This is a genomic window from Methyloglobulus morosus KoM1 (assembly GCF_000496735.2).
Lineage (GTDB): Bacteria > Pseudomonadota > Gammaproteobacteria > Methylococcales > Methylomonadaceae > Methyloglobulus > Methyloglobulus morosus.
Genome location: NZ_AYLO01000051.1, coordinates 1 through 57,671, shown reverse-complemented (window position 1 = coordinate 57,671; position 57,671 = coordinate 1). Strand labels below are relative to the sequence as shown.

The window sequence follows — 57,671 nt, the reverse complement described above, 5'->3', positions numbered from 1 at the left end:
TTGGTTGTTTGGTCGCAGCCGACACATAAAATCAGCACGCAAGCTATTAGGGAAATTCGTTTTGTCATAGTCATGTATATTCTCTTTACCCCTGAACTCTCCTACAGGAGAGGTCGGCAGCTACTTTTACAATCCCTTGTTTTATCACGATGAAAGCCCGTATTGCGGACTATGGCCTTGCGAAGGGATCATGAGATATTCGAACATAGGCTAGGCTTTAGGCAAAGTCACGCCCGTCTGCCCCTGATATTTCCCGCCCCGATCTTTATAAGACGTTTCGCAAACCTCATCACTGCCAAAAAACAACATTTGCGCCACGCCTTCATTGGCATAGATTTTTGCCGGTAGCGTAGTCGTATTGGAAAATTCCAGGGTCACATGGCCTTCCCATTCCGGCTCCAGCGGGGTCACGTTCACGATAATCCCGCAGCGGGCATAAGTCGATTTGCCCAAACATACGGTTAGCACATCACGCGGAATTCGGAAAAACTCCACTGTCCGCGCCAAGGCGAAAGAGTTAGGGGGGATGATGCAGACATCCGCTTTTACATCCACAAAGCTGTTCGGGTCAAAATTTTTGGGATCAACCACCGCAGAATTGATATTGGTAAAGATCTTGAATTCATCCGAGCAGCGTACGTCATAACCGTAACTCGACGTCCCGTAGGAAATCACCCGCCCTTGTTCGGAATCCCGGACTTGGCCCGATTCAAAAGGTTCAATCATGCCGTGTTGCTGCGCCATCCGGCGTATCCATTTGTCTGATTTGATGCTCATTGAGATATAAATGCGTAAAAAATTTAACCGGTTTAAAGAAATTTAGTCGACTATATTAATTGAAAATCGCCTTTTCTGCTTACTAACCGGGATATTAAGACCGCTAAAAAGTACGCGAAAAACCTTATTACCTACTATTTCTAAATAAAGTGTTTACTCATAAGCAGCTATTTCAGCTTGCAAAGCATTGTAGAATAATCGGTAATTATAATTCCGGCTAAAGGAATTTGTTTATGCGTTTAATTTAACCCTGGAGACAAAATGGCTTTTGAACTACCCCCATTACCTTACGGCAAAAATAGATTGGTTCCCCACATTTCCGAAGAAACCTTAGATTACCACTATGGCAAACATCACCAAACTTATGTCACTAACCTGAATAACCTGGTTCCTGGCACTGAATTCGAAGGACTGCCGCTGGAAGAAATCATCCTAAAATCCTCTGGCGGTATCTTTAACAATGCCGCACAAATTTGGAACCATACTTTCTACTGGAACAGCTTGTCGCCCGACGGCGGCGGCGAACCGAAAGGCGCATTGGCGGATGCCATCAATGCCGAATTCGGATCGTTTGCGGATTTCAAGGAAGCGTTCACCAAATGCGCAGCGACCACATTCGGTTCGGGTTGGGCTTGGCTGGTCAAAACCCCCGAAGGCAAATTGGCCTTGGTTAGCACCAGCAATGCCGGTTGCCCGCTGACAGAAGGCTATACGCCCTTGTTGACCTGCGACGTTTGGGAACACGCTTATTACGTCGATTACCGCAACGCCCGCCCAGCTTATCTGGAAGCGTTCTGGGCTTTAGTTAACTGGGACTTTGCTGCGGCTAATTTCTCAGCCTAACAAGCTTTGTGCTGGCAGCCTGGATGAAGCGTACGGAATCCAGCCTGCCACGCTGTAAGTTTTATTTATGGTTTCCATACCCTCTGCTTGGAAACCATAAAAATACAAACAAAACATTTATTCGGTAAGGGGCACATCCCCCCGCAGCTATGGGCGGGCATCTTTTGCGATTGATACGCTACATTTTGTTCAAAACCTTACATCGTCAACCTCTCGAAGGGGAGATCGATCAATCGAGGATACACGAACAATGTGCATCCCCTATTTTTTAGCGCAGCCTACCCTAACACTAATAGAGAGATCGTCTATAATTTAACAGATGTGATTTTTGGTGCCATTCGTATATCCCTAAGCGAGCGATATATGACACTTACGAAATTTGTCAACTCACCTTGAACGCTGCACTACGTTTTCGTATCCAGGCAGTCTCAAAATGTTGGGCTAATTTTATTAAGTGGCCATTTATGAGAATATTTAACTGAAATTTCTGTATATGAAGGGGCTAATGCTCAGACTTTATCCCTAAAAAGTAAGCATTAAGTGGAATAATATTTCGAAATCCCTATTTGCTGGGTTTTGACACTGCCCGAAGCCCAAGATTTCAATCCCCGACAATTGAAACTTAGCCTGGTTCGAGCAAGTGAGGGTGTGTTTTGTTACGGGTTTTGTATGGCATCCCAGTTGGGACAGACACAAACCCTCGATATTTATCTAATTTAAATCAAAAAATCATAGGACATGACTATTCAAAACTCATTTTATCTCTACTTGATACCTAAAGAAATGGAAAAATCCCGAAGGTTTGTGTCGAGAAACTTAACAAGACAAATATATGGGGTTTTTTGGAAAATATTGAAAGTCGAATTCCAAACACTTGTTTCGACGTCGAATAACCCAGATCTGCGGTATTTCACTGGCGAATCCCCTATCAGCAAGCTCGCCGCCATTTTCACATTTCAACGCCGTAGCGCTTTACTAAAAAGCGGCGGGTAGCGTTGTAGGCATGAACTTCCCAAGCTCAAACCGCCGCAAACATGCTCGCAAAGCAATGCGACGCAATGCCCATTTGCTGTTTCCTGACCGCCCGTCAATCCTGGTCCGCACAACCGATATCAGCAAAGGCGGTTTGGGGGCTATTGCCGACGTAAACCTATTGCCTGGTACGTCCTGTATGGTTCGGCTATCCCTTCCTTTGCACCCTCAAGATAAAACTGTCCTCAATATCCAAGTACAAGTCGCACATAGCGTTTTCAGCCATGCCGAGAAAGGCTTTAAGGTCGGTTTTCAGTTTATTGACCTCCCCCCTTTGGAAACGGAAGTCGTAGCCCAATTCCTAATGCTCTAGGCTATCAAGAGAGATCAAAATTTACGCCGTCCCGCACTCTCTGCGCTTGGGAATGTGGCCCCAGGACAGATGGGTTGTGCTGAGCGGAGTGAAGCGCATCGTTAGTTAGCGTGGAAATTGTTTCCTCGACAGATGCGCCTCGTGCCTCGGCACATCCTACATTTGGCGCATCTTACGAGTTCAGAACAGCACATAGCTCTTGCAAATTATTCATCTTTTTTCATAGGTGAAAATAGCCAGTAAAATATCCGGCGATCCCTGCCAGAATGACGGCTTTTTTAACGTGTGCAGATACCCTTTATTTTGGGTATTTTCAAATACAATTTCACAGTCAGATTTCGCCTAAAACCTTGAGCCTTGAACCTAAATAATCAAACTTCCCCTTTCTGGGGATGCCTACGCTCAGGACTCAGCAACTTGTTTACCGCATTGACATAAGCTTTTGCAGAAGCAATAACAATATCGGTATCCGCACCCAGGCCATTGACAATACGCCCCCCCTTTTCCAAGCGAACAGTGACTTCGCCCTGGGAATCGGTGCCATTGGTAATGTTATTGACCGAATATAACGCCAAGACCGCATCGGTCGCCACCAGTTTTTCTATCGCTTTCAGGCTGGCATCGACCGCACCACCGCCTTCCGCATTGCCCGTCACTTCTTTGTTGGCTATCCGCAAGGTGACCTTGGCATTGGGGATTTCCCCGGTTTCCGAGCAGACTTTCAAGGCGACAAGCTTGACGTGCTCGTCTTCCGCTTCAAAGCCGACTTCAGAAATCAACGCTTGCAAGTCTTCATCAAAAATTTCGTGCTTTTTGTCTGCGAGTTGCTTGAAACGCGAAAAGGCTTCGTTCAAGTCCTCTTCTGATTGAAATTCCACACCCAACTCGGTCATCCGACTTTTGAAAGCGTTCCTGCCGGAATGTTTGCCCAACACCATCCGGTTGGCGGACCAACCCACGTCTTCGGCCCGCATGATTTCGTAAGTCTCGCGGCTTTTCAAAACCCCATCCTGGTGGATGCCCGCCTCGTGGGCAAACGCGTTCGCGCCGACGATGGCCTTATTGGGTTGCACGGGAAAGCCGGTGATGGACGATACCAACTTTGAACAGGTCAAAATTTCGCGGCTGTCGACACGTGTTTGGCAAGCAAACACGTCGTGTCGGGTACGTACGGACATGACAACTTCTTCCAGCGAGGCATTGCCTGCACGCTCGCCCAAGCCATTGATAGTGCATTCAACTTGCCTTGCACCGTTCATTACGGCAGCCAAAGAATTCGCCACTGCCAACCCCAAATCATTATGACAATGTACCGAAAAAATGGCCTTATCGGAATTGGGTATACGCTGGATCAAGTTAGCTATCGTCGCACCGAATTGCTGCGGCACACTGTAACCGACGGTATCGGGAATATTCAACGTCGTCGCACCTGCATCAATGACAGCCTCAAGAATCCGACACAAAAAGTCTTCTTCCGAGCGGCCAGCGTCTTCCGGCGAAAATTCAACGTCATCGGTAAATTGTCGGGCGCGTTTGACTGCTTTAACCGCATATTCGATAACCTGCTCCGGTTGCATGTGCAATTTCATTTGCATGTGGATGGGCGAAGTGGCGATAAAGGTGTGAATTCTCGATCTCGCCGCGCCTTTTAATGCCGCACCTGCTTGGTCGATGTCTTTATCCAACGCGCGCGCCAAACCGCATACCGTACTGTCTTTTATGATATTGGCGACGGCTAGGACGGCCTCAAAATCGCCGACACTGGCGGCAGGAAATCCAGCTTCTATCACGTCCACTTTCAATCGCTCCAACGCCTTGGCAATGCGGATTTTTTCATCGCGCGTCATGGATGCGCCGGGACTTTGCTCACCATCCCGCAAGGTGGTGTCAAAAATAATCAAATGGTCTTTCATATTGTCTCCATCAATGGATGGCAATCAGCTACCAAACTAATAGCCGAAGAGAAAAAGGGTTGTATTTTGTGAAAAAGGAATCCGATGCCCGCTAGGGCAGGATTTCCAGAAGCAGGTACAAACAGGCGCACAGTTTTGCAACCGCGAAGCTGACTTTTAGATAGTGGCTTTTGCCTTGTTTGGTGTGATGGGTAAACATGATGAAAATATAACTGATTAGTCTTCAAGCCACAAGCATATTCTACAATTTGCGCGCTTGTAATCGCCGTTTACGCATAATCAAGGTAACGACAGGCCCTGAAACGGCGTAAGCCAAAAATATTAAAAACAACATCACTTCCGGCTTCGCCATCACAAATGCAAGCCCCAGCATAACGGCAATCGCCACAAAAAAAGTCACCTTCCCTTTTAAGTGCGCTTCCTTAAAGCTGGAATAACGAAAATTGCTCACCATCAACAAACCTGTACAGATTGTCAGCACGAGCGCTGGATATTTGACTACGCTAATATCATAGCCATGCTCGAGTGACATCCAGATAAATCCAGCAAGAACTGCCGCCGCCGCCGGACTGGGTAAGCCTTGAAAATAGCGTTTATCGTCCGTGCCTACTTGGGCATTAAACCGCGCCAAGCGCAAAGCCCCACCCGCCGTGTGGACAAAAGCAGCAAACAAGCCTGCTTTACCGAAGCTGGCGAACGCCCAAAGGTACATGACCAAAGCAGGCGCGACACCGAATGAAGTCATGTCAGACAAGCTATCATACTGTACGCCGAATTCGCTCTGGGTATTGGTCAGACGGGCGACACGACCATCCAAACCATCCAGTATCATGGCAATAAAAATAGCGATTACGGCAGTCTCGAAGCGACCGCCGATGGCCGAAGTAACGGCATAGAAGCCCGAAAACAATGCACCTGTGGTCAGTAAGTTGGGCAATAAATAGATACCGCGTCGGCGAATTGAGCGTTTTTCCGGTTTGTCCATCGTTTATCGGTACGTTTTTTATTCTGAAAAAATAGTAGGATGAAATTATACAACGTGCGGATGTTTCGTATCCAAGTTTAATAAATGCATGTGACAAGTACGTTAAACAGGTCATTTCGTAGCAAAAACAAACGAACAAATGAAAAGATTCAGTTTTAACTATGGTAAAATTCGCGCACCCTTACGCAGCGCAAGACATACCCTGAAATACCCTATGCCGCTGCGGATACTTAAAATTTAACCATAAAACACACGAAGAATTATCATGAATAAACCCAAAAAAGTCGCCATTCTCACTGCCGGTGGTTTAGCCCCGTGCCTTAACTCCGCCATCGGCAGCCTTATCGAGCGTTACAGCGAAATCGACCCTTCGATTGAAATTATTTGCTACCGCAGCGGTTATAAAGGCTTGTTATTAGGCGATTCCTATAAGGTTACGTCAGAAATACGCGAGAAAGCCGGCCTGTTACATAAATTCGGCGGTTCAATCATCGGCAACAGCCGTGTCAAACTCACTAACGTCAAAGACTGCGTGAAACGCGGCCTTGTCAAAGAAGGGGAAGATCCACAAAAAGTCGCCGCCGACCAATTGGTTAAAGACGGCGTGGACATCCTGCACACCATCGGCGGTGACGACACCAACACCGCTGCCGCCGATCTAGCCGCGTTCCTAGCAAGCAACAGCTATGGCTTGACTGTCATCGGCTTGCCCAAAACCGTCGATAACGACGTTTTCCCAATCAAGCAATCACTGGGCGCATGGACGGCTGCGGAACAGGGCGCACGCTATTTCTGGAATGTCGTTGCGGAAAATAACTCCAATCCACGCATGTTGATCGTACATGAAGTCATGGGACGCAGTTGCGGCTGGCTTACGGCGGCAACTGCACTGGAATATCGCAAGTTGTTGGATCGTGCCGAATGGCTGCCCGAACTGGGGCTGGGACGGGATACTTACGAAGTCCACGGTGTATTTATCCCCGAAATGGCGATTGACTTGGACGCGGAAGCTAAACGCCTACGTGCGGTCATGGACAAAGTGGATTGCGTCAATATCTTTATTTCCGAAGGTGCTGGCGTTGAATCCATCGTCGCGGAAATGCAGGCCAAAGGGCAAGAAGTTCCGCGCGATGCCTTCGGTCACGTCAAGTTGGATGCCGTCAACCCCGGCAAATGGTTTGGCGAACAATTCGCGCAAATGATCGGCGCAGAAAAAACTTTAGTGCAAAAATCCGGTTATTTTGCACGGGCCGCCGCTTCCAACGTGGAAGATATCCGCCTTATCAAGTCCTGTGCCGACCTCGCCGTCGAATGTGCTTTCCGTCGCGAATCTGGAGTTATCGGTCACGACGAGGATCGCGGCAATGTGCTAAGGGCGATTGAATTCCCGCGCATCAAAGGCGGCAAACCGTTCGATATCGATGCCGCCTGGTTCAATCAAACATTGTCTGAAATCGGCCAAACGAAAGGGTCGAAAGTGGCTGTCGGGCATTAAGCCGCATTGTCCTTGTTGGTCAACCCAGATTATATAGTTGAAACCGACAGTTAAATCACCCTCTGCAAAGCCGGAGGTGGTTTAACTCGGAAATCGTATGTTGGGTGACATCGAGCGGACGGAACCGGCAACTTATTCGGAAGGCGGAAGTCGCCGTGACCGCCAGTTTGGGAAATAAATGTGCTCGCCGACCAAATCCGAAGGCATGGCACGAAACCTGTCGATACCGCTTTAGCCCGAATATCGGCCTGCCTAAATCGCGGACGCTAGTGAGGATCAATATCTGCGGACGGTCACAAACATAATATACGTGTTGAGCGTCTATCAATCCAAGCATCAAGGTACGTCCACCACCTTGAATCCGTGTTACGGCTATTCCCGTTGGATCGGCAATGCGTTAAGCCGAAATCGTCTTGATGGACTGTTCTCTACCAACACATTCGATGCCGCCGAAAATATAGTTTGCATCACCCTGAGTCTGGCCAGGCTTGAAAGAATGTGTTTGAGCGATTAAGCAGCAATAGGTAATATAGCATTAATGGCTTGAATGACCATGGACATAATTTTATACGTTCAATCTTTCCTTGACATGGACAAATTCAACCGTAAATTAGTACCTAAACAATCTACTTATGAAACTTAATCTCATTTTTTTTATTCTCGTAACGATTGCCAGTATGACAACGTACGCCAACACGCCTGCCATAAAGAAGTTGCCGCCTTGTAAAGATACGCCGAACTGCGTATCCAGCCAAGCACTGGATGAAGGGCATTATATTGCGCCTTTTAAGATTTCTGGCGACCCAACGCTGGCCTGGCAAGCATTACGTAAAGCCATCATAACGCATGACCGTATGATCCTGACCCACGAGACGGAAAACACGCTCCATGCCGAAGCAACCAGTTTAGTGTTGCAATTTGTCGATGATATCGACGCTATCCTTGATGCGAAGGCAGGATTGATTCATATACGTTCAGCATCGCGCCGGGGACACAGCGATTTTGGCGTCAACCGTAAGCGCATCGAAGCTATCAGGACGCAATTACGAAAACTGCATGTTTTGTTGGGGTAGTGGTTTTATGTAAATAGTCAGGCCACCTATGCATAAAAACCGGTACACGACCTCCTTATTCATTTTTAGGCGTGACCTGCGGATTCATGACAACAGCGCGCTCAATCAGGCGATAAGCTGTTCTTCCGCTGTCCTTCCCTGCTTCATTTTTGACCCTAGGCAAATTCAACCCCATCCCTACCAAAGTAAGCCCGCTTTGCATTTTATGCGGCAATCGTTAAGGGATCTCCAAAATGAATTTCTGTCCCTAGGTTTCAAGCTTGCGTTTTATGTCGACCTGCCTATCACGGTCATAAAACAGGCTGCCCAACAATATCGGATACAAGCGGTGTTCATTAACCGTGATTACACGCCATTCAGCCGTATGCGCGATGGCGAATTGGCTCAAGTTTGCCAAGACTTAAACATAGACTTTCACGTTGTCCCCGATTGTTTGCTGATAGAACCCGAACAAGCGCTTAAAAGTGACGGCAGCCCTTACCAAGTTTTCACCGCCTTTTACAACAATGCCCGACTATTCCCAGTCGCCCTGCCCACTCCATTAGCAAGGGCAAATTTTATCCATATTGAGGAGAAAATTAACATCGACCTATCGGTTTTCCCTCCAACCGAAACGCTTGTAAATGGCATGACCGGCGGTCGTCAACTGGCCATTGCCTTATTAAACGCGTTAGCCAAGCACGTTGATTATCAAGCATTGCGCGATTACCCTGCGCAGGACGCCAGCAGCCGACTGTCGGCACACTTAAAATTTGGAACTTGTTCAATACGAGAAGCCTATTCTGCGATAATCCAACAATTGGGGCCAGAACACCCTTTGCTTAGGCAATTATACTGGCGAGACTTTTTCACCCATATCGCTTTCCATTTCCCGCACGTATTTGGCAAGGCTTTTCATAGCCGATACGACAAGCTCGTCTGGAAAGACGATCAGGATGCTTTTCGACGATGGTCTGAGGGTAATACAGGATTTCCTCTGGTCGATGCAGGGATGCGCGAGCTGAACACAACCGGTTTCATGCACAATCGCGTACGGATGGTCGCAGCATCGTTCCTGACTAAAGACCTGCACATCAGTTGGCGCTGGGGCGAACGTTATTTTGCCCAGCACCTTATCGATTATGATCCTTGCGTTAACAATGGTAACTGGCAATGGTCCGCTTCAACGGGCTGCGATGCCCAACCGTATTTCAGGATTTTCAACCCTTGGTTACAACAACAAAAGTTTGATCCAGACTGCCGTTATATCTATCGCTGGATACCCGAACTCACAAGCATGCCAGTAAACGCTATCCATAACTGGTACAGTAGATATTCAGGCAGCCTGTACCCGGCACCAATGGTCGACCATAGCCGTGAAAGCCAAGTAGCCAGGCAATGTTACAAGGCATTGGATTCGGCAAACACATAAAAAACAGCTTCCCTTGTTTTGCATAATCATTTCTGCCCTCTAGGTGGATTTTCACTGGTTTTTAAGTGCCTGTTCAAGTATTGTTTAAATATATTTTGACAAGATGACACTTGAGCCGTAAGTTGTGGCTAACATTAAATATGAATGCGAACGCAATCAAATTCGTCGTATTGCCAATTGCAAGATCGGCAAACATCCAAACAGATGAGATAAACGCCTAGTGAATATGCCTTTTATCCTAATGCCCTCCTCTATAGCCCTCCCAACGTGTTTGGGAGATGCTTCTTTTTAAGGTAGTTTATGAGCGAAATCGAGACTAAAATCATGCAAGTGGTAAAATTTTTTGTGGATGCCAATTTTTATATCTCGGTGTTGGTCTTGGTCTACGGAGGCCTATCCGCGATTACTGAGAATTACAGTATTTTCAAGTTCAATGAAGATCTTTTTGGCGTCATGCACAATAATCTAAGGATTGCCCTGCTCTACCTAGCAATGACAGAAATAGTGGTCTGTGGGTATTGTTTGGTCACCAAACAGCCCAAGATGATGCTCTTTGTGGGATATTTCTTGATTATGATGATGGGTTCACTGGCTTTTTATGGAAAGATCAACGATGTTGCTATCGATGACCGCATTCCTGTGTTTTTCCTGTACACAGGTATTTCACATATTGCATACGGGCTAATGTCCGGCTTAAGGAAATTCTTGCAAAACCCGTAACGATAAAACCATCGATCGGTTGCCGTTAAAACCAAAAACTATTTAGGCTGACCAGTAAAATCATACTGACCGCTCATTCTCATGTTGACCGCAAGTGGAGCTATCGACCCTTATCTGTCTTTAAGGTGATGTGCTTTAATGACCGCTGTTTGGTCTATTGCGGCAATTCGCTTTTACGTGATACCGGCCTGTTTTCAAAATTGCATCCGCTATATTCGCACCATCAACTAAAAATCAAGGAGAAAAAATTCTAATGTCACATGATGATGCGAATATCGACTGGAAAACACTTAAGTCATTTTTTGATGAGCAAACGCGATGGGCTTCACTATCTGTAACCATCCAAGAGATTGCAGACGACAACAAGGCACTCGTCCGTGATCTATCCCACTACGATCCCAACATTAGCATTCCGCTTCTGGCAGGTCTTTTGACACTCCCAGAATACCAAACGCAGTGTATCAGGCTTGAAATACTGGTCGCATTGGCTGTGATTTTCTGTAAAGGTCGGAAGAAACCTAAGATTGATAATGCGGTGCGCTGGTTTTTCCAAATTGGAAAATCTCGATGCGTAGTGGGTGAAGACCCGGCGGAAGATGTCTTTGTATCACTCGTAACTGACCGCAACGGAAACTATCGTCTTGTTGAAGGCGTCTGGGAAGCAGCTGGCTTCTACACGCAATGTGTTTTGGAAGTCGTTTCAACAATGCCTGATTCCGGGAGATTCGGGCGGATTAAAAGAAGCTTTCGCGCACTTCTCATGATATCTGAAATTGTTTGTGAAAATGCCGAATTGAGCCGTTATCAGCTTGGATCGGATGAGCGACATACAGCACTTTCTCCTCGCAAACTTCCTGGACGAAATGCTCTAATCTCACGGGTTACCATCTCATTTGAGGTGCTTAGTGAGAGAGGAATTACTAAAGCCGATATTGCACCATTCCTTTTTGATCACCAGATGAAAAACGGCCTAGTCGCGGAACAAATTGGATGCAGCGACTTGGATCGCTGTCCGCTTATACTCCAATCAAACACACACCTCTCTGTTGCCTTACCCTCAGCACTATCTGTTGCGGCCAGAGATTTTGTCATATCGCATATCATTAAAATTGAGCAGGTTGATGCTTTCAATAGTGCGCTTGCAAAGAACTATTCAGCGATATTCTTCAATACGCCACTGCTGGGTGGCCAGATGCGATCCCCCGTCTTATGGAAAAAATTAGGCCCGCATCGCTTGTCTATATTCGCAATTGAGGTCGATCGAGGTTATTTCATTTCTTACCACTTGTTTCTGACTTCCGTGGAAACGCATGCCGATGGCGGTTTTAAGTCTGAGTATCAAGACGAAGGCGCGCTTACAGACGCTTTGCAGGAATCAATCAGCAGCGCGATAGAGCAATTTTCGAAACGCCCCGATTTTAAAGAAGGCTTGATAATCCTGGTCGGCTGCGGTTGGGGGAAAGGCTATGTTACTCAAGAAATAGAGGTGAATCATCCCAAATGGCGTTTCGAAAGCATGTCCGCAGCCGACCTCGTTCGCCTTAGTTGGCTTGGTGATATGAATCCCAGCTATTTCTGGCGCATTCAAGATGGACTTGAGGCCGTGACGAAGACTGGAGTGCGTATTTTCAACCCGAACGGCATACTGAACCTCATAGGCTGGGTGCGCAGCAATGACGGACACTTTGTGCCGCACGCCCAGCTCTTAGACGAGGAAGTCTCGCCCGAGCAGCCTTTGATGCTCAGTCTTCCTATTAACCTTCTTAAGGGAGTGCGAGCTGAGGCCGACCTTGGCTATGATCGCCATCGCGCAGTCGATAATACCGGTGTCTGGCACGATGTTCAGCATTTAGGGCCTAACCCATTTTTTACCAGCGAGAGTGCTCGGCGACTCTATGCTTCAATGGGCCATGCGCTGGATGGGAAGTTTATGTCCGTCTATGAAGGTAAGTTCCAGCTATGGCTTTCACTAGAAACGCCGAATATCTCCGATAGAGAAATTACCTTCCGGCTATGGGAGATGGCAAACGAATGGCTGCATCGTATCGGCAGCAAACTCGATAGGTACGCAGGGCATCTGACAAAGGCAACAAATTTAAAAGTGCATGTTGAGTTTCAAGATATTGATCCGCCTAACGAGCCTGGACAAAAACCTAAGCTCGATGACCTTACTCAATTCTGCGTAGTCAACGAGCATGAGGAGGAGCCAAATGCCATTAAGGCGGTCTTCAAAGCCGGTTTTATAAGCGGTTTTGGCATTGCAGAGAATGTCGCAGAGCGGCTATTTGTCCTCAATGTTTCGCGTGCCTTCCTGCACCTTTTAAACGTGACAGATATCGATGGAGACGCCGAAGAGATTACGAGGAATGTCGTTCAAAATCAGGAAGCCCGTAGTTTCCATGTTATTCATGCTCACCACTTCATTGACTATGTGCATGATACACTACCGGAAAAGCTTGTCATCATTGACGAGATTGACGATGCAGCCGCGAAAATAGGTCTGGGGTGGCGTGTCCATGATCGAGTGCACGGCAACAAAATTGAAGGGCGGGAAGCCTGTACCAGCTTTCTCGGAAAAGTCGTCGATGTTTTGCTAGCAGAAATCTGCGAAATGCTTATTTCCGTCGAGCGTATTTCGACACTAAAGCGGTTATTAGCTAACAGTGAAAAAGCGAGTGTGGAAGAAAATCACTGGAGGAGAACATCAGCTGCGATAATCGGGCTTCATGGCCAAGTTGATACGACTATTCAGAGATACGTGAAGCAGACATCGAAGTTTGCCGGTGCTGGCATTGCGAGCCGCGTATTGATTGAGATGGCCGTGTGCGTATGCCCTTTTAACGATGGAGCACAACTATCGGACATCGAATTGAGCAAATTGATTGCGCGGGCTTCCTTGCTTGTTCGCATCGGAGGCCTCTCTGATGCGATTCACTATAACGCGCTATCTCCTGAACTTACAATCTCCTCTCTTGGCGACATATTGTTTCGTGATGATTTTGGGGAGCTGGTTGTTCAGCCAATGTTGTCGCGCGTGATAGGTGAGAAATTCATCGCCAACGCCCCTTTGCAAAAAAAGAATTACGATGAACCGGTGTTTACTTCCACAAGTAAAGGCCAAATTGACGAAGAATTCTGGCGCATCTGGAAAGTCGAGGTGGGATTTGACTTGGATGAGGCCCGTAACATAATTGATGCCTTAGAAAATAAAGGCATCACCGATCATTCCGCAATCTTTAGTATTTCACAACGCGAATATTTTTCTTTGGTTTGCTCAGACCAAGTTTCAGGAGATGCTGCAGCAAAGTTCCTTGAGCAATTTTCGCTTAAAACTCGTCACCGCTGGGATAAACCATCGAAAGGCTTTGCGATGAAAGACATCTATCCATGGCGGTTCGGCAGAAGGTTGTCATTCGCGACTCGTCCGATTCTGAAAGTAGACGAAAGCGATGATCCACTATTGCTTATTGCCCCTGCTGCACTCCGAAATGGTTTTGCTTATGTCGTTGATGGAGCTTATAGTGGCCGCTTTGGCCAGTCCTTTTTTCAGTCCGACGAAATGAAAAATACTTGGTGGGGAAAGGCTAGCGAGGGGCATAGCTTCAACGCCGAGGTTGCGCAACGTTTGTTGGATGCTGGCTGGCAAATTCGGGAAAACATTGAAATTCCAGAACTACTCAACCAAAAGACGGTACAGGACTTCGGTGATGTCGATGTCCTTGCTTGGAGGCCGGATCGACAAGACGTTTTGGTAATTGAGTGTAAAGACCTGTCGTTGGCTCGAAACTATTCAGAGATTGCGGCATTGCTTTCCAGTTTTCAAGGTGCAGATGTTGATGGAAAGCCTGATAGTTTAAAAAAGCACTTGATCCGCGTTTCTATCCTCGAACGAAGTCTTGAGCGGCTACAACGCTTTACAGGCATTCAAGAGCCCAACATCGTCTCATGCCTTGTTTGTAGCGGAGTTGTACCTATGCAGTACTCAAAAATCGAAGCTTTATCTAAGACGCATGTTGGCTCGGTCGACGATCTCCTTGTACTCTATAGTTGTTAATCAGTGGATGATATTAAACTGCTGTGGCTTCGAATCATTGAAAAGAGGTTAAACAAGTTTACTATATGACTGCTTTAGGGGAGGTGCGGATGCAAGTGCCTTGGTTAACGGCGGATCGCTTTTGGCCGTATTCTGGCAATCGCTGATTTGACTGGTCAGTATGAAATCAGCGGTCAATAAAGGTTTTAGTGGTCAGCTTATGAAAATGAGTGGCCAAAATCGTGAGAATACTCAATACCGGCGCATTAGGTTTTATCAGCCATCCTGCTTGATAAAATGACAATACAACAACCCGTTACAACAAGGCATACAAAAAATAACCCAAAATCCATAACCCATCGGGTCAATTCGATGGTTAACCTGATACCCGTGTTCACTATTACGGTTTAGCTTTAAAAACACAAGCCGTTTATGGCACAAACAAATTTGAATGAGAGCCCCTGTTTTCGAGGACAACAATCGTTTTAGAATTTACAGTATAGGTTTGATTTTTTATCAACTGTTGGTGTCGAGGGGGAATAACCTCGTGAAATGACGGCAATGACGTGTCAACAGCCAGGCACCATTCTTTACCGCTGATCAATGGCACATCTACCGACGCTTTTTCATCCGACATATTCATTACGATATGCAAATCCGCTTCATCGGCATGCATTCCAGCCAAGGTATAAGCCAATAGCCTAGTTTCCGGTTCGTTCCATTGAGGCTGATCTATCTGTGTCCCATGCCAGCTTATGTCTTTGATATTTTTGCCTTCAACATTGTTGCCTGTCAGAAACTGCCTTCTCATGATCGAAGGGTGCCTTTTACGAAGTGCGATCATCTGTTGGACAAAATTGACCATATCGGCATTTTGCGCCGCCGTATCCCAGTCCAGCCAGGATAGCCCATTATCCTGGCAATAGGCATTATTGTTACCCATTTGACTATTTAAAAACTCGTCGCCAGCAAGTAACATGGGAACGCCCTGACTGAGCAACAAAATCGCAAAAACATTTTTTGCCTGTTGTTTTCTTAGTTGCAAAATACTGCTGTCTTCGGTATCCCCCTCTATGCCGCAGTTGTAACTGTAATTTTCGTTACAGCCATCTAGGTTGTTTTCGCCATTGGCTAGATTCTTTTTTTCGTTGTAACTGAACAAGTCATATAAGGTAAATCCGTCATGACAGGTGACAAAATTAATGCTGCTAATAGGCAAACGCCCCTGATGTTCATAGAGGTCACTGCTGCCACAAATGCGGGTGGCGACTTCCGATAATAGGCCCGCATCGCCACGCACAAAGCGCCTAATGACATCGCGATACCTCCCGTTCCATTCCCCCCAGCGGTAACCGGGGAAACTGCCGACTTGATACAGTCCAGCCGCGTCCCATGCCTCGGCAATTAACTTGGTCTTAAAAAGTTGCTCCGACAATTCGATTCCCCACAATACTGGAGGGTCTTCAAGGACTTCGCCATGCTCACCCCGGGTCAATGCGCTAGCCAAATCAAAGCGGAAGCCATCGACATGCATTTCATTGACCCAATATTCCAGGCAACTGATGATAAAGCTTGCCACCAGGGGATGATTGGCGTTGACCGTATTACCGCAGCCGGTGTAATCGATAAAAATGGTCTTATCAAATTTGTCGTGGTGATAAAAAATTTTTCCGCCTATCCCCTTAAAATTGATTATGGGCCCTATCGCGCCGGATTCGGCAGTGTGGTTGAAAACCACATCCATGATAATGCCGATTCCTGCCTTATGTAAGGCTTTGACTAAGTCGCGAAATTCCTGGATATGAGTGCCTTCTTCGGGCGTTACGCAATAGCCGGGATGGGGGCTGAAGAAACTGTGCGTACTGTAGCCCCAATAATTTTTTAACCCCAGGTCGTAGGTATTACGAGGAACATCTTGTTCATCGAAAGCCATAACAGGCAACAGTTCAACATGGGTAATACCCAATTGCTGTAGATAAGGAATTTTTTCAATCAAGCCGGAAAACGTGCCTGGATGAGCCACTTTTGCGGATGAATGCCGCGTAAAGCCGCCGACATGCAATTCGTAAATAATCGATTTTTCACTACTGATGCGCATCGGGAGGTCGCCTTCCCAGTCATAGCGATCGTCCACGACACAACAGCGCATTGCGGTACGGCTGTTATCGCCCGGTTTGCAGCCCGCTTTGCGGCTCCAGTTTTTCTGGCTGACCGTCCGTGCCCAAGGGTCGATCAGGTGCTTTTCTTTATCGAAGCTAAAGCCGTTTTCGCGGGTTAAGTTGGCGCCGTCGATACGCCAGTTATACCAAGTGCCTAAAGGTAACGCGACAATAAAGACGTGCCAGTAATAAAAAGTGCGATTGATTTTCTTCTGCAACGATATTACCAAAAAAGGTTCTACGTCTTCGGCGGTTTCGAACAGCAACAATTCGACATCTGTCGCATATCGGCTAAAGATAGAAAAGTTAGCGCCGCCGCCGTAATGTTTGCAACCAAAGGGATAACAATTTCCAGGTTTTATTTCGTACTCTTTTTTTTGCATAAGGGTATCTGGCTTTAAATCAAGTCATATTGTAATTCATTGCCTACATTTAGGCTGCAATAACCTGTTATCGTTTTTTCATGCGGCATCAAACATGGCTTTTAAGTATTTCAGTATCTCGAATTTGGTACGCCATCTTATTGCAGGTTGGGTTGAGCATAGGATGGACGAGAAATATCCGGGCATTTTTCAGCACCTGAAACCCGTAGATACTATTTTTCGTTCAATGACTAAGGCCTTTCTTTGTTACCATAACTTGAAATTGATTTTACTACACTAAGGAGATCAGACGGTGAAAAACACAAACGACTACCAGCTGGACGCGGAATCCATCAAAATTGCCGAAGCCAGACACCACGATCCTTTTTCAGTGTTAGGCCGGCATCAAAAAAACAACCAAACGTATATCAAGGTTTTCCTGCCTTATGCTGAAAACGTTAAGCTCTATCACGATAATGCCCTTGTGCAACGCATAGAAGGCACCGATTTTTTTGAATACGCCGTCGACAAAGAATTGCTGCCACAACATTATCAACTTGCATGGCTCGATAAAAATGGCATTAGCCATATCGATTACGATCCCTACGATTTTCAAGTGCAATTGCCGGAATTTGACCAGCACCTGTTTGGAGAAGGTAGGCATTGGCATATTTACCAAAAGCTGGGAGGCCATCTACACACAGCCGACGGAATTGATGGTGTCCTGTTCACTGTCTGGGCGCCTAACGCCGGACGTGTCAGTGTGGTTGGCGACTTCAACCACTGGGACGGTCGATGTCACCCCATGCGTAGCTTGGGCGGCGGCGGGCTCTGGGAATTGTTCGTTCCGGGCTTAACCGAAGGTTGCCTGTATAAATTCGAAATATTGAATCGTTTCAGCAATGAAATATTGGTGAAAACCGATCCCTTCGGACAACAGTTTGAACTTCGCCCGAATACGTCATCTATTGTGGTCAAAGAGGGCGTTTATGCTTGGGAGGACGGACAATGGCTTGCCAAACGGACTGGCAACCATTGGCTACATGAACCAATGTCGATCTATGAAGTCCATCTCGGTTCTTGGCGACTAGATAATCAAGGGCAGTTCTACAATTACCGCGAAGTCGCAAGCCAACTCGTTGAATACGTCAAACGACTGGGCTTTACGCATATCGAATTACTGCCCATCACCGAGCATCCACTGGACGCTTCCTGGGGTTACCAGACTACGGGCTATTTTGCCCCGACCAGTCGCTTTGGTTCGCCCGACGATTTCCGGTATTTTGTCGATACCTTCCACCTAAATGGCATAGGCGTGATCCTGGACTGGGTCCCTGCGCATTTTCCCAAGGATGCCTTTGCCCTTGCCCGGTTTGATGGTAGCGCTTTATACGAACACGAAGACCCCCGCAAGGGCGAACACCGTGACTGGGGTACGTTGATTTATAACTATGGCCGCAATGAGGTCAAAAACTTCTTGCTGGCCAGCGCCATTTTCTGGCTGGAAGAATTCCATCTTGACGGCTTGCGGGTGGATGCGGTTGCGTCCATGTTGTACCTGGATTATTCCCGTAACGATGGGGACTGGCTGCCTAACTGTTATGGCGGCAATGAAAATCTGGAAGCAATTGATTTTTTAAGGGAATTGAATTCGGTTACCCACGACCAGCATCCCGGTACGGTCATCATGGCGGAAGAATCCACGTCCTGGCCGCAAGTTACCCGTCCAACCTGGACAGGAGGTTTGGGCTTTTCCATGAAATGGAATATGGGTTGGATGCATGACGTGCTGTCCTATATGAGCCAGGAATCCGTGCATCGAAAGTACCATCACGACCAGCTCACGTTCGGTATGCTGTATGCGTTTACCGAAAATTTTACCCTACCGTTTTCCCATGATGAGGTGGTTCACGGCAAAGGTTCTTTACTGAATAAGATGCCCGGTGATGACTGGCAACGTTTCGCCAATTTACGGCTCTTGTACACATTCATGTTTACCTATCCCGGCAAGAAATTATTGTTTATGGGCTGCGAGTTCGGTCAAGGGACGGAATGGAGCTTTAATAAGGCATTGGATTGGTATGTACTCGATTATCCGCATCACCAAGGCATACAAGCACTGGTGAAAGACTTAAACTACCTTTATAAAGCGCATCCGGCATTGCATCGCTTTGATTTTGACCATCGCGGTTTTGAATGGATCGATTGCCATGACGTGCAGCAATCCATCATCAGTTACCGCCGTAAAAGCGAGCATGAGGATATCTGTGTTATCCTCAATTTTACGCCCGTCCCCCGCGAATTTTATCGTATCGGGGTGCCTAAAGCGGGTGTTTACACGGAGATATTCAATTCGGATTCCAAGTATTACGACGGCAGCAATGTCGGCAATGGCGAAGTGTTGTCTGAGCCTGTCCCCTGGATGAACCAGGCCCATTCGATTTGTGTTTCTTTGCCGCCTTTGGGTGCGATCATCCTGAAACTTTAACAACCCCATTATTACGATGATGGCGGGATTATCCGCCATGCATGTTAATTAAATGATCGTCAAGAATCATCTATGAAAAAAATATTGTTTGTTTCCAGTGAAGCCCATCCCCTGATAAAAACAGGAGGACTTGCCGATGTGTCTGGTAGCTTGCCCAAAGCCCTTGCTGAACTGTCCCAGGACGTGCGCTTGATATTGCCTAACTATCAGGGCATTAAGTCGGATAAGGAGGTGCGTTTTTTATGTTCGTTGCGCGTGGATAACCGTGACGTCAACCTGCTTGAAACGCAGTTGCCGGACAGCGAGATAACCGTCTGGCTGGTCGATTATCCTGAATTCTATCATCGTCCAGGCAACCCTTACTTAGATGGGCTGGGAAATTCCTGGCCGGACAATGCCGACCGCTTCGCCCTGTTTTGTCGGATTGCGGTTGAGGTGGCCATGAACAGGGCTAACCTGGATTGGCAACCCGATATTGTCCATTGTAACGACTGGCAAAGTGGTTTGGTGCCGGCTTTGTTGTCGTTGGAGGTCGACTCTCCCGCTTCCGTGTTCACCATCCACAATTTGGCATACCAAGGCTTGTTCCCGGCAGAAAGTATCCAAGGATTAAGCCTGCCGGGCCAATTGTGGCATCCAGAAGGCTTGGAGTTTTACCACATGCTGTCCTTCATCAAAGGCGGCTTGGTTTATGCCGATCATATCACCACCGTCAGCCCAACCTATGCATTGGAAATCCAAACGTCAGCATACGGCTGTGGTTTGGAGGGGCTGCTACTGCACAGGAAGGATGTCCTGAGAGGCATACTCAATGGCATTGACCTTGAGGTATGGAGCCCTGAAACCGACCCGTTGATTCCCCAGCATTACCGTATTGCATCGTTAGCCGATAAGCAATATAACAAGTCCGAGATACAACGTAAGTTTGCCTTACCAGTCAATGATCATGTCCCCCTGTTTGGCTTGATCGGGCGGCTGGTCGAGCAAAAAGGTATCGACCTGATTATCGACTGCCTGCCTGATATGCTATCCATGCCTATGCAATTGGTATTGCTTGGTTCAGGCGACAAAGTTTATGAGCAGCGCTTGCAGAATCTTGCCCATGTCTACCCTGACAAGATGGCCATCACTTTAGGTTACGACGAACCATTGGCGCATTTAATTGAAGCAGGTTCTGATGTTTTCCTTATGCCGTCGCGGTTTGAACCATGCGGACTGAACCAAATGTACAGCCAACGTTACGGTACATTGCCGATTGTCAGGAAAACCGGCGGGTTGGCCGATACCGTGGTCGATACCTTGCCCGAAACTATTGCCGACCGAACGGCAACGGGTTTTGTCTTCAATGAAGCCAGCGCCAGCTCGCTGTTGGAAGCCATCAAACGTGCCATGATCCTGTATAGCGACAAAAAGGCCTGGGCCACAATCCAAACCAATGCCATGAAAAAAGATTTTTCCTGGCGGCACAGCGCGGAGCAGTATTTAATGCTTTATCGGAATTTATAGGCTAATCTGATAGCAGGTTTGATGAAACGATTGGGTGTGTTATGAAAAAGCCAACTTTACCGGTGCTGCTTTTGATGCTTATCATTCCGACAATATCCCTGGCGGAATCTGTAGTTGAAATCATCACCGTTTACAATCGTCCTGCCTCCGAATTTCAGCCCTTGCTCATTCCCTTGCTGGAAAGCACGGATCAAATCGTCGCCAATGGTGATTCGATTATCGTAAAGACGACTCCTGAGCGTTTGCAAACTATCACTAATCTTATTCGCAAGCTGGATAATCCGGTCAATAACCTTTTAATCACCGTCATCCAAAGCAGGAATGCCACTGCCGAGCAGTTAAATGCGGGGATCGGTTTCGATATCGATACGCCCTTACCTAACGCTTCAGGCCCTAGATATAATGTGGGCAATGACCGCAATCCATTGCAAGGCCGTATTTATGGCCAAAATTCAAAAATCAACAGTACGCACGACAATCAAAACACCCAAACGATCAGGACATTAGAAGGCGAAACCGCCCACATAAAGGTCGGCAATACTTATCCGATTACCAATTATCAAGTCAACCCTGGCGGTTATGGTTACCCCGCTGTTACCCAGTCAACCCAATTGGTTGAAGCCTCGACTGGTTTTGAGGTTACGCCAAGGCTGGTAGGTCAACAAGTCGTGATGGACGTGTCGCCATGGTCAGACAGGTTCAACGGGCAAGGCCAAATACAGTCGCAAGAGGCCCAGACAACGATCCGGGCCAACCTGGGCGAATGGGTCGATTTGGGCGGCGTTGACGAAAGCGGACAAAGTGCTGGGAACACGACATTTTCCTATAACCGCCAATCCAGGCAAAACAACCTGCATATTTTGGTCAAAGTGGATTTGGTGAATTAGCCAAACTAGCGCGTGGTTTAAAAGTTTAACCGTATTTACAAAACAACGGAATTGATGCCAAACAACAGTTAAGCATCATAGGCGTCCTATATTACAGCGTGGGAGTAGAAGATTTTATGAAACAGTTGCATAGAAAAGATTTGTTTGGCTGGTCGGAATTTAACGTCGAGCGCAACCTGGATTTTCACAGTGTGCTTTGGGTGCGTACGGAAGGCAACGTGCTGATCGACCCTTTGCCTTTGTCGGCGCACGACCAAAACCATTTGCGGCAATTGGGCGGAGCGAAATATATTGTCGTCACTAATAGCGATCATTGTCGGGATGCTTTCCATATCGCCAAAGTGACGGGTGCCGCCTTGTACGGCCCCGCCCGAGAAAAGGATAGTTTTCCAATTGTTTGCGGCCATTGGCTGCATGACAAAGAGGAAATTGTGCCGGGGTTGCTTGTGCATGAATTAAACGGTTCAAAAACACCGGGTGAACTTGCGCTGGTTTTGGAGCAAAGCACTTTGATTACGGGCGATTTAATCCGTTCCCATGTGGGGGGTGAGCTATGCATGTTGCCCGAAGCCAAACTTACCGATATCGCACTGGCGAAACAATCCGTAAAACGGCTCGCTGCTTTGCCCGGTATAAAGACGGTGCTGGTGGGGGATGGCTGGCCATTGTTTAATCAAGGCGCCGATGCGCTTAAGGCTTTGGCAGGTTCATTATCGTAATCTTATAGGCGGCACTTTTATGATTTTTTTGTGTCGTACGCTTGGCTTTCGGCAATAAACTTTTTTTCAGCTAGACTTAGACATAGGGCGGAATAGGTTGAGATGTTATGAACTTGAATGTAACTGATTTACGTAAAAAACGACGTCGATCACCCAAAAATCAGATGCCGGAAGGAAAAAACATCAAGAGTGAGCGACGAAAAACCAGCGACCGTCGGATTTTGCAAGCAAAACCTGTAGACAAGGGAGAAAATGCCCAGCGAATCTGGTTAACGCCGGGGGAAAGGACATTGATAGAAGACCTTTATCTTTTGGAAGACGGGGAGAAAGCCGAATAATTTCTGCTGAGTGACAGAAAATATTCGCCCATTCGCTACTCGTTGGTTTTGTTGGTGTCAGGTTTAAAGGGCGGATAAGTCCCGTCCCCTTTCATCCCCGCAAATTCAAAAAGAAGGGCTAGCTCTTTCGCATCCAATTCGTAGAAGGAATGGGATTTTAACCGCTCCGGCAACACCACGGGCCCGTAGCGCACCCGCATCAAACGGCTAACCACGACATTTTGTGATTCCCACAAGCGCCTGACCAAGCGGTTACGCCCTTCCTTGACGGTCACGTAATACCACTTATTGGCGCCTTCACCGGCATAAAACCGGATGTCGTCAAACTTGGCGATGCCGTCTTCCAACTCCACGCCTTGCTTCAACCGTTCGATGACGGCATCGGGAATCTCGCCTAACACCCGTACGGCATATTCGCGTTCGACTTGGGTGGAGGGGTGCATCAGTTTATTGGCCAGTTCGCCGTTATTGGTGACCAGCAACAAGCCCGATGTGTTGATGTCAAGCCTGCCGACGGCTATCCATCGCGAGGCGACCAAACTCGGCAATTGCGTGAACACGACCGGACGGCCCTCCGGATCACGGCGGGAAACCACTTCACCCGTGGGTTTATGGTAAAGCAACACACGCGTGGGTTGCACGGAGAATTTTTCCCAATGCACGACGCGGTCATTGACAGTCAAGTAGTCGCCAGCTTTGATGCGTGTGCCTAAAGTAACGGTCGCACCGTTGAGCTTCAAGCGGCCTTCCTCTATCCAGCGTTCAATTTCCCGCCTGGAACCAAGGCCGCCCCGTGCCAGCACTTTTTGGATACGTTCGCCCAGGCCGTCGCTATCCGTCATGTCGCTGTTCCTTGTGCTCGTCGGCTCAGACGGTTGCGGATTCGCCAAGTTCCTCGCCAATATCTTCTTGGTCGTCGGTAGTCGCCTGTGGCTTGTCGTCTTGTTCGTCGGTGGTTTGTTCTTCACTCTCTTCCTGTGGGATGTGCTGCGGGGTATCTAACGGCAAATCAAGGTCTTGTATCTCTTGTAAGGTCGGTAGATCGTTTAGGGTGGTGATATTAAAGTAATCCAAAAACTGTTTTGTCGTGCCGTATAAGCCAGGCCGACCGGGTGCTTCCTTGTGGGCAACCACTTTGATCCAGTCGCGTTCCAGCAGGGTTTGGATGATGCTGGTGCTGACGCTAACGCCGCGTATGTCTTCAATATCGCCGCGCGTCACGGGTTGACGGTAGGCGATAATCGCCAAAGTTTCCAGCAAGGCGCGGGAGTAGCGCGGCGGTTTTTCCTCAAATAAACGCGTTACCCAGCGCGCCAATTCCTGCCTGACCTGAAAACGATAACCACTGGCGACTTTCTTGAGTTCGATGGGACGATCCCGATAATCCTCAGTGATGGATTCGATAGCACCGAGTATTTCAATGGTTTCCGGTTGTTCAATTTCCGGGAAGACTTGTTGAATTTGCTTGACCGTCATCGGACGGTTGGCGGCAAACAGGATAGCTTCAACGATGCGTTTTATTTCCATGTTAACGTCCAGGATTTCAATGACTGGGCTAGTTTCCACCAAAGCTTGCTGCACCGGCGGTCCTGACTCGCAACTCTGCGTAAGGCTCGGACTGGAAAATGTCGATGAGTCGTTCTTTGCTGAGTTCGAGGATTGCCAGAAACGAAACGACGACCCCTTGTCGTCCTTCTTTTCTGAGGAAAAGTTGCGAAAAAAGGAGACTATCCGCTCCTTTAAGGTTTTCCAAAATGGTTGACATTCGTTCACGGACGGATAATGGCTCTTTGGTGATATGGTGGTGGCTGAGTTGTTCAACCCGTTTCAAGACATCCTGGAATGCCAGCAGCATTTCTTTCAGTTGGATGTCCGGTAGTGTTGGTTCGATGTCCAGTTTGGATACGTCAACCACGGCGGCAAAAATGTCGCGCTCCAGTCGTGGCATCAGGTCGATTTCCTCGGCTACGCTCTTGATACACTCGTATTCCTGTAACCGACGAATCAGGGTTGCCCTGGGATCGTCTTCCTCGTCTTCGGCTTCCTGCTGCCGGGGCAGCAGCATCCGGGACTTGATTTCCGCCAGCCATGCCGCCATCACCAAGTATTCCGCCGCCAGTTCCATTTTCAGGCTATCCATCACCTGGATATAGCTAATGTACTGGTGGGTAATCTGGGCAATGGGTATGTTAATAATGTCGAGATTTTGCCGCCGTATCAAGTACAGCAACAAATCCAGCGGCCCTTCAAACAATTCCAGGAACACTTCCAACGCATCCGGCGGTATATACAAATCTTCCGGTAACTGGTTGAACGGCGCACCATTGACTATCGCATACGCTGGCGGCACTGGCGGTCGTTCGAGAATGCTTTCGGGCATATTCATTGCATTATTTCAATAAAATAAGTCAATGGTTAAGGGCACAATAAGGATTTAATTCAACCCAGCTAACGATAAAAACAGGTTTTGGGCAATATACATAGGATAAGCGAGGATGGTATTCAAGATTTTGGTATACAGCAATAGTAGCAAAATTATGAAGCCATACCGTTCCAATTGGTTATATTGCCAAGCCAATCGGTGCGGCAATAGGCCAGTCAGGATACGGCTGCCATCCAAAGGCGGKATCGGCAACAAGTTAATCAAGGCTAACACGAGGTTAATGGAAATCCCCGCTATGCCTGTGTAAATAAACGGTAAAGAGATATATTCTGCATTTGTCCCTATGTTTACGCCGATGCGCGCGAGCAATGCCCAGCCGATAGCCATGAGTATGTTTGAAACAGGCCCCGCCAAGGCGACTATCGCCATATCATGCAGCGGTTTCTTGAAGTTACGGGCATCGACAGGCACGGGCTTTGCCCAGCCAAAAATGAATCCGGTACCTGTCAGCAACAACAAGCCAGGAATTATAATCGTACCGAGCGGGTCAATATGCTTGATGGGGTTTAATGTCAATCGACCCAGCCTGTCCGCCGTACTATCGCCATATTTTTTTGCCACCCAACCGTGCGCCGTCTCATGCACGGTAATCGCAAAAATGACTGGCAGTATCCAGACAGCGATCCGTTGCATCAAGGTTAATTCATTCATTGTACTTATTGTTCCTGTCAATTCAACATGGTCGCAATACCCTTGCCTTGCCTGACGATTTCCGGGCTATGGTCGGAAAATGCGATGATCGTCGTTTCCTCGCACGGGATAATGCCAGCATCAATCACCAATTCCAATTCGTGTTCTAGGCGTTCACGGATTTCGTAAGGGTCGCTTAGGCCTTCCTCATCCCCTGGTAAATGTAACGTCGAGCTGAATAAGGGCTCTTGCAATTCCTTAACCAGCAATTGCGCGACAGGATGGTCGGGGATGCGGATACCGATGGTCTTTTTCTTCGGGTGTTGCAAGCGGCGAGGTACCTCACGGGTGGCATCCAGGATAAAGGTAAATGGCCCCGGCGTTAAGGCTTTAATCAAGCGGTGGGCATTATTGCCCATTTTGGTGAACGTGGATACCTGGGTCAAATCCGTACAAATCAAGGTAAAATCGTGCTTGTCGTCCAATTGCCTGATCCGCCGAATATTATCGAGTGCTTGCTTATCGCCGATGTGACAAGCCAGCGCGTAAGAAACATCCGTTGGATAAACAATCACCCCGCCTTTTTGGATAATTTCCACCGCACGGTGGATTAAGCGTAACTGCGGATTTTCAGGGTGGATTGCAAAAAACTGGGCCATTCAGGGTGATAAAATAACGACAATAAGCACGATTATAACCCACATCGTTCTCTAAGTAGGGGCGTTTTACGCACCAAGGTTTATGGCTCGAAGCATCAGTGAATTCGATAGAGATTTGATTAATCGTTTCTGGTGCATAAAATATATCCTACTCGGCTGCTGACCCCGAAGCGTTTTTACAAAGAGATAATGTATGAGTGCGCTAACCTTAAGATTGTCTGACCAAAAACATCAACGTTTAAAAGCCCTTGCTAAAAGTAAGGGCGTAAGCGTGAACTATCTGCTGGATGAAATAACCACCCTCATCCTGGCCGAATTTGACCTAAAGACACAGTTTGAAGTCCGCGCCCAACGCGGACAGGGCAAAGCCGGACGCGGTCAGGAGTTGCTTGCCAAGGCTAAGGCTTTTTCTGATGAATGCTGATAACAGGTAGGATGTGGTAAACGCAGTGAACCGTATCGTTCGCGATTGATGCGGTTCGTACCTCACCGCATCCTACCGAGCTGCGCTTCTCGCATTTATCTTCTCTGATTTCCCAAAATTACCATACTGGCTCTAAATCTTCGGGCTTAGCTTTTGATGGATCATGAGCTTTACGTTGATTTTTTGACTGAAATTCTTCAATATCGATTTCACAAAGTTTGCTATCACTATTAACAGTTACAAGTTCATGGAAATTCTCAAAATAGAAACTACAGAAAGTAATGGGCGTTGGCTCAGTTAGCCGTTTGTGGAGTAATTTCTTGTCATACGCTTTAGGTATACGCCATATGTTACCACTTTCAATTTCGGGAATTGTGTAAGATAACTTGAGTGAATCAAGCAAATTAAGTAAGCCTTCAAAATTATAGATCTCCTTTATAAAAATCTTATATGATTTTTGCATGTCATATCCGGGAAAAAATTGCCGCACTTCTAATTCCCGCTTAATTTCTGCTCGTTGATTCTTAAGAATCTCATTTATTCTTTCTTGAAAAGGCTGAGCATACGAATACCACGTACCGAAGACGCGGCCATCCCGCTTATCTAGAATATTTGGGTTATTCCCAATTATGATATACATATCATCTTTGGTCTCCAAATATCGTCGAGAAACAAGGTTAAATACTAAATAATCATCATCCTCAAACATTATGTTCGGAAGCAAATCATTTCCTGCACGGCAAGTATCGTTAATCCATTTTTGAGCGGTTAATTTGGCTACTTCTGAAGTTAAGTATTTTGTTACTTGCATTTATCCGTATTCCTCAATTGAATATTTACCGCAAAAACCTTCCTCCACTAATATCAATTAACGCCCCATTGATATGCGACGACATATCGCTCGCCAGGAACAGTACCGAACTGGCGACTTCTTCCGCCATGGTGTTGCGTCCGAGCGGCGTTTGCTTGCGGTAGTTTTCCAACATTTCCGGGGTGGAATGGATTTCGTGGTGCTGGGTTTCTACCGTGCCGGGCATGACGGAGTTGGTGCGGACATGCGGGGCGAGTTCTTTTGCCAAGGTGTGGGTGAATACCATCAGGCCGCCTTTGGGCGCAGCATACGCGCCTGCGCCGTTGGCTCCGCCCGTCTGCACGGACAATGACAGCAAATTGACAATGCGCCCGCTCCCTGTTGCCCGAAGGTGCGGGATGGCGTGTTTAGTCACCAAAAACGCGCTGGTCAGGTTAATGTCCAGAGATTTGCGCCAATTTTCCAAGGTGGTTTCTTCAATTTTGGCGCGTTTGACCAATCCGCCGCTGTTGTTCACCAGGATGTCTAGCCGTCCGGTTTCGGCAACTAGCTTATCGACGACGGCATTGGCTTGGTCTTCGTCGGTCAGGTCGGCGGGTAACAACAGGGATTTGATGTTGAGTGCAGTCAATTCCGCATACAGGCTCTCGGCGGCATCTTTGCTGCTGTGGTAATTAAGGCCGATAAACGCGCCCGCTTTGCCTAATGCCAACGCACATGCACGGCCTATGCCAACGGCAGCGCCGCTAATCAGGGCGACTTTGCCCGTCAAGTTCAATGTCTGTTCAGGTATCATGTTGATTTCCTATAGTAAATAAGTCATCTCCGAATAAGCCCTTCGACAAACCCAGGACGAACGGTCGGGTTGGTTTTGTTCGTCGTATTTTACATTCCGTTCGTGGTAAGTCATGAGAGGAATCAATTTCATCAGGGTTTTCTTACGGCAAAGTCTCACCCGCAAAATTAAGTTCTATCTTGATGCCGACGGGATCGTAGAAAAAAATCTGGGTCATTTCCCTATCCGCCAAAGACCGTTGTTCGAGCGTGTACTGGATTTGTTGAATATCCAGGTCGCGCTTGAATTGCGCCAGCCCGTTGCACGCAAAAGCCACATGGTTGAAGTGGATCTTGTCCGCTTCATTCATCAAGTCTTCGGTGACGGATAGATGGATCACAGGCTGGTCTTGCGCGTATAACCATGCGCCATCGCGTTTTGATTTCGCTCGAAAGCCGGGCTTCAAGCCCATCACATCCTCATAAAACGCCTTGACCTTGGGCAATTGTTCGGCAGTAACTTCAATGTTGATGTGGTTTATTCCTGTGATTGGCATGATTTCCTTTTGTTACTGATATGTTGCATTGCCGTTATGCGACAATGGCGTTAAACGGGTTAGCTGGCTAGTCCCTTCTCCCTTGAGGGAGAAGGTTAGGATGAGGGGGATTAAACCAGTTTATGTTTAATCTCCTCACCCCAACCCTCTGCAGCAGGAGAGGGAGTTTTATTCGTTAACTTAAAGATATGGGTTATATAGGGCTAAGTCCTTAACGGCTTAAGATTGCAAGCCCCTTACCTTTTCCAGCACGGCCTGGGCATGGCCTTCATGATTAACCCCATATTCCACGTCAACCAACTTACCTTGTTTGTCGATGATGAAGGTCGAACGCAGGACGTGCATGCTTTTCACCCCATTTTTCTCGCGCTCGCGCCAGACATTATAGAGTTCGCACAATTCGCCCGACGTATCCGCCAATAAGTCCACTTTCAGGCCGAATTTGTCGATAAACGCGGTATGGCTTTCGCATGTATCCTTGCTTACGCCGATGACGACGGTATCCAATGCGGCGAATTCGCTGGCAAGTGCCGTAAAATCATTGGCTTCTATGGTGCAGCCGGGGGTGTCGTCTTTGGGGTAGAAGTAGAGGACGACATTCTTTTCACCTGGATAGTCCGCCAGACTGACGAGTTGGTTGTTTTGATTGAACGACCTGAATAGGGGTGCTGCTTGTTGATTGGCTAACATAAAAATCTCCTCAGGGTGGTTGTCAGTGGATATTATTATCGAGGCACACACGAAAAGTGCTGAAAGCATCATAGTAAGCTAGTGACTGAATGTCCAGCCATAAAGTTCGGTTATGGAAACGATTTAATCGTGCAACCAACTAGCCCTTACCAAATGGTGAAAACTTGCTATTTTTCCACTTTAAGCAGACCAAAAACATAAGCGTTTATCATGGGGAATGCTAGAATTAAACGCATGGACAAGTTGGTTGGCTATATGGAATAGCACGCCAAAAACCTAACGAAATCATTTGTTAATCATTCACTTAGTCACTTAGGAAACCCAATGACCAAAAAAGTTACCAAAGTCGTTTTCCCCGTTGCCGGTTTGGGCACACGCTTTTTGCCCGCCACCAAGGCCGTCCCCAAAGAAATGCTGCCGATAGTGGACAAGCCCTTGATGCAATATGCCGTGGAAGAATCCATTGCGGCGGGTATCGACACGATGATTTTTATTACCGGACGCAGTAAAAATTCCATTATGGATCATTACGATAAGGCTTACGAGATGGAAAAGGAACTCGAAGCCCGGAACAAGACCGCCCTCCTGGAGGAGCTCCGCAGCATTATTCCCCCCCAACTCAAGTGCGTATTTATCCGCCAATCCGAGGCACTGGGCTTGGGCCACGCCGTGTATTGCGCCCTGCCAGCGGTCGGCGACGAGCCGTTTGCCGTCATCTTGCCGGACGACCTGATTTACGACGGCGAACGCGGTTGCATGAAGCAAATGGTGGATTTATATGAACAAACCCAGTCCTCGATATTGGGCGTGGAACGGGTAGCCCCGAAAGATACCGACAAATACGGCATCGTGCGGATAGGCGAATCCAAAGGCAAGTATGCGGCTATCGAACACATTGTGGAAAAACCGAAACCGGATGTCGCGCCGTCCAACCTCGCCGTGGTTGGGCGTTACATCTTAACGCCAGCGATTTTCGACAAAATCAAGAACACCGGACGCGGCGCAGGCGGTGAAATCCAGTTGACCGATGCCATCGCCGACTTGATGAAAGAAGAGCAAGTCTTGGCTTTTGAATTCGACGGCATCCGCTACGACAGCGGCACAAAATTGGGCTTCCTGGTTGCCCAGGTCGAATACGGCCTGCGCCATCCCGAATTAAGGGATGCGTTTAAGGTGTATTTGAAGGAGTATGTGGGGAAGTTGTGATGACTTATAACGCAACATGGGTAGGGTGGGCACATGCTGTTCGTGCCCACGCGGAACGGATGCCACGATCTGCGATGGTTGCATGGAACGCCGCAACCGCCTGAAAACGGTGGGCAAAAAAACCTGCCCACCCTACAAGGCTTTGTAGGTCACATTTCCGCGAATGCGGTTATGTGACAAAAAATGTATTCAAACGTCAGGGAACGCTACGCGTACCCTGACCTACAGCTAATTAATAAGGCTCTAGACTATCAGGAGACCCAATGATAGCCTAGAAAGATGTTAAGAAACAGCAAACTAAGTGATTATTGCATCAAAAAATAATTTCTTGTTTTTGTATCGATATCCCGGCCAGCAAAACCGCGTTGTTGCTGAGGTTGAACCGCAATACGATCAACCGTTGGTATGGCCTGTTTAGGCGGGCGATTTATTGCCATCAAGCCGCCTTAAAGGACAAATTGGTCGGGCGGGTTGAGGTCGACGAAAGTTATTTCGGTGCCAAGCGGCAGCGGGGCCGCCAAGGCAAGCTCAAGCGTGGCAGGGGCACTTTAAAGCAACCGGTATTTGGCGTATTTGAGCGCGAAGGCCGCGTGTACACGGAGATTGTCCCTGACTGTAAGCGGTTGACCTTACAGGCCGTTATCCTCGGCAAGGTGTCGATTGAAAGCGTCATCTATAGTGATGGCTGGCGGGGTTACAACGGCTTGGTGGATGTGGGTTACTCCCGGCATTTTCGGGTCAACCATGGCGTTCACGAATTTGCTCGTGATGGTCATTGCCATATTAACGGCATCGAATCATTCTGGAGCTTTACCAAACGAAGGCTTGCCAAGTTCAATGGCGTCTCGGTAAACTTCGGACTCCACCTCAAAGAATCGGAGTGGCGATGGAAAAAACATCCTGACGAATTGGCTACTCAATTATGGCAACTCGTCAGAAATTTTAATCTCTCCTGATAGTCTAGAGCCTTAATAATTATATGTTGTCAGGAATCACGTAGTCATGCTTGTTTCCGAAAGCAATAGTGAGAAATATAGGTCGTCCCTTTTGGCACAGCTCGACCGGCTGTCATATGCCCTTAGTAATAATTCATTGTTGGGCGAGATTCTCGATGCCACATGGCAAACGCATGTCTTGAACGAAATCAAGAATGCCGACTTGAAATCTGCTTTTGAGTCAGAAAAGGCATGCATGTTTTTTCAGTTCAAAGAACAACCAGAACGTGTGCGTCTGGTGGACAGACGGTTAGAAGCATTGAATGTGATACCGGCAATCCAAAATGACTTCCGGCTGAAGGTTAAAAACGTTAAGCAGAACAGGTTTTTTCTTTCCTATAGAAATTACCTGTTCGAGCTCATGGTTTTGGGAGCATTCGCAGAAGCAGAACGCTTGGTAGATATGGAAGTGCCTGTAGCTGCTGGCGGAAGCACAGTTGATGGACTGGTCGATTTGGGAGAGCGAAAGGCGTATGTTGAAGTCACGTTTACATCGCAAAAACTATTTGAAGTCCCAAAAGACGACGTTATTTGCGTTTCAATCCAAGAAATGATTGAACAGGTGGTGTACAAAGTCGTAAAGAAAGTATCCTGTGGGAAGCAGCTTGGGCTAGTGGACGGTAAGCCATCAGTTATTGCGCTCGGCATGAACTTTAATGGAGCAGATGAGCTCTCGGTGAAACTAGCGTGCGAACAGATTTTCTCAGACCAACGGTTTGCCGGTTTAAGTGCTTTGTTGGCGAGCCAGCGCTTCGATTTTTCGGACGTTTCGGTTTACCACAATCCGAGTGCGATAATCCCGTTGACACAAGCAGAACTCGGTGTGTTGCGTAATCTCATATAAAATCACCCCAGTTGTGTAGGGTGCATTCCATGCACCCTAATTTGTGTGTAAAACGCACCCAAGGCTATTGCTTTGCATGGTTCTTGATTATCTCCTCAACCACCGATGGGTCGGCGAGGGTGGAGGTGTCGCCCAGGTTATCCAGTTCGTCGGCGGCGACTTTACGCAGGATACGCCGCATGATTTTACCGGAACGGGTTTTGGGTAAGCCCGTCGCCCACTGGATGACATCGGGCGTGGCTATTGCCCCGATTTCTTTTCTGACCAGTTGGAGTAACTCTTGCCTTAATGCCTCTGTGGGCGGCACTCCCGCATTTAAGGTGACGTAAGCATAAATCCCTTGGCCCTTGATGTCATGCGGGTAACCCACCACGGCGGCTTCGGCGACAAGTTCGTGCAACACCAAGGCGCTTTCCACTTCTGCCGTCCCCAAGCGATGGCCGCTGACGTTGATGACATCATCCACCCGTCCGGTAATCCAGTAATAACCGTCCTGGTCGCGGCGCGCGCCGTCGCCCGCAAAATAATAACCGGGGTAAGCCTTAAAATAGGTATCGACAAAGCGTTGGTGATCGCCATAAATCGTCCGCGCCTGCCCAGGCCAAGGCTTGCCGATGACCAGGATGCCGGTGGCTTCCCCTGACATTAGGTTGCCGTTACCGTCCATAATGTCAGGCTGGATGCCAAAAAACGGCAAGGTGGCAGAACCCGGTTTCAGTGCCGTCACGCCGGGTAAGGGCGTAATCAGGATTCCGCCGGTTTCGGTTTGCCACCAGGTATCCATAATCGGGCAGCGGCCTTCCCCGACAACATGGTAGTACCATTCCCAGGCTTCGGGATTGATCGGCTCGCCCACGCTGCCCAGGATTCTCAGGCTGCTGCGGTTGCTGCGAGTAACAAAATCATTGCCTTGCGCCATCAGGGCGCGAATGGCAGTAGGTGCGGTATAGAAAATATTGACTTGGTGCTTATCAACCACTTGCCAGAAACGGCCCGCATCGGGATAAGTGGGTACGCCCTCGAACATCAACGTGGTTGCCCCATTGCATAAGGGGCCGTAGATCATGTACGAATGTCCGGTCACCCAACCTATATCGGCAGTGCACCAGTAAATGTCGCCGTCGTGGTAATCGAAGACATATTTGTGCGTCATTGCGGCATACAGCAGGTAACCGCCCGTCGTATGCAGTATGCCTTTGGGCTTGCCTGTTGAACCCGAGGTGTACAGGATAAACAAGGGGTCTTCGGCATCCATCTGTTCTGCGGGGCAATTATCCGGTGCGGCAGCCATCGCTTCGTGGTACCACACATTCCGGTTTTCGTCCCAGGACACAGGATTGCCGGAATTTTTGATGACGATGACTTTTTCCACGCAAGGACAGTTGTTTATCGCCTCATCAACATTGGCCTTGATCGGAATTGTTTTCCCTCCGCGCTTGCCTTCGTCGGCACACACTACCACTTTGCAATCGGCATCCAATATCCGGTCTTTCAGCGCTTCGGCAGAAAACCCGCCAAATACCACGGAATGCACCGCGCCGATCCGCGTACAAGCCAGCATGACGGTTGCCGCTTCGGCGACCATGGGCAGGTAGATACAAACGCGGTCGCCTTTTTGTACGCCTTGTACTTTCAGTACGTTAGCAAACTGACAAACTTGTTGGTGCAATGCCTTATAGGTGATTTTTTTGTCATGTTCAGGGTTATCGCCTTCCCAGATAATCGCAACTTGGTCGCCGCGTTGGGCAAGATGTCGATCCAGGCAGTTGACGCTGACATTCAGTTTGCCGCCCTCAAACCAGCGGATATGGCCTTTGGGGTAATCGTATTCCCAGACGGTTTGCCAGGGTTGGCTCCAGTCCAGGAATTGCTCGGCCTGTTCTGCCCAAAATTGTTCGGGTTGTTCTACCGAGCGACGGTATAGGGCTTGATAGTCAGGTTGTTTGATGTAGGCGGATGCCGCAATTTCCGGTTTGACGCGGTAGAGTTTGGATTCTGACACGGTGCTTGCCCAGTTTTAATTTAAAGGTTTATTATCCCAGACGATCTGGTAATCTCGAAACCAAGTCCATCCGCTCATGTAATACGGCAAGGATACAAGGGCGTTCCCCTTCATCATGCACATAAAAGATATAGTGATGTTCGCAATGCGTCACGCGGATTTGCGGGTAAAGGTTTGAAAATGACCTGGATATTACGGTGCTATCAGCGATTTCTTGAAACCGCTTTTCCAGCAAATTTGCATATTGAAGCGACTGTTTTTTGCCCCACTGGCCTAACGTATAGCGGGCAATGTCCTTAAGGTCGTTTGCCGCTAACTGTGTTAAAACATAAGGCTGCATCGATTAGGAAGCTTCTTCTTGGTGCGTTTCCTCAAAGATTTCCAATACAGACTTTTCGATGATGTCCCTTTGTTTTGCCGCATCAATGCGCGGTTGCAAAAAGGCTTCCAATTGACGTAAGGCTTCATCGGTATCTTTAACATTGGTTTCCGGCACGGGCTGGAAAACCCGCTCCAACACATAGTCTTTTATGCTCTGCCCGCGCAAAGCAGAAACCGCTTTTAAGCGTTGATGTTGTTCCGGAGTGACTTCTATCGATAAGCGCATGGCGGTTTTTCAAGTTAAAGCAATTGATGAATACAGTTTACAGCGATAGCAACAAAAACACAAATGTACATTTGTTGTTGAGGTTAATATTTCATGCACCACTTGGTGAGTAAAATGTACCCTATACACTAACCGCACTACACAAAGCCAACTCATCAGTACACCAATGTAGAATAGCCCAATCCAGGAGTTCTGGTACTGGAGCGTCATTTAACTCATCAGGCGGATTTTGCTTAAGCAGCCTCAGCAAGCCAAAGAGCGTAAGGTTGGGTGCTTTGGTATCCACCGCTGTCGCCAGGGTTTGCTTGCTGAGTTTATAGCCGTGTCGGTCGACAATAACGGGGACGTGCATATAGGCAGGGCTAGGAAAGCCCAATTGTTGTTGGAGATAGATTTGCTTGGGCGTTTCTTCCAGCAAATCGCAGCCGCGCACGACGTGGTTAACCCCTTGCAAATAATCATCAACCACGACGGCGAACTGGTAAGCAATAATCCCATCCCTGCGCTTTAGGATAAAGTCGCCGGATTGTTCGGCCAAGTTATGGTTAATCCTGCCTTGCAGTCCATCGTGGAAAGCAATGATCTTGTCGTCCGTTTTAACGCGAATAGCGTGGGGAATCCCGCAGGGGTTGGATTTGCCCCGACAGGTACCGGGATAGATGTGCAGGTTGTTGCTTGAAGGGTTGTCCAGAAACCGGTCGGCCAACAACTTGCGGCTGCACGTACAACGATAAGTATGTTGGCCTTGCTCTAGCTCGGACAGAAAAACTTGGTAGTCATCAAGATGTTGGCTTTGGCAATAAACCTCGCCATCCCAATGCAGACCGAAGGTTTCCAAAGTTGTTAAGATAACATCAGCAGAACCTGCCTTATTGCGGGGCGTATCAAGGTCGTCGATCCTGAGCAACCATTGACCCCGATTATGTCGGGCATGTGTGAAGCTGGCAAGTGCCGTAAACAGTGACCCTAGATGCAGCGGCCCTGTCGGGGAGGGAGCAAACCGCCCGATGTAATCAATTTTTTCAGTATCGACCAGGGGCAGGGATTGGATTGTTGTTAACCCATCTGTTTTTCGCGGATTTCATCGAGTGTTTTGCAGTCGATGCACAAGGTCGCAGTCGGTCTAGCTTCCAGGCGGCGTATCCCTATTTCGATACCGCAAGATTCACAAAATCCATAACTGCCGGACTCAATCTCTTTTAAGGCTTCATCAATTTTCTTGATGAGCTTACGCTCGCGGTCACGCGCCCTCAATTCCAGGCTGAATTCGGACTCTTGTGTGGCGCGGTCGTTGGGGTCGGGGAAGTTGGCGGCATCGTCCTGCATGTGATGCACCGTGCGATCCACTTCCTTCATTAATTCAACTTTCCAATTGTTAAGAATGGTCTCAAAATGCTTCAATTGAGCTTCATTCATGTATTCTTCGCCTTCTTGTTCAACATAAGGCTTAAAGCTGAAAGGCGACATACCCGCTTTGGGATTATCGATCATTCAAGAACTCCTAAATGGCAATAAAAATAAACCGCGCATTTTTAGCAGAATAGTGGGCAGTTAGCAAGGATTATTGCTATGATTTTAGCCAAAATAAAAATATAGGCTTATGTTGAACAAGTTAGCTAGCCGTACATCCGATATTTCACCCTTCTACGTCATGGAACTGTTGCGCCGTGCCAAGCAATTGGAAAGCCAAGGACGCGACATTATTCACATGGAAATTGGGGAGCCCGATTTTCCCACGCCGCAGGCCATTATTGATGCCGCTGCCAAATCTCTACAAACTGGCAACATCTACTATACGCCTGCTGCAGGATTGCCGGAATTGCGTGAAAAAATAGCCGCTTATTATCAAGCACAGCACAGCGTCACTATAGACCAAAAGCGTATATTTGTAACGCCGGGCGCTTCTGGGGCATTCCTTTTGGCACTGGCTGCTAGCGTGAACCCTGGCGATGAATTCCTGATGGCTGACCCGTGTTATCCCTGTAACGGCAATTTCATTAAGTTATTTGGGGGCATAGCGACGGCCTTGCCTGTCGATGCAACGATGGGTTATCAGTTGACTGAAGGATTAATTAGGCGGCACTGGTCTCAATCAACAAAAGGCGTTTTAATTGCCTCGCCATCAAATCCTACGGGTACGCTTATAGAGCCGGAGATATTCAAGGAATGCATCCATGCCGTCACTGACAAGGGCGGCTGTTTTTTTTCTGACGAAATCTATCATGGCCTGGTATACGGCAAACAAGCGCCAACTGCGCTGGAATTCAGTAGCAATGCCTTTGTTATCAACAGCTTTTCCAAATATTTTGGCATGACTGGCTGGCGGATCGGCTGGCTGATTGTGCCGGATGAATTTGTGGAAGCTATCGAAAAGTTGGCACAAAATATGTTTATTGCTACCCCAACATTGTCCCAAAATGCGGCATTGGCGGCTTTCGATGCGGACACCTTAATCGAGTTGGAGAAAAGACGGGCCGAATTCGCCACTCGGCGCGATTTTCTTTATGACGCGCTCGTACAGTTAGGGTTTGAAGTGCCCAATAAACCCGACGGCGCGTTTTATATCTATGCCAATTGCGCAAAATTCACCGACGACAGTTATCAATTCGCGCTAGATTTATTGGAAGAAGAGGGTGTGGCGGTTACACCCGGCAAAGATTTTGGTAGCCATCTCGCACACCAGCACCTGCGTTTTGCTTATACTACATCTGTCGGACGCATGGCGGTTGCCGTGCAGCGATTGGAACGATTTATTAACCGGATTTAACAGCCCCAATTTAATAAGAGCGATACCCATGCCAATTAAGCAACTTTCTGCCATCGAATTAAAAACTAAAATCCAGGAGAAGGAGCCGATCATCCTGCTGGATGTAAGGGAACCTTTTGAGTTTGCCCACGCCCGTATAGAAGGCAGTGTGACGATCCCGCTGGGCCAAATTCCGGCACGTTTGACGGAATTGGATATGGAGCAGGAAATTGTGCTGATTTGCCATCACGGTATACGGAGTATGCAGGCCGCCAATTTTCTTACCCAGGTAGGATTCAGCAAAATTAACAACTTGGTTGGTGGCATTGATGCTTGGTCGCTTAAATGCGATAGCTCGGTGGCGAGGTATTAATGCTAAAGGAAAGTGCTAAACGGTGCAACCCATACCGGTTCGCCGCTGGCTACGCCTTTTTGTTCAGTCAGCAAGATAATATAGCAATTGGCACGGCTCATTGAGCTTAGGATATGCGAACCCTGGTGTCCGGCAGAAGCCACAAAAAAATTGCCGTCCGCATCTTGGGTAAGGATACCTCGCTGGAATTCCTGGCGCCCCGGTGCTTTTTTCAAGGCCGTGGTGCAGGTTGCCAACAACCGCAACGGTTTGGTTGCCGCCGCACCTGAGAGTCGTTTAAGTGCCGGTGCCACAAATTGTTTGAAAGTCACCATCGCCGAAATTGGATTGCCGGGCAGGCCAAAGAAATAGCACATCCCGATTTTGCCAAAAGCCAGCGGCTTGCCGGGTTTGATGGCAATTTTCCAGAACTTGACTTCGCCGCAGCTTGCCAAAATATCATGGATATAATCGGCATCCCCCACTGAAGCGCCGCCTGTTGTGATTAACACATCATTATTTTCAGCCCCTTTTTTAAGGGTATCTTCAAGCAACTGACGGTCATCCGGTATCGTCCCCATATCGACTGTGTTGTAGCTGGGATCAGCCAGCAATCCCGCTAACATATAACGATTGCTATCGTAGATTTTTCCCGACTCCGGCGGTTGGCCTAAGCTTATCAATTCGTCGCCTGTGGAAAGGAATGCAATGTTAAGTTTACGCTTTACCGAAACAGCAACGATTCCGGTCGCAGCCAATAAGCCAATGTCCGCAGGGGTTAATTGACGTTGGCTTGGGCAAAGCAGATCGCCTTGCTTTACATCTTCGCCCGCTTCCCGAATGTTTCGATAGGCGGCAGCATTTGCCGGAAATGTGATGTTCTCCCCATCTGTACTAACTTGTTCCTGGACGACCACGGAATCCGTTTCATTTGGCACGACCGCGCCCGTATATATCCGCACACATTGCCCGGCTTCCACTTTTCCGGCATAAGGTTTACCGGCCCATGAAGTTCCGGCCAAAGCCAGCGTAAATGGCTGGGTAGCATCAATATCTTTACTCGATAAGGCATAACCATCCATGGCGGAATTCCTGTCAAAAGGAATATTGATGGGCGCAACCAGGTCTTCTGCCGGGACTCGCCCCAGGGCAGATTCCAGCTCCACCTTTTCCGAACCGGTAACCGGTTGGATGGCTTCTTTAATCCTTGCTAAGGCCTCATCAACGCTCAAAAAGGGCTTCGGCCCAAGGCTGCACGGGTCAATCATGTCAGTCCCATAAATTGTTGGGTGATGAATTGGGCTATTTGCCCAGGCTGATTGAGGTCCAGTTGCACCAATGTTGAGGGAATGCTTAAGGGTATATCACTGGCAACGGCAATAATGCTAGGGTCGTTGGGGTATAGCAAGGACATATTATGTGAAGGCCTGTGCAATTCAATCTTAGGGAATTGCGTCGCTTTGAAACCTTCAACCAGGATCAAATCCAGTTCCGATTGGTCGAATGCCAATAATTGTTCGTTCAATAGGGGTTCCGTTATGGTCGAAAATTCCGTGATAATCGCTCGCCTATGCGACGACACCAGCATAACGGCCGATGCACCGGCTTCGCGCAAACGGAAACTGTCCTTGCCGGGCTGGTCTATCTGAAAATTATGGTGGCTGTGTTTGATTAAGCCAATCCGCAAGCCGTCCTGCTTTAAGGTCGGGATGAGTTGTGTCAACAGCGTAGTTTTTCCCGTGCCGCTATGGGCCGCAAAACCTAAAATGGGGACTTTGGCGTTTTTCATGGGCATCAACGCGATTAAATAAAAGAAGGCAACTATCGTTAGTGGCGGTATTCTAAGGTATTATTTAAGCTGCAGCTAAGAAATAGCAAAACCAACGGCCTGCGTGCCGGAGAAAAGTGTGATCCGAATCTATTTGGCCTTATTGTTGGTCATCCTCGCCTATTATGTGTTGCGGGCGTTTCAGAAAGCACCGCCAGGGAAAGTGGCGAGGATGCTAAAAGTTTTTTTTTACGTGTTGCTTGCCGCTGTGTTCATTGTGCTTGCGGCGACAGGACACTTAAACGGATTGTTTGCGTTGTTAGGCATCTTAGCGGCTTTTGTCGTTCGGATGTTGCCGGTATTAATGCGTTATGCGCCCTATTTGCATCGGATATGGCTGGATTATGTCAATGCCAAAAACTACTCGGCTGGCCGACAAAGTGGCAGTCCTGGCACCCCCAAAACCAGTATGGACAAAGCTGAAGCCTATGAAGTGCTGGGGCTAAAACCCGGCGCATCCGAGCAGGACATCATTGCCGCGCACCGTAAGCTTATGCAGAAAATCCATCCTGATCGGGGAGGCTCAGATTATTTGGCGGCCAAAATAAATTTGGCGAAGAAAACCTTACTGAATAAATAATGCCTATCATGACATTTCAGCGTCCAAAAATTTCCTTGCCGCTGTCGGTAGTGTTCCTGATTGTCACGGCATGTTCCCAACCGCCCAACTTTGCCCCTGTCAAGACAGTTAACCAAGCGGTTGAACCCGATAACGGCTATGTCCGAGATCGTCGCCGGATTAAGCCGGGCAACAGCTTGAATAAGCGACAAAAAAAAGCCAAGATTCTCCATAATGAGAGGCCAGCCAAAGCCATCCGCCAAAACTCAGCTACTAGGGCACCTGATGTGGGCACACTCCCTCATCATCTTTCTCAGGCGCAGTCAAAACAACCGCTGCCTTTGACCAATCCGGCAAAAAAGCCCGTAAAAGACAAAACAGATTACCCTGACTCCGGCAGTTATCCAGTCCCTGTCCCGCAAAAATCCGCAAAGGTTGACCAGAAACCTGTCCAACAATTGAAAAATAAGCAAGGAATATCAAATGCTAATGAAGCAAATACACAAAAAAATCAGCACAACAATACAAAATCACTGGACAATCTTCAAATAACGGAGAAAAATATTAAAAAATCAATTATTTCAATTGATAATAAAAAAATGTTAAAGTTAAGCTTTCAGTGGCCGCTGCAAGGTAGGGTCTCCAGAAACTTCTCTCAAACCGATAACAAGGGGATACTTATCACAGGAAAAACGGGGCAATCAGTGTACGCTGCCGAATCAGGTAAGGCGGTTTATTGCGGTCAAGGGCTGGCCGGCTTCGGTAACTTGGCAATCATCAAGCATAACGAAACTTACTTAAGCGCATACGCGAATAACAGCAAGCTGATGATCAAGGAAGGCCAGTATGTAGGAAAAGGCCAAGCCATTGGTCAAGTGGGTCGAACAGGATTAAAAAAAGCATCATTACACTTTGAAATCAGAAAAAATGGCAAACCGATTAATCCCTTGACAGTTTTGCCTGCACATTAAAGCAGCACCCGTTTTTATGTATTGATATTTTGCAACATTTGGGACTTAGAGAATTATCGAAAAATCTTATCTACACTAAAAATTCAGTGCCGTATTAACCCCCTTTTTAGGGTAGGCAGACTAGGTCGGGAATTGAAATGAACAAAGAAATATTTGAACCTACGGATGAAGACATAAGTGTCATTTTTGATGACGAACCGCCTCTTGAGGATGTTCTGGACGAAGATGATTTGGTAGACGACAAGCTCGTCCTCGAAGAAACCGTCTTGCTTCAGGCACGAGGCGAGAGCGGCTTTGATGCCACGCGGGTCTATTTGAATGAACTTAGCCGATCGAAACTGCTGACCGCCGAGCAAGAAAAAAGTTACGGGACACTAGCCCTCAAGGGAGACCGTGAAGCCCGCAAAGTCATGATCGAGAGCAATCTGCGGCTCGTGGTCAAAATTTCAAGGCGTTACCTCAACAGAGGATTACCGCTGTTAGACCTTATTGAAGAAGGCAACCTGGGTTTGATCCGCGCGGTCGAAAAATTCGACCCGGAGCGGGGTTTCCGTTTTTCGACCTATGCGACGTGGTGGATAAGGCAAACTATCGAACGGGCTATCATGAACCAGACGCGAACCATCCGTCTGCCGATCCATATCGTCAAAGAAATGAACACCTACCTTAAGGCCCAGCGCCAACTGGCACAATTGCTGGATTACGAACCGAGTGCGGAAGATGTCGCCAAGCATTTGGGCAAGCCTGTCGGTAAAGTCGAAAAAATGCTCAAGCTGAACGAACGGGTGACATCCATTGACATCCCCGGCAGCAAGGATTTTGACCAACCTTTGGTCGATTCGCTTTCCGATAGCGACAGCGCATCGCCTTCAGAACAGTTGCAAGAAGTTGGCATGAAACAAAATGTCGCTTCCTGGGTGTTTCAGTTGCCCGAAAAACAACGCGAAGTGATCTGCCGTCGTTATGGCTTGTGCGGCTACGAAGACTCAACGCTGGAAGAGGTCGCCCAGGAATTGAACGTCACAAGGGAACGTGTTAGACAGATCCAGATGGACGGTTTGAAACGGTTAAAGGAAATCCTGGAGATCAGTGGTTATTCGTTTGAGTCTATCTTCAATTAAGCCAACCCTGAATTTGCGATGCCGTTCGTCCTGAGCCCGTCGCAGGAAACTTATCGTAGGACTTCGCCAACGATTGATTAAGGCCACCCATCAGGTCAAAGTGTTTTGTAAGGGCCAATTCCGGAAATTAAACACCCCTTCCCGCATGATCGCACACGAAGCCAGCCCCCGCCGAATCCATTGCACGGCATTTAAATCCCCAGCACCCAAACAGAGTTATCAGTAATGTCCACCAGGCATATTGTCACACGGACGCAGTGATATTGACGTCAACGGCTAGGAATCATTCCGCATTGCCATTGAGGCTAAAAGAAACCCTGAGGCGATATAAGTTGAGTTGATTAACATTTTTTTGTCAGTTTTTAGATATAGGGCTCATTTTACGTAACGACAATGCGCTATACTGCAACTAATACCCTGTAGCGCTGTCAGCCAATGCTTAGGGATTGCCGATTGCTAATGTAACAGGAATTTTGATTAGGGGATTATCCGTATAAAACTTTGGACTGTTCTTTTATTTTGAAACACCGTACTTTATTTATGACCAGAATGGATACAACTTGGCCTATCTTTCAATATCGCTATCAGGCTCGTTTGATGGATGAGGTTCTTTTAGGGTCATGAAATTCCAAATGGACGACGTGACGAAAACCCTTCAAAGGCCTGAAGCCTTGCAACTAGGAACGTGGCAATCTCGGCTTAATTGGCCTCAAAACCCCATATCGCGCCCGACGTATACTTTTCCACGTCGTGTGCCAGTAGTTAATAATCAATTTTCAAAGGTGATCCATAAAAGTAACGCAGGAGGCAACGGATTCACGCTATTGGAACTCTTGACCGCCCTTGCGGTCATCGGCGTATTGAGCGCAATTGCCATTCCAACCTATAACGGATATATAGAAAAAATCAATATTAATAAGGCTATTTCCGATATTAATTTCATCCAAGTCTGTATTGAACGCTACCACACTGAGACATTCGATTATCCATCGGCTATGGAAGACATTGCTGGATGCCTCCCTAACAATGGTATAGACCCGTGGGGGAAGCCCTATGTTTATTTTAGCCATGATAAGGACGATAAACTCAAGGGAAAAGACAAACCTAAAGGGGAAGACAAAGGTGACGACCAAAGACGGCAAGATGGAAACGAAAACCCAATCAACACTCTTTACGACTTGTACAGCAAGGGTAAAGATGGCCTTTCTAAGAAACAACTTACGCAAGATGATAGTAAGGACGATGTCATCGTGGCGCATGACGGCGCTTTTATCGGGCTAGCCTCCGATTTCTGATTAAACCCAAGCGATGGCGCGAAAACTATCATTTTTAGACAATAAGGTCGCACGTCGCATCCTGGTTTCATTCATTCTCGCAGCCCTAATTCCTATTGGGATACTCGGGCTGCTCTCATACCAGCAGGTCAGTGAGCAGCTTAGGCTCCAAACCGCTAAGTCTCTCCACAGAAGCTGTAAAGACTATATGATGAGCTTTATTGACCGTTTGAACAACTTTGAAAGCGCCCTGCGTCTGGTGGCGATCAAAGTTGAGAAATTTGGTAATGGGTTTCGCCTTATTCCGTTTATTAACGAACAAAGCCTTGTAGGCCAATTCGACGACTTGGTGATTGTCGCTCCCAATGGTGAAAAAACTTCACTAGTCAGTAAAACAGGATTTATTCCAGATCTAACGGCGCTAGAAATTCAAGAAATTGCTGTTGGTAAAAGCCTTATCAAGCCAGTTGTCGGTCCTGAACCAGGAAACAGTCGTCTTTGGATGGCTGTTAGTCTTGCCTATACCCATCATGAAGCCAGCATCCTAATGGGGAGGCTCAAGCCCGAAATATTATGGAAGGCAGAAAATATTGAACCTAACGAACTCTGGGTGATGAACGAAACGAATCAATTGTTATTTGCTTCCAAGCCAGATTTCGTCCTACCGCGTGAAGTCAGGTCGGAGTTTTCTTTAGCCGACAGTGGACAATTCGATTTGAATTATAGGGATGATGCTTATGTTGGCGTTTATAGGAATCTCCCTTTGAAGGCCTTGTTTGCCTCTGGCATAATAGTCATTGTGCAAGCTCAGCCGGAATCCTTGGCTTTTGCCGCTATCCAGCAATTCAGCGCCATCTACCCTCCTGTCATTGTGCTTGCCGTCCTGATCGTCGCGTTATTGAGTGCCCGGTTAATAACGAAATATTTGACCCCGCTTGAACGGTTGAAAGCTGCGACCCTCAGGATTGCGGAAGGCGACTTCAGTTCCCGCGTGAACATCAATAGCCATGATGAATTCGAAGAGTTGGCCGATTCGTTTAACGAGATGACCCGTCGCTTGCGTAGCCAGTTTGATATCTTGTCCACTATGGCGGAAATCGACCGCCATATCCTTTCTGCATTAGATGCCACAGAAATTGTAGACATTGCTTTAACCCGCTTGCCCGGTGTCCTTTATTGCGACCTGATCTCCATCGCCAAGGTTGATCCGGAAACATACCAAGTAAGCGACATCCATACCCGGCGAACCGGACATGATACCGACATCATGGCTAAGCCGATCATGTTGGGCCAAAAGGACATCTTAAGCTTGCTAGAGAAGCAAGGCAGCTTGATTGAGACTAACGTAAACGGAAAGCTGTCGGCTTATCTTAAAGCCTTTAGGGGTGTTGACGATTGGACGTTCTTGATTGTCCCCGTTGTTGTGAACGGGACATTGTCGTCGATAATTTGCCTGGGTTACCAAGGGCGCAACCCTATCCCACCGGAATCACGCGATGCGGTAAGGAATTTTGGCGATCGAATTGCCGTCGCCCTCTCCAATGCCGCCTGGGAAGAGAAGCTTTACCAACAGGCACACTACGATCCCCTGACCGGCTTGCCCAATCGTTTAGTGCTCAATGATCGGTTGATGCAGGAGTTGGCGCGTGCCAAGCGCGACCATACTCAGCTTGCCGTGCTTTTTATCGACCTGGATCGCTTCAAGACGGTGAATGACTCATTGGGGCATGCGGCAGGTGATGAGCTTCTGACCCAGGTTTCGCGGATCTTCGTCAATTGCGTCAGGGAGACGGACTTGGTCGTCAGGATTGGCGGGGACGAATTCGTCATCGTCATTACCGATCTCCATAATCACCATAATCCGATGTCGATGGTCAGCAGCATCGCCGAAAAAATTCTGGCCGCCCTTAACCACACCCTGGTTGTTGCCGGACACGCCATGACATTTACGGCAAGCCTTGGGGTTGCGATATTTCCCAGGGATGCCGATAACCCCCAGGATTTGCTCAAAAATGCAGATGCCGCCATGTACCACGCTAAGGACGAAGGTCGCGCCAATTTTCGGTTTTATTCGCCCGAACTGAATGCGGCTGCGCTGGAAAATATCAAGCTGGAACAGGAACTGCGTGGGGCGATTGCCAGGGAAGAGCTTCGGGTTTACTACCAGCCTAAGGTTGATTTGAGTCGGCGAATTGTCGGGGCCGAAGCCTTAATCCGCTGGCAACATGCCGAGCTGGGGTTTATTTCGCCGGCGAAATTCATTCCCCTGGCGGAGCATACCGGCCTGATCGTTGAGATTGGACAATGGGTTTTCGAACAGACGTGCTTGTGGGTCAAAGCATGCCATGCTAAGGGCTTTAGGCCTATACGCGTTTCTGTCAACCTTTCGGGCATCGAGTTTAAGCGGCCTGATCTGGTAGATAAAATTGCTGAAATACTTTCCAAAACCGGGGTGAACCCACAGTTTATCGAACTGGAGCTCACTGAATCCGTGGCTATTGGAAACATTAAAGATAGCGTTGAGCGAATGCACAAACTTAAAGCCCTTGGGCTTAGCCTGTCTATGGATGATTTCGGGACGGGTTTTTCGTCCCTTTCATACCTTAAAGAACTGCCGCTCGATATCATTAAGATCGACCAATCTTTCGTTCGCCATCTTGAGTTGGAGAAGAGCAGTCAGGCTATCGTCAAGTCTATTCTTGCCCTCGCTCATGGGCTGAGTATGGAAACAGTTGCCGAAGGTGTCGAAAACGAAGCGCAATTTGACTTCCTAGAACAAAATCAATGCCAAGTGTTCCAGGGGTTTTTATTCAGTCGGCCAATACCCGGCGAGGATTTTTTAAAATTGTTGGCAGAGAGCCCAGTCAAGGAAGAGCCCTCCAAAGCCTAAAAAATTAATGGCTGACCGTTAGGCCTAATTAAATCAAAGCCTTTTGCAAAGGCCAATCGCGGTAATTAAATACCTGTCCCTGTTCGCGCACGACTGCACAGGCGCTTAGCGACACCTCGCCGAACACCCACTGCACGGCATTCAAGTCGCCAGCGGCCAAAATGCCGTTATCGGGAAACCCACGATCCACCGGCGTGTAAATCGCCGCCGCGCCGATATTGACATCGACCGCTTCCGACCAAGGCGCATTGCCCACCAGGCACGATTGCACGACATAACACTGATTTTCCAGCGCCCTGGCCTGACAACCGATTTTGACCCGATGGAATCCCGCTAAAGTATCCGTACAGCTTGGCACTAAGATTAAATTAACCCCCATTTCCACCTGTTTTCTCGCCAGCAAGGGAAATTCGCTGTCGTAGCAAATATTGATCGCGATTTTGCCGAATTCGGTGTCGAAGCATTTTAATTCCTCGCCGCCGTGAATCAGCCATTGTTCGTTTTCAAAGCGCGTCATGATGAGTTTGTCTTGGTATTCAAGCGTGCCGTTGGGCATGAACAGGTAAGCGCGGTTACGGTAAACGCCCGGCTCAACCTGGACTGGAAAACTGCCGGATTGGATAATGCATTGGTGCTGCGCCGCCAAGCTTTTGAAGAGTTCGATGTAGTCGTCATGCACAGACTGCATGGCGGCAAGCTGCTTGCTCAGGGACGAATAAATAGCCTGGCCGAAGAGCGACGCAAGCTCCATGCTGGCATATTCGGGAAACAACAGGATAAGTGCATTTTGCTCTGCGGCCTCTACAACCCAGCGCCCGATTTTGTCCTGGTAAGCTTGCCAATTTTCCAGGAAGCTGATGTCGTACTGGGCGGTTGCGATCTTAACGGTCATGTTTCAGCCAGAATGTCATGGGTTTTGCGGTTTCTTCGGTGTCGTCCAAATCCTTCCAAACATAGGTCGTCGTCAGTTCAGGATGCTTGAAATAACCGCGCTTATTCCAGAACTGATCCAACGGCACGTAATCCGCAGGTCGCCTGGGGTGGTCGGCAGGACGTTCGACGCAGCAAAAAGTAATATGTTCAAAGCCGCCCAATTCCGCCGCATGGGCTTCGCGCTCCTCAAAGAAGCGCACGCCTAGACCTAAGCCTCGATAAGCCTTGTTCAACACCGATTCACTGCAATAAAACACTTTGTTAAGATCGTAGCCCTGTTCCAGGAAAGGCTTTTGCAATTCTGCGGTCTCGTCGCGCATAGGGATAGCGGTCGATGCACCGACGATCTTGTTGTCTTCGTCATCGAAGGCCAATACGATGACGCTGTCGGGATGGTCAATGTAAGTCTGCAAGTACTTTTGTTCATATTCAATCGTACCGTCATACAAATAAGGGAAATCCCGGAACACTTCAATCCGAAGCCGGGCAAGTTCGGGAATATAAGGGAGCAAGTCAGTACCGCTCTTTCTTTCGACATAAACAGTTTGGGTCATGGCCGTTATCACTTGAGGCAAATTGGGCTATTTTATCCCAACCGAATCGTTTTGAGGATTCAATCCGACAGGCAATTTATTGGGCGACTTAACTGGCTTGCTTAAACTAAACTTCACGCTTAAGATACTCACTTGTAATTTTGCAGTAACTATCGTTAACCCTGCCTTGGAAGCCATAATGATTACCCTGTATCAGTTTGCCCGTACCTGGAGTATCCCTAACTTGAGCCATTTTTGCACCAAGCTAGAGACCTATTTGCGGATTAACAAACTGCCATACGAAATTGTGGAAACCTTGCCGCTAAAAGCGCCAAGGGGAAAGCTTCCGTATATTGAAGACCAAGGCCAAAAAATCTCCGATACGCGAATGATAGTGAATTACCTTAAGGCAACGTACGGCGATAACGACAAGGCACTGCTTTCGCCGGAGCAGCAAGGAATTGCCAAGGCTTACCAGCGGCTTTTGGAAGAGCACCTATTTTGGATCAGCATGTACACACGCTGGAATTATACTGAAGGGAACTGGCAAACTAACAAGAAGGCGATCTTCAGCGGTCTTCCGCCGATTGCCCGTGATCTGGCGGCGGCACTTTATCGCATCAGGATCAAAGCACAGATTAAGGGGCACGGCATTGGTCGGTTAACGCAAGAAGAAATAGTTGAACTTGCCAAGGAAGATATAGACAGCCTAGCCGATTTTCTTGGCAGTAAGCCCTATTTTATGGGTGATAAGCCGACTGGCCTGGATGCAAGCGCTTATGGCATCCTCATCAATACCCTGGGTTGCCCCATCGAATCACCTGTGAAAGATTATGCGCTAAGCAAGCAAAATTTACTGGATTACTGCCGTAGAATGCAGGCGGAGTTTTTTCCTGAGATACCTTGGCCTTTAGGATAAGAGGGTAATGGTTATTTTTGATGTATTAGATGTGCGACGAATTATGATCCCTGATTAGTCCTTTGACAAGCTTCCTTGGTCAAGCTTAGGACGAACGGCAAGGCATTGTCCTTCTGCGGGTAGCGTCAACTAGTGCAGGAATGGGTCCTATTTATCCAGCTTCCTCGGCTATATTTATACACATCCCGATTAGATAATTAAGCTTAATAGCCCCAGATATGTCACTTCAACGACCGCGTTCCCTTATGTTTGCTTCCTTCGCCATAGTCCCGCTTTTGGCGTTGTCCGGCTTACAAGCTTACGACCGCACGACTTGGGTACTTGAGATCTTCCCTATAGCCGTTGCTTTACCCATCCTATGGGTGACTTATCGCCGTTTCCCGCTGACCAATTTGGTCTATGGCTTAATCTTTCTTCATGCCTGTGTGCTGATGGTCGGTGGTACATATACGTATGCGCGAGTGCCTTTTGGCTTTCAACTTGCAGAGTGGTTGAGCCTCAGTCGCAATCCCTATGACAAGGTCGGTCATTTTTTTCAAGGCTTTGTTCCCGCGTTGATCGCCCGAGAAATACTGGTTCGCGGGCAATATGTGAGGGGGAAAAAGATGCTTAGGTTCATCGTCATTAGCATAGTCTTGGCAATTAGCGCGACTTATGAATTGATCGAATGGGGAGTCGCCATTGCCATCGAACAAGGCGCTTATGAGTTTTTGGGGACTCAAGGTGATGAGTGGGATACCCAATCGGACATGTTGCTTGCGTTGATCGGCGCTACTACGTCTTTAGCCCTGTTTTCGCGTATCCATGACCGTCAGATTGTTCGGATACAATCGCACGGCAACTGAGGGTTTATTCCTGCAACAAGCCCTGGATTTGCTTTTCCAATTCGGGATGGGAGCCAAAGGCGCAATCCCTGAGTATCCCTTGTTTATCGACCAAGATATGTGAAGGCGTCCCTTTCAAGTTATAATTCTCAAAAGTCTGGGCGCGGTACTCCAGTTTTTGCAGGTGAGCACGGACTTGTTCCAGGACTTTCTCCCGGTATGTTGCGGGTTGTTGTTCAAAGCTTGGGATATGCTCGTCAATAAAGGCGGTAATATGGTTTTCGCTTAAGTCGCCATCCTGTTTGATGAGTGTATCCATCGCCAAAGGGAAGGGGATGCCGTAAGGCAAACGTCCCGCTTCCAGGATTCCCTGTTGATCCAGCAGTTGCAGGGTTTCGCCGATCACTTCGCCGTGGTTGACAAGCTTAACCAGGTTTTCCAAGGTATTTTTGTCGAAATCTTCGAATGCGGTGGCGATGCCTAGTACGGTCAGGCCTAAGGATGAATAGCGTTGATGGAAATCAATCGCTTGCGGAAGCGCATACAGGAAACAGCCGGGGCAGTTGACCTGGAATACCTCTACCAGTACGACCCTGCCTGCCAGTTGGTCGAAATTGGTCGGCTCTCCTTGAACCCAATCGGATACCGAAAATAACGGCGCTTTTTGGCCGATTTGGGCTTTTTTCAATGGCGTATTAGCCTGCGCTGGCGAGCTCGGCGGATGCCAACTTTAATTGCTCCGCTTCCAGCCGTCGTTTTAATTTGACTTCCCGTTTGACAAGCAAGGCTTTGGCGGCTTCCGAACCGATATGGCTTTCACCACGTGACTTTGCGAGTTCGATTTGCTTTTCGCGTTCCGCAAAACGACTCTTCTGCTCCGGGGATTTTAGGCCGTGGCAATGCGGACAACTGACGCCGATTTCATACATTGCACTGGCTTTGTCAACCTCCGTTATCGGCATGCGGCAAGCATGGCATTGGTCGTACTGGCCTTTTTCCAAGTGATGGTTGACGGTAACGCGTTCGTCAAAAACGAAACATTCGCCTTGCCAGAGGGTTTCTTGCACAGGCACCTCTTCCAGGTATTTAAGGATGCCGCCTTTGAGGTGATAGACTTCCTCAAAACCTTGCTCTTTTAAAAACGCGGTGGATTTTTCGCAGCGTATGCCGCCGGTGCAGAACATGGCGACTTTTTTGTGCTTTTCAGGGTCGAGATGTTCCTTGACATATTGTGGGAACTCGCGAAAGCTTTCTGTATTTGGGTTAATGGCGTTTTTAAATGTTCCAACTTGGTATTCGTAATCGTTACGGGTGTCGATGAGCAGGACTTCAGGATCGGAGATCACATGATTCCAATCTTTTGGGGCGACGTAAGTTCCGACGACCCGCTTAGGGTCGATGCCTTCAACGCCCATCGTGACGATTTCGTTTTTAAGCTTGACTTTGGCGCGGTTAAAGGGCGGCTTGTCCGTGTAGGATTCCTTCCAGTCGATCTCAGCCAAGCTTGGCTTTTGTCTCAACCAGTTCAATAGGGTATCTATGCCGGCGCGTGTACCCGCCACGGTGCCGTTGATACCTTCACGGGCTAACAGGAGCGTTCCCCTAATCTGGTTATTGTCCATCACATCAAACAGGGGTTGCCGAAGTTGCTGGTAATCCGGCAGGTTGACAAATTTATACAGGGCGCAAACTACAATTTGGGACATAAGAAAACTTTGATAATGGTAAAACTAGACAATACTTGTAACTTAAAAAGAGAAAACAATGCTTTCAGATTTGCGATTGCAAGTAATTTTGGATGCCTATTTTATCAATTAACTCAAACTGTGTCTCTAGCCAGTCAACATGTTCTTCTTCGTTTTCAAGGATATGTTCGAAAATCTCCCTGGAAACGTAGTCTTTAACTTGCTCGCAGTAAGCGATAGCCTCTCTCAAGGGCGGGATGGCTTCATATTCCAGTTTTAAATCGCAGCGCAACATTTCTTCCGGATTTTCACCGACCCTCAGCTTGCCGAGGTTTTGTAGATTGGGCAGTCCTTCGAGAAACAGGATGCGCTCGATCAAAATATCGGCATGTTTCATCTCGTCGATCGATTCGTGGTATTCCTTTTCGTTGAGCTTATGGAAGCCCCAGTTTTTGAACATCCTAGCGTGCAGGAAGTATTGGTTGATGGCGGTTAATTCGTTGGTGAGTGCTTTGTTAAGGAATTCAATAACTTTAGGGTCGCCTTTCATGGGTCTATCTCGTCAAGCCTATTAAGCTGCGAGTATAGACGGATTTGGCGTATTTTGCATCAAGGATTGGTTGCAACGGTGACTTTGGGTATGAATATCCAGCAGTTCCCTGACGTGAGGATTGCATTTGCCGCAGTCGCCACCCACGCCCAAGCATTTGAACAATTCGCGGCGCGAACTCACGCCTTCATGAATGGCGCGTTTTATTTGGGTGTCCGTTACCGCTTTACAAACGCATACGTACATCTGGCATTTCCTAAAAAGTTAAAGGTTATGTTAATGATAACAATTCTCATTAAAAAAGCAAGGGCATCCAGCAATTATTTTTGGGTACTTTGTCACAAAAACGGGAAAAATTAGGCTATTTCCGGTTGGTGCCTTTTAGCAAAAATTCAGGTCATATTGCTTTATGACATTATAATTGGACGCATTAAGGCAAAAGCCCCGCTTTTGGCAATTTTCCAGTTACTGTATCCTGCTGTTTTACAGTGATGACGGCTTATTAATCTTGAATATCGATTAACTAATGACCTCCCAAACAAATGGCCTTGAGTCTTTAGCCCGCCCTTCGCGGCGGAATTTCCTGAAAAAGCTATTGAATGGCTGCGCCTTGATGGTTTCGCTGCCTTATTTCAAAACAACAAGGGCATGGGCAAATGCCCGAGCTGTCCCGGTGCTTAGCGGCACGGAATTTGACCTGACTATTGCCAATACGCCAGTCAATATCACTGGCACAGAGAGGATCGCCACGACTATTAACGGTACTGTCCCCGGCCCGACTTTGCATTGGCGAGAAGGCGATACAGTAACCTTGCGGGTTAAAAACCTGCTTACCAAGGAAACATCGTTGCACTGGCATGGGATTATCCTGCCTTACCAGATGGATGGCGCGCCCCGGATCAGTTTCAATGGCATTGCCCCCGGCGAAACGTTTACCTACCATTTTAAAGTCCAGCAATCAGGCACGTATTGGTATCACTCGCATTCCGAGATGCAGGAACAAACAGGGTTATACGGCGCAATCGTCATAGAACCGGCGAAGCCGGAATCCATCAAAGTTGACCGTGATTATGTGGTGTTGCTGTCTGATTGGACGGATGAAGACCCGATGGCGGTGTTTGCCAAGCTCAAAAAGGAAAGTGCCTATTACAACCTGAATCAGCTTACAATTGTTGATTTGTTTAAAGATATTGTCGAAGAAGGGCTTCCTCAGGCAATTGAAAAACGGCACATGTGGAACATGATGCGGATGAACCCAACGGATTTGTCGGATATTTCGGCATCAACTTACACTTATCTGCTCAATGGCCACGCCAGCGCGGACAACTGGCTGGGTTTGTTCAAGCCGGGAGAAAAAATCCGCTTGCGTTTTATCAATGCCTCCGCCCAATCATTTTTCGATGTGCGGATTCCGGGACTAAAAATGACGGTGGTCGCTGCGGACGGGCAGAATGTCGACCCCGTATCTGTCGATGAATTTCGGATTGGTTTGGCTGAAACGTATGATGTCATCCTATCGCCTGAGCAAACCGCTTATACCTTATTCGCCCAATCGATGGATCGGACGGGCTGTGTCCATGGCACGTTGGCAACGCAACCAGGGTTGTCTGCGGCTATACCCAAGCTAGACAAGCCAGTACCGTTGACAATGGAAGATATGATGGGGGCTATGGATCATGATATGGCGGGCATGGATCACGCAATGGCAGGGATGGATCATAGCAATATGACATCTGAACAGACTAGCCAGATGGATCACAGGTTGCACGATATGGCAGGCATGAGCGGTGCTGTCACCAATAAGAAACCTGTCCAAGTCCACCATGCCAACACGGAATTTGGTGCAAGTGTCGACATGCGGGTCGATACGCCGCGCACTAACCTGGACGATCCCGGTGTCGGCCTTAGGAATAACGGCAGGCGCGTCCTGACCTACGCCGACTTGCACACACTAGGTGGATCGCCCGATAACAGGCCAGTCTCGCGGGAAATCGAGTTGCACCTGACAGGCAATATGCAGCGTTACACTTGGTCATTCGACGGGGTGGAATATAACGAAGCCAAACCTATCCATTTCCGCTACGGCGAACGCTTACGGGTCATTTTGTCGAATGATACGATGATGGCGCATCCGGTGCATTTGCACGGAATGTGGAGCGATCTTGAAAGCCCGGACGGGCAATTTCAGGTGCGTAAGCATACGATTATTGTCCAGCCCGCGCAGCGCATCACTTTTCTGGTTTCCGTCGACGCGCTAGGCCGCTGGCCGTGGCATTGCCATTTGTTCTACCACATGCATGCGGGGATGTTTCGGGAAGTGGTGGTATCTTGAGCTTTTTCCTTAAGCTGGTTTTCTTTTTATGGCCCCTAATCTTTACCATGGCCTGGGCGGAAGAACCTGATTCAAGCAATAAGGACATGATGACGGGCCATGACCACCAAAGCATGGATCATTCCAAAATGATACACAGCGAACCTGCCCCAGACGAACCATCCAGCGACCATTCAAGGCATAGCCTTATTCCAGGCCAGCCCCTTCAACAAGCGACTACAAACCGCGATCCCCATGCTTCTGCCGATGGTAACGATTACAGCGGTTTATCAAGATCCCTAATGAGCGATAACCCCAATTTGGGGTCATTAATTGTCGACCGTTTGGAAGGTCTCCACGCCCAAGACAATTTTTCTATGACCTATGATTGGCAGGCGTGGTATGGGCAAGATTATAACCGCTTAGTTGTTCGCGCTGAGGGTGAAATCGACCGGGGTACATTCAAAAATAATCGTAATGAAGTGCTTTGGGGGCATGCGCTGACCGCCTTCTGGGATACCCAACTGGGCGTGCGCTATGACAGCGGCGCTGGGGTAGATCGAGCCTGGGGTGCTTTTGGCGTACAAGGTTTTGCGCCTTATTGGATTTATATCGAAGCGACCGCTTACGTCGGCGAAGAAGGCCGTACTGCCTTTCGCCTTGAAACGGAGTACGATGTGTTAATCACCCAAAAATTAATACTGCAACCCCGCATCGAAATGAACTTTTATAGCCAACGCGACCTCTCTCGTTTGGTTAGCAGCGGCCTGTCCAATATTGAGGCTGGCTTGCGGTTACGTTATGAATTTAAGCGTGAATTTGCGCCTTATGTCGGCATCGAATGGGCGAGTACGTTTGGATCTGCTGCTGATATTATTAAGTCGCAAGGAAACAGGCCCGAAGAAACCCGATTTGTGGCAGGGGTACATTTTTGGTTTTAAAGTGAAAAGAAACAATGACCATGCCTTAAATCAAAGTGGGCAGCGATATGCATACTGACACCTTAAATCGATTACAGCACGACCATAACTACTCCGTTATCAACAGGAAAGGCGAGCGCAGGACACGCTTGGTCTTAGTGCTGACCCTGCTGACCATGATCCTGGAGATCGCCGCAGGCATGATGTTTGGCTCGATGGCGTTACTGGCTGATGGTTGGCACATGGGAACGCACGTTGCCGCCTTTATGATCACCTTATACGCGTATCGTTATTCCCGCCGCCATGCCCATGACGATAAGTTTGCTTTTAGCAGCGGCAAGGTTGGTGTATTGGGCGGTTTTGCCAGTTCCGTCGCCTTGGGCGTGGTTGCCTTGATGATGTTGATTGAATCCAGTGAACGCATCCTTACACCCCGTATCATCCAATTCGACCACGCGTTGTTGGTTGCCGGGTTCGGTTTGTTTATTAACTTTGTGTGCGCGTTGCTACTTAAAGACTCGCATCAGCACGGACACTCTCATGAACACGGACATCATCACGACCATAACCTCAAGGCCGCTTATTTTCATGTGCTGGCCGATGCCCTAACGTCCGTGCTCGCAATCGTTGCCTTATATTCCGGCAAAACATACGGCTGGAACTGGCTCGATCCGGTCATGGGAATGGTCGGCGCGCTAATCATCTCAAGATGGTCTTTTTCGTTGATGAAGGAAACCAGCCCGGTCTTGCTGGATGAAAGTATCGCCGTCAAACAAAAGACGGCGATAAAGGACATCATCGAAAGCGATGCCGACAACCGCATTGCCGACCTGCACGTCTGGCGCGTAGGCCCCGACCATTTTGCCGCGATCATCTCGGTGGTCTCACATAACCCTAAAGCGCCGGATTACTATAAGGCCTTACTGATGCAATCCCAAAGCTTGAAGCGGCGTGGTGGTGGGCTTAGGCTGGGACATATCACTGTGGAAGTGCATCAATGTCAGGGTGGGGGTTGCGATGAGATCAACAATTAAGTTTGGCATAAAAGCTGAGTAGGCTGGGTTGCTAATTATCAATAGCGTAAGGAGATATCGTGATTAGTTGGCTAAAGGATTTTATCAGCCCAAATTCATCAGCTAAGACTATTGCTATTGTTTTACTTACGTGCGTTAACTTGGTGATATTTTGGGATAAAGGTGAAAAACTGATTGCAAGCCGTGGAGTTCAAGATTATTACGCATCATTTATCCTTATTGTTATTTTTTATAGCGTTTCACACTTATTGATAATTATTTTATGTAAGTTGTTTGCAAGCTTAGAAAAAATCTGGGCTTATTACAAAGAATCTCAACACAAAAAGGCTGGCTTAAAAGCATTTCGCCACAAAGTTAGAAAGGCTATTCCACAACTACCTACTGCACAGATTGAGATCTTAGGCCAACTAAGTGAAAGTGAAAGAACTCTTGATCTAGTTAAGAATGGAGCGCTATATCTTGAAAATCAAAATTACATAACACGGCTTCATAAGGTCTCACATTCATCCTTTGTTTTCGAGATAA

At 47.9% G+C, this 57,671-nt stretch carries 56 protein-coding genes and 1 pseudogene (1 of these 57 running past the window's edge); 30 read left to right on the top strand and 27 right to left on the bottom strand.

Annotated features, from left to right (window positions below; all coding sequences use genetic code 11):
* Together MGMO_RS07275 and dcd are read right to left on the bottom strand one after the other, a co-directional pair.
* Window positions 1–74: the beginning of a signal peptidase II gene (locus MGMO_RS07275; RefSeq protein WP_023494396.1), read on the bottom strand. Its footprint begins 418 nt before the window's first position; only the first 74 of its 492 coding nucleotides appear in the window; the start codon lies at window positions 72–74; its stop codon lies off the left edge, out of view.
* 136 nt (window positions 75–210) lie between these two features.
* Complete coding sequence (dcd, locus tag MGMO_RS07270; RefSeq protein ID WP_036307240.1) at window positions 211–777, bottom strand: dCTP deaminase; 567 nt, start codon at window positions 775–777, stop codon at window positions 211–213.
* A 261-nt stretch (window positions 778–1,038) separates the two neighbouring features.
* Here dcd and MGMO_RS07265 point away from each other — a divergent pair, with 261 nt between their 5' ends.
* Both MGMO_RS07265 and MGMO_RS07260 read left to right on the top strand, forming a co-directional pair.
* Entirely contained in the window at window positions 1,039–1,620 is a 582-nt protein-coding gene (locus MGMO_RS07265) for a superoxide dismutase (RefSeq protein ID WP_023494394.1), read from the top strand.
* 1,003 nt (window positions 1,621–2,623) lie between these two features.
* A complete protein-coding gene (locus MGMO_RS07260; protein WP_036307237.1) occupies window positions 2,624–2,965 on the top strand; it encodes a PilZ domain-containing protein in 342 nt (113 codons plus the stop codon).
* A 371-nt stretch (window positions 2,966–3,336) separates the two neighbouring features.
* On the opposite strand, the gene MGMO_RS07255 is transcribed toward MGMO_RS07260, so the two are convergent.
* Together MGMO_RS07255 and pssA are read right to left on the bottom strand one after the other, a co-directional pair.
* A complete protein-coding gene (locus tag MGMO_RS07255) occupies window positions 3,337–4,878 on the bottom strand; it encodes a 2-isopropylmalate synthase (RefSeq protein ID WP_023494391.1) in 1,542 nt (513 codons plus the stop codon).
* 241 nt (window positions 4,879–5,119) lie between these two features.
* The gene (gene pssA, locus MGMO_RS07250; RefSeq protein WP_023494390.1) at window positions 5,120–5,863 is read right to left on the bottom strand and encodes a CDP-diacylglycerol--serine O-phosphatidyltransferase; all 744 of its coding nucleotides are present in this window, start codon (window positions 5,861–5,863) and stop codon (window positions 5,120–5,122) included.
* A 265-nt stretch (window positions 5,864–6,128) separates the two neighbouring features.
* On the opposite strand from pssA, the gene MGMO_RS07245 reads away from it, so the two are divergent.
* The 5 genes from MGMO_RS07245 (at window position 6,129) to upx (ending at window position 14,616) form a co-directional block, all read left to right on the top strand.
* Window positions 6,129–7,358, top strand: coding sequence for a pyrophosphate--fructose-6-phosphate 1-phosphotransferase (locus MGMO_RS07245; RefSeq protein ID WP_023494389.1), 1,230 nt, complete (start codon window positions 6,129–6,131; stop codon window positions 7,356–7,358).
* 632 nt (window positions 7,359–7,990) lie between these two features.
* Window positions 7,991–8,431, top strand: coding sequence for a DUF1499 domain-containing protein (locus MGMO_RS07240; protein ID WP_023494388.1), 441 nt, complete (start codon window positions 7,991–7,993; stop codon window positions 8,429–8,431).
* A 28-nt stretch (window positions 8,432–8,459) separates the two neighbouring features.
* Window positions 8,460–9,842, top strand: coding sequence for a cryptochrome/photolyase family protein (locus MGMO_RS07235; RefSeq protein WP_023494387.1), 1,383 nt, complete (start codon window positions 8,460–8,462; stop codon window positions 9,840–9,842).
* A gap of 300 nt (window positions 9,843–10,142) precedes the next feature.
* Window positions 10,143–10,562 (top strand): hypothetical protein, encoded by a 420-nt coding sequence (locus MGMO_RS07230; protein ID WP_023494386.1) that lies wholly within the window; start codon window positions 10,143–10,145, stop codon window positions 10,560–10,562.
* A 253-nt stretch (window positions 10,563–10,815) separates the two neighbouring features.
* The gene (upx, locus tag MGMO_RS07225) at window positions 10,816–14,616 is read left to right on the top strand and encodes an anti-phage protein Upx (RefSeq protein ID WP_023494385.1); all 3,801 of its coding nucleotides are present in this window, start codon (window positions 10,816–10,818) and stop codon (window positions 14,614–14,616) included.
* A 409-nt stretch (window positions 14,617–15,025) separates the two neighbouring features.
* Here the strand turns inward: upx and glgX are convergent, their stop codons facing one another.
* Window positions 15,026–17,137, bottom strand: coding sequence for a glycogen debranching protein GlgX (gene glgX / locus MGMO_RS07220; protein ID WP_023494384.1), 2,112 nt, complete (start codon window positions 17,135–17,137; stop codon window positions 15,026–15,028).
* A 292-nt stretch (window positions 17,138–17,429) separates the two neighbouring features.
* Here glgX and glgB point away from each other — a divergent pair, with 292 nt between their 5' ends.
* The 5 genes from glgB to MGMO_RS07195 all read left to right on the top strand — a co-directional run bounded on the left by glgB (window position 17,430) and on the right by MGMO_RS07195 (window position 23,054).
* Window positions 17,430–19,604 (top strand): 1,4-alpha-glucan branching protein GlgB, encoded by a 2,175-nt coding sequence (glgB, locus tag MGMO_RS07215; protein ID WP_023494383.1) that lies wholly within the window; start codon window positions 17,430–17,432, stop codon window positions 19,602–19,604.
* Between the two features lie 72 nt (window positions 19,605–19,676).
* Window positions 19,677–21,110 (top strand): glycogen synthase GlgA, encoded by a 1,434-nt coding sequence (gene glgA / locus MGMO_RS07210; protein WP_023494382.1) that lies wholly within the window; start codon window positions 19,677–19,679, stop codon window positions 21,108–21,110.
* A gap of 41 nt (window positions 21,111–21,151) precedes the next feature.
* On the top strand, window positions 21,152–21,997 hold the full coding sequence (locus MGMO_RS07205) for a hypothetical protein (RefSeq protein ID WP_023494381.1): 846 nt from the start codon (window positions 21,152–21,154) through the stop codon (window positions 21,995–21,997).
* Between the two features lie 116 nt (window positions 21,998–22,113).
* Entirely contained in the window at window positions 22,114–22,716 is a 603-nt protein-coding gene (locus MGMO_RS07200; protein WP_023494380.1) for an MBL fold metallo-hydrolase, read from the top strand.
* Between the two features lie 107 nt (window positions 22,717–22,823).
* Window positions 22,824–23,054 carry a hypothetical protein gene (locus MGMO_RS07195; protein ID WP_023494379.1) on the top strand — a complete coding sequence of 77 codons (231 nt, stop codon included), beginning with the start codon at window positions 22,824–22,826 and terminating at the stop codon, window positions 23,052–23,054.
* Window positions 23,055–23,089: 35 nt separating this feature from the next.
* Here the strand turns inward: MGMO_RS07195 and rluB are convergent, their stop codons facing one another.
* Genes rluB through MGMO_RS07170 form a run of 5 tightly spaced genes read right to left on the bottom strand, consistent with a single transcriptional unit; the run spans window position 23,090 to window position 26,786 of the window.
* Window positions 23,090–23,896 carry a 23S rRNA pseudouridine(2605) synthase RluB gene (rluB, locus tag MGMO_RS07190; RefSeq protein WP_023494378.1) on the bottom strand — a complete coding sequence of 269 codons (807 nt, stop codon included), beginning with the start codon at window positions 23,894–23,896 and terminating at the stop codon, window positions 23,090–23,092.
* 25 nt (window positions 23,897–23,921) lie between these two features.
* A complete protein-coding gene (gene scpB / locus MGMO_RS07185; RefSeq protein WP_051383993.1) occupies window positions 23,922–24,581 on the bottom strand; it encodes an SMC-Scp complex subunit ScpB in 660 nt (219 codons plus the stop codon).
* Between the two features lie 28 nt (window positions 24,582–24,609).
* Entirely contained in the window at window positions 24,610–25,434 is an 825-nt protein-coding gene (locus MGMO_RS07180; RefSeq protein ID WP_051383991.1) for a segregation and condensation protein A, read from the bottom strand.
* A 54-nt stretch (window positions 25,435–25,488) separates the two neighbouring features.
* The gene (locus MGMO_RS07175) at window positions 25,489–26,148 is read right to left on the bottom strand and encodes a site-2 protease family protein (protein WP_023494375.1); all 660 of its coding nucleotides are present in this window, start codon (window positions 26,146–26,148) and stop codon (window positions 25,489–25,491) included.
* Between the two features lie 17 nt (window positions 26,149–26,165).
* Window positions 26,166–26,786 carry an L-threonylcarbamoyladenylate synthase gene (locus tag MGMO_RS07170; RefSeq protein ID WP_023494374.1) on the bottom strand — a complete coding sequence of 207 codons (621 nt, stop codon included), beginning with the start codon at window positions 26,784–26,786 and terminating at the stop codon, window positions 26,166–26,168.
* 193 nt (window positions 26,787–26,979) lie between these two features.
* Here MGMO_RS07170 and MGMO_RS07165 point away from each other — a divergent pair, with 193 nt between their 5' ends.
* The gene (locus MGMO_RS07165) at window positions 26,980–27,210 is read left to right on the top strand and encodes a toxin-antitoxin system HicB family antitoxin (protein WP_023494373.1); all 231 of its coding nucleotides are present in this window, start codon (window positions 26,980–26,982) and stop codon (window positions 27,208–27,210) included.
* Between the two features lie 118 nt (window positions 27,211–27,328).
* On the opposite strand, the gene MGMO_RS07160 is transcribed toward MGMO_RS07165, so the two are convergent.
* The 4 genes from MGMO_RS07160 to MGMO_RS07145 form a co-directional block, all read right to left on the bottom strand.
* Complete coding sequence (locus MGMO_RS07160; RefSeq protein ID WP_023494372.1) at window positions 27,329–28,021, bottom strand: hypothetical protein; 693 nt, start codon at window positions 28,019–28,021, stop codon at window positions 27,329–27,331.
* Between the two features lie 25 nt (window positions 28,022–28,046).
* Entirely contained in the window at window positions 28,047–28,817 is a 771-nt protein-coding gene (locus MGMO_RS07155) for an SDR family NAD(P)-dependent oxidoreductase (protein WP_023494371.1), read from the bottom strand.
* Between the two features lie 142 nt (window positions 28,818–28,959).
* A complete protein-coding gene (locus MGMO_RS07150) occupies window positions 28,960–29,352 on the bottom strand; it encodes a VOC family protein (RefSeq protein ID WP_023494370.1) in 393 nt (130 codons plus the stop codon).
* A 219-nt stretch (window positions 29,353–29,571) separates the two neighbouring features.
* Window positions 29,572–30,042: a peroxiredoxin gene (locus tag MGMO_RS07145; RefSeq protein ID WP_023494369.1), complete on the bottom strand. Its 471-nt coding sequence runs from the start codon at window positions 30,040–30,042 to the stop codon at window positions 29,572–29,574.
* Between the two features lie 324 nt (window positions 30,043–30,366).
* Here MGMO_RS07145 and galU point away from each other — a divergent pair, with 324 nt between their 5' ends.
* The 4 genes and pseudogenes from galU (at window position 30,367) to MGMO_RS07130 (ending at window position 33,087) form a co-directional block, all read left to right on the top strand.
* Window positions 30,367–31,248 carry a UTP--glucose-1-phosphate uridylyltransferase GalU gene (gene galU, locus MGMO_RS07140; protein ID WP_023494368.1) on the top strand — a complete coding sequence of 294 codons (882 nt, stop codon included), beginning with the start codon at window positions 30,367–30,369 and terminating at the stop codon, window positions 31,246–31,248.
* 33 nt (window positions 31,249–31,281) lie between these two features.
* Window positions 31,282–31,425 (top strand): hypothetical protein, encoded by a 144-nt coding sequence (locus tag MGMO_RS19920; protein ID WP_023494367.1) that lies wholly within the window; start codon window positions 31,282–31,284, stop codon window positions 31,423–31,425.
* Between the two features lie 102 nt (window positions 31,426–31,527).
* A pseudogene (locus tag MGMO_RS07135) lies at window positions 31,528–32,204 on the top strand (IS1595 family transposase).
* Window positions 32,205–32,250: 46 nt separating this feature from the next.
* The gene (locus tag MGMO_RS07130) at window positions 32,251–33,087 is read left to right on the top strand and encodes a hypothetical protein (RefSeq protein ID WP_023494365.1); all 837 of its coding nucleotides are present in this window, start codon (window positions 32,251–32,253) and stop codon (window positions 33,085–33,087) included.
* Between the two features lie 64 nt (window positions 33,088–33,151).
* Here the strand turns inward: MGMO_RS07130 and acs are convergent, their stop codons facing one another.
* The 5 genes from acs to dksA form a co-directional block, all read right to left on the bottom strand.
* Entirely contained in the window at window positions 33,152–35,089 is a 1,938-nt protein-coding gene (gene acs, locus MGMO_RS07125) for an acetate--CoA ligase (RefSeq protein WP_023494364.1), read from the bottom strand.
* A 31-nt stretch (window positions 35,090–35,120) separates the two neighbouring features.
* Window positions 35,121–35,429, bottom strand: coding sequence for a type II toxin-antitoxin system RelE/ParE family toxin (locus MGMO_RS07120; RefSeq protein WP_023494363.1), 309 nt, complete (start codon window positions 35,427–35,429; stop codon window positions 35,121–35,123).
* Window positions 35,430–35,432: 3 nt separating this feature from the next.
* Window positions 35,433–35,696, bottom strand: a complete 264-nt coding sequence (locus MGMO_RS07115) for an antitoxin ParD protein (RefSeq protein ID WP_023494362.1) — start codon at window positions 35,694–35,696, stop codon at window positions 35,433–35,435.
* A 121-nt stretch (window positions 35,697–35,817) separates the two neighbouring features.
* Window positions 35,818–36,705 (bottom strand): tRNA glutamyl-Q(34) synthetase GluQRS, encoded by an 888-nt coding sequence (gene gluQRS, locus MGMO_RS07110; protein ID WP_321163114.1) that lies wholly within the window; start codon window positions 36,703–36,705, stop codon window positions 35,818–35,820.
* Between the two features lie 47 nt (window positions 36,706–36,752).
* Entirely contained in the window at window positions 36,753–37,187 is a 435-nt protein-coding gene (dksA, locus tag MGMO_RS07105) for an RNA polymerase-binding protein DksA (protein WP_023494360.1), read from the bottom strand.
* A gap of 109 nt (window positions 37,188–37,296) precedes the next feature.
* On the opposite strand from dksA, the gene MGMO_RS07100 reads away from it, so the two are divergent.
* Window positions 37,297–38,463: a pyridoxal phosphate-dependent aminotransferase gene (locus tag MGMO_RS07100; protein ID WP_023494359.1), complete on the top strand. Its 1,167-nt coding sequence runs from the start codon at window positions 37,297–37,299 to the stop codon at window positions 38,461–38,463.
* 28 nt (window positions 38,464–38,491) lie between these two features.
* A complete protein-coding gene (locus MGMO_RS07095) occupies window positions 38,492–38,815 on the top strand; it encodes a rhodanese-like domain-containing protein (RefSeq protein ID WP_023494358.1) in 324 nt (107 codons plus the stop codon).
* Between the two features lie 2 nt (window positions 38,816–38,817).
* Here the strand turns inward: MGMO_RS07095 and moeA are convergent, their stop codons facing one another.
* Window positions 38,818–40,062 carry a molybdopterin molybdotransferase MoeA gene (gene moeA / locus MGMO_RS07090; RefSeq protein WP_023494357.1) on the bottom strand — a complete coding sequence of 415 codons (1,245 nt, stop codon included), beginning with the start codon at window positions 40,060–40,062 and terminating at the stop codon, window positions 38,818–38,820.
* A complete protein-coding gene (gene mobB, locus MGMO_RS07085; protein WP_023494356.1) occupies window positions 40,059–40,583 on the bottom strand; it encodes a molybdopterin-guanine dinucleotide biosynthesis protein B in 525 nt (174 codons plus the stop codon). Before mobB ends, moeA begins: the two co-directional genes overlap by 4 nt.
* 118 nt (window positions 40,584–40,701) lie before the next feature.
* On the opposite strand from mobB, the gene MGMO_RS07080 reads away from it, so the two are divergent.
* The 5 genes from MGMO_RS07080 to MGMO_RS07060 all read left to right on the top strand — a co-directional run bounded on the left by MGMO_RS07080 (window position 40,702) and on the right by MGMO_RS07060 (window position 47,437).
* A complete protein-coding gene (locus MGMO_RS07080) occupies window positions 40,702–41,202 on the top strand; it encodes a DnaJ domain-containing protein (protein WP_023494355.1) in 501 nt (166 codons plus the stop codon).
* Window positions 41,202–42,152 carry a murein hydrolase activator EnvC family protein gene (locus tag MGMO_RS07075; RefSeq protein WP_023494354.1) on the top strand — a complete coding sequence of 317 codons (951 nt, stop codon included), beginning with the start codon at window positions 41,202–41,204 and terminating at the stop codon, window positions 42,150–42,152. The genes MGMO_RS07080 and MGMO_RS07075 overlap by 1 nt, the downstream gene beginning before the upstream one ends.
* A 137-nt stretch (window positions 42,153–42,289) precedes the next feature.
* Entirely contained in the window at window positions 42,290–43,273 is a 984-nt protein-coding gene (gene rpoS / locus MGMO_RS07070; RefSeq protein WP_023494353.1) for an RNA polymerase sigma factor RpoS, read from the top strand.
* Between the two features lie 782 nt (window positions 43,274–44,055).
* Window positions 44,056–44,568: a prepilin-type N-terminal cleavage/methylation domain-containing protein gene (locus MGMO_RS07065; protein WP_036307255.1), complete on the top strand. Its 513-nt coding sequence runs from the start codon at window positions 44,056–44,058 to the stop codon at window positions 44,566–44,568.
* Between the two features lie 13 nt (window positions 44,569–44,581).
* Window positions 44,582–47,437 (top strand): putative bifunctional diguanylate cyclase/phosphodiesterase, encoded by a 2,856-nt coding sequence (locus tag MGMO_RS07060; RefSeq protein ID WP_023494351.1) that lies wholly within the window; start codon window positions 44,582–44,584, stop codon window positions 47,435–47,437.
* A 28-nt stretch (window positions 47,438–47,465) separates the two neighbouring features.
* On the opposite strand, the gene MGMO_RS07055 is transcribed toward MGMO_RS07060, so the two are convergent.
* Complete coding sequence (locus MGMO_RS07055; protein WP_023494350.1) at window positions 47,466–48,329, bottom strand: carbon-nitrogen hydrolase family protein; 864 nt, start codon at window positions 48,327–48,329, stop codon at window positions 47,466–47,468.
* Window positions 48,319–48,924, bottom strand: coding sequence for a GNAT family N-acetyltransferase (locus MGMO_RS07050; RefSeq protein ID WP_023494349.1), 606 nt, complete (start codon window positions 48,922–48,924; stop codon window positions 48,319–48,321). Before MGMO_RS07050 ends, MGMO_RS07055 begins: the two co-directional genes overlap by 11 nt.
* 79 nt (window positions 48,925–49,003) lie before the next feature.
* Here MGMO_RS07050 and MGMO_RS07045 point away from each other — a divergent pair, with 79 nt between their 5' ends.
* Entirely contained in the window at window positions 49,004–49,822 is an 819-nt protein-coding gene (locus MGMO_RS07045; protein ID WP_023494348.1) for a glutathione S-transferase family protein, read from the top strand.
* A 218-nt stretch (window positions 49,823–50,040) separates the two neighbouring features.
* A complete protein-coding gene (locus MGMO_RS07040) occupies window positions 50,041–50,667 on the top strand; it encodes a DUF2238 domain-containing protein (RefSeq protein ID WP_051383988.1) in 627 nt (208 codons plus the stop codon).
* 4 nt (window positions 50,668–50,671) lie between these two features.
* On the opposite strand, the gene MGMO_RS07035 is transcribed toward MGMO_RS07040, so the two are convergent.
* The 4 genes from MGMO_RS07035 to MGMO_RS18950 form a co-directional block, all read right to left on the bottom strand.
* On the bottom strand, window positions 50,672–51,334 hold the full coding sequence (locus MGMO_RS07035; protein ID WP_023494346.1) for a peroxiredoxin family protein: 663 nt from the start codon (window positions 51,332–51,334) through the stop codon (window positions 50,672–50,674).
* A gap of 7 nt (window positions 51,335–51,341) precedes the next feature.
* Complete coding sequence (trhO, locus tag MGMO_RS07030) at window positions 51,342–52,352, bottom strand: oxygen-dependent tRNA uridine(34) hydroxylase TrhO (RefSeq protein ID WP_023494345.1); 1,011 nt, start codon at window positions 52,350–52,352, stop codon at window positions 51,342–51,344.
* A gap of 64 nt (window positions 52,353–52,416) precedes the next feature.
* A complete protein-coding gene (gene bfr / locus MGMO_RS07025; protein WP_023494344.1) occupies window positions 52,417–52,881 on the bottom strand; it encodes a bacterioferritin in 465 nt (154 codons plus the stop codon).
* Between the two features lie 21 nt (window positions 52,882–52,902).
* Window positions 52,903–53,127 carry a (2Fe-2S)-binding protein gene (locus MGMO_RS18950; RefSeq protein WP_023494343.1) on the bottom strand — a complete coding sequence of 75 codons (225 nt, stop codon included), beginning with the start codon at window positions 53,125–53,127 and terminating at the stop codon, window positions 52,903–52,905.
* 280 nt (window positions 53,128–53,407) lie between these two features.
* Here MGMO_RS18950 and MGMO_RS07015 point away from each other — a divergent pair, with 280 nt between their 5' ends.
* The 4 genes from MGMO_RS07015 to MGMO_RS07000 form a co-directional block, all read left to right on the top strand.
* Complete coding sequence (locus MGMO_RS07015) at window positions 53,408–55,213, top strand: copper resistance system multicopper oxidase (RefSeq protein WP_023494342.1); 1,806 nt, start codon at window positions 53,408–53,410, stop codon at window positions 55,211–55,213.
* A 47-nt stretch (window positions 55,214–55,260) separates the two neighbouring features.
* The gene (locus tag MGMO_RS07010; RefSeq protein ID WP_023494341.1) at window positions 55,261–56,133 is read left to right on the top strand and encodes a copper resistance protein B; all 873 of its coding nucleotides are present in this window, start codon (window positions 55,261–55,263) and stop codon (window positions 56,131–56,133) included.
* Window positions 56,134–56,180: 47 nt separating this feature from the next.
* Window positions 56,181–57,146, top strand: a complete 966-nt coding sequence (gene dmeF / locus MGMO_RS07005) for a CDF family Co(II)/Ni(II) efflux transporter DmeF (RefSeq protein WP_023494340.1) — start codon at window positions 56,181–56,183, stop codon at window positions 57,144–57,146.
* Between the two features lie 59 nt (window positions 57,147–57,205).
* The coding region (locus tag MGMO_RS07000; RefSeq protein ID WP_036307230.1) for a hypothetical protein at window positions 57,206–57,671 on the top strand (466 nt) is incomplete at its 3' end.

What these genes read in the sequence shown, in the direction of transcription:
- dcd (WP_036307240.1), bottom strand. Translation starts at nt 777, where the DNA reads ATGAGCATCAAATCAGACAAATGGATACGCCGGATGGCGCAGCAACAC.
- MGMO_RS07265 (WP_023494394.1), top strand. Translation starts at nt 1,039, where the DNA reads ATGGCTTTTGAACTACCCCCATTACCTTACGGCAAAAATAGATTGGTT.
- MGMO_RS07260 (WP_036307237.1), top strand. Translation starts at nt 2,624, where the DNA reads ATGAACTTCCCAAGCTCAAACCGCCGCAAACATGCTCGCAAAGCAATG.
- MGMO_RS07255 (WP_023494391.1), bottom strand. Translation starts at nt 4,878, where the DNA reads ATGAAAGACCATTTGATTATTTTTGACACCACCTTGCGGGATGGTGAG.
- pssA (WP_023494390.1), bottom strand. Translation starts at nt 5,863, where the DNA reads ATGGACAAACCGGAAAAACGCTCAATTCGCCGACGCGGTATCTATTTA.
- MGMO_RS07245 (WP_023494389.1), top strand. Translation starts at nt 6,129, where the DNA reads ATGAATAAACCCAAAAAAGTCGCCATTCTCACTGCCGGTGGTTTAGCC.
- MGMO_RS07240 (WP_023494388.1), top strand. Translation starts at nt 7,991, where the DNA reads ATGAAACTTAATCTCATTTTTTTTATTCTCGTAACGATTGCCAGTATG.
- MGMO_RS07235 (WP_023494387.1), top strand. Translation starts at nt 8,460, where the DNA reads ATGCATAAAAACCGGTACACGACCTCCTTATTCATTTTTAGGCGTGAC.
- MGMO_RS07230 (WP_023494386.1), top strand. Translation starts at nt 10,143, where the DNA reads ATGAGCGAAATCGAGACTAAAATCATGCAAGTGGTAAAATTTTTTGTG.
- upx (WP_023494385.1), top strand. Translation starts at nt 10,816, where the DNA reads ATGTCACATGATGATGCGAATATCGACTGGAAAACACTTAAGTCATTT.
- glgX (WP_023494384.1), bottom strand. Translation starts at nt 17,137, where the DNA reads ATGCAAAAAAAAGAGTACGAAATAAAACCTGGAAATTGTTATCCCTTT.
- glgA (WP_023494382.1), top strand. Translation starts at nt 19,677, where the DNA reads ATGAAAAAAATATTGTTTGTTTCCAGTGAAGCCCATCCCCTGATAAAA.
- MGMO_RS07205 (WP_023494381.1), top strand. Translation starts at nt 21,152, where the DNA reads ATGAAAAAGCCAACTTTACCGGTGCTGCTTTTGATGCTTATCATTCCG.
- MGMO_RS07200 (WP_023494380.1), top strand. Translation starts at nt 22,114, where the DNA reads ATGAAACAGTTGCATAGAAAAGATTTGTTTGGCTGGTCGGAATTTAAC.
- MGMO_RS07195 (WP_023494379.1), top strand. Translation starts at nt 22,824, where the DNA reads ATGAACTTGAATGTAACTGATTTACGTAAAAAACGACGTCGATCACCC.
- rluB (WP_023494378.1), bottom strand. Translation starts at nt 23,896, where the DNA reads ATGACGGATAGCGACGGCCTGGGCGAACGTATCCAAAAAGTGCTGGCA.
- scpB (WP_051383993.1), bottom strand. Translation starts at nt 24,581, where the DNA reads ATGGAAATAAAACGCATCGTTGAAGCTATCCTGTTTGCCGCCAACCGT.
- MGMO_RS07180 (WP_051383991.1), bottom strand. Translation starts at nt 25,434, where the DNA reads ATGCCCGAAAGCATTCTCGAACGACCGCCAGTGCCGCCAGCGTATGCG.
- MGMO_RS07170 (WP_023494374.1), bottom strand. Translation starts at nt 26,786, where the DNA reads ATGGCCCAGTTTTTTGCAATCCACCCTGAAAATCCGCAGTTACGCTTA.
- MGMO_RS07165 (WP_023494373.1), top strand. Translation starts at nt 26,980, where the DNA reads ATGAGTGCGCTAACCTTAAGATTGTCTGACCAAAAACATCAACGTTTA.
- MGMO_RS07160 (WP_023494372.1), bottom strand. Translation starts at nt 28,021, where the DNA reads ATGCAAGTAACAAAATACTTAACTTCAGAAGTAGCCAAATTAACCGCT.
- MGMO_RS07155 (WP_023494371.1), bottom strand. Translation starts at nt 28,817, where the DNA reads ATGATACCTGAACAGACATTGAACTTGACGGGCAAAGTCGCCCTGATT.
- MGMO_RS07150 (WP_023494370.1), bottom strand. Translation starts at nt 29,352, where the DNA reads ATGCCAATCACAGGAATAAACCACATCAACATTGAAGTTACTGCCGAA.
- MGMO_RS07145 (WP_023494369.1), bottom strand. Translation starts at nt 30,042, where the DNA reads ATGTTAGCCAATCAACAAGCAGCACCCCTATTCAGGTCGTTCAATCAA.
- galU (WP_023494368.1), top strand. Translation starts at nt 30,367, where the DNA reads ATGACCAAAAAAGTTACCAAAGTCGTTTTCCCCGTTGCCGGTTTGGGC.
- MGMO_RS19920 (WP_023494367.1), top strand. Translation starts at nt 31,282, where the DNA reads ATGCTGTTCGTGCCCACGCGGAACGGATGCCACGATCTGCGATGGTTG.
- MGMO_RS07130 (WP_023494365.1), top strand. Translation starts at nt 32,251, where the DNA reads ATGCTTGTTTCCGAAAGCAATAGTGAGAAATATAGGTCGTCCCTTTTG.
- MGMO_RS07120 (WP_023494363.1), bottom strand. Translation starts at nt 35,429, where the DNA reads ATGCAGCCTTATGTTTTAACACAGTTAGCGGCAAACGACCTTAAGGAC.
- MGMO_RS07115 (WP_023494362.1), bottom strand. Translation starts at nt 35,696, where the DNA reads ATGCGCTTATCGATAGAAGTCACTCCGGAACAACATCAACGCTTAAAA.
- dksA (WP_023494360.1), bottom strand. Translation starts at nt 37,187, where the DNA reads ATGATCGATAATCCCAAAGCGGGTATGTCGCCTTTCAGCTTTAAGCCT.
- MGMO_RS07100 (WP_023494359.1), top strand. Translation starts at nt 37,297, where the DNA reads ATGTTGAACAAGTTAGCTAGCCGTACATCCGATATTTCACCCTTCTAC.
- MGMO_RS07095 (WP_023494358.1), top strand. Translation starts at nt 38,492, where the DNA reads ATGCCAATTAAGCAACTTTCTGCCATCGAATTAAAAACTAAAATCCAG.
- moeA (WP_023494357.1), bottom strand. Translation starts at nt 40,062, where the DNA reads ATGATTGACCCGTGCAGCCTTGGGCCGAAGCCCTTTTTGAGCGTTGAT.
- mobB (WP_023494356.1), bottom strand. Translation starts at nt 40,583, where the DNA reads ATGAAAAACGCCAAAGTCCCCATTTTAGGTTTTGCGGCCCATAGCGGC.
- MGMO_RS07075 (WP_023494354.1), top strand. Translation starts at nt 41,202, where the DNA reads ATGCCTATCATGACATTTCAGCGTCCAAAAATTTCCTTGCCGCTGTCG.
- rpoS (WP_023494353.1), top strand. Translation starts at nt 42,290, where the DNA reads ATGAACAAAGAAATATTTGAACCTACGGATGAAGACATAAGTGTCATT.
- MGMO_RS07060 (WP_023494351.1), top strand. Translation starts at nt 44,582, where the DNA reads ATGGCGCGAAAACTATCATTTTTAGACAATAAGGTCGCACGTCGCATC.
- MGMO_RS07055 (WP_023494350.1), bottom strand. Translation starts at nt 48,329, where the DNA reads ATGACCGTTAAGATCGCAACCGCCCAGTACGACATCAGCTTCCTGGAA.
- MGMO_RS07050 (WP_023494349.1), bottom strand. Translation starts at nt 48,924, where the DNA reads ATGACCCAAACTGTTTATGTCGAAAGAAAGAGCGGTACTGACTTGCTC.
- MGMO_RS07040 (WP_051383988.1), top strand. Translation starts at nt 50,041, where the DNA reads ATGTCACTTCAACGACCGCGTTCCCTTATGTTTGCTTCCTTCGCCATA.
- trhO (WP_023494345.1), bottom strand. Translation starts at nt 52,352, where the DNA reads ATGTCCCAAATTGTAGTTTGCGCCCTGTATAAATTTGTCAACCTGCCG.
- bfr (WP_023494344.1), bottom strand. Translation starts at nt 52,881, where the DNA reads ATGAAAGGCGACCCTAAAGTTATTGAATTCCTTAACAAAGCACTCACC.
- MGMO_RS18950 (WP_023494343.1), bottom strand. Translation starts at nt 53,127, where the DNA reads ATGTACGTATGCGTTTGTAAAGCGGTAACGGACACCCAAATAAAACGC.
- MGMO_RS07015 (WP_023494342.1), top strand. Translation starts at nt 53,408, where the DNA reads ATGACCTCCCAAACAAATGGCCTTGAGTCTTTAGCCCGCCCTTCGCGG.
- MGMO_RS07010 (WP_023494341.1), top strand. Translation starts at nt 55,261, where the DNA reads ATGGCCTGGGCGGAAGAACCTGATTCAAGCAATAAGGACATGATGACG.
- dmeF (WP_023494340.1), top strand. Translation starts at nt 56,181, where the DNA reads ATGCATACTGACACCTTAAATCGATTACAGCACGACCATAACTACTCC.